59 protein-coding genes, 7 pseudogenes and 1 other annotated feature (2 of these 67 cut by a window edge) are annotated in these 57,671 nt (G+C 36.4%); of the genes and pseudogenes, 44 read left to right on the top strand and 22 right to left on the bottom strand.

From position 1 onward, the window contains the following. The 12 genes and pseudogenes from MKY90_RS23980 to MKY90_RS23930 form a co-directional block, all read left to right on the top strand. On the top strand, window positions 1–494 hold the 3' portion of the coding sequence (locus MKY90_RS23980; protein WP_002089043.1) for a DUF1444 domain-containing protein. It extends 319 nt beyond the left edge of the window; only the last 494 of its 813 coding nucleotides appear in the window; the start codon falls outside the window, past its left edge; it ends in the stop codon at window positions 492–494. Further along, window positions 491–1,105, top strand: coding sequence for a YtpR family tRNA-binding protein (gene ytpR / locus MKY90_RS23975; protein WP_002089041.1), 615 nt, complete (start codon window positions 491–493; stop codon window positions 1,103–1,105). The genes MKY90_RS23980 and ytpR overlap by 4 nt, the downstream gene beginning before the upstream one ends. A gap of 145 nt (window positions 1,106–1,250) precedes the next feature. After that, window positions 1,251–1,595 carry a hypothetical protein gene (locus tag MKY90_RS23970; RefSeq protein ID WP_002015616.1) on the top strand — a complete coding sequence of 115 codons (345 nt, stop codon included), beginning with the start codon at window positions 1,251–1,253 and terminating at the stop codon, window positions 1,593–1,595. A 40-nt stretch (window positions 1,596–1,635) separates the two neighbouring features. Further along, window positions 1,636–2,593: pseudogene (locus tag MKY90_RS23965) on the top strand (N-acetylmuramoyl-L-alanine amidase). A 156-nt stretch (window positions 2,594–2,749) separates the two neighbouring features. Continuing rightward, a pseudogene (locus MKY90_RS30475) lies at window positions 2,750–4,135 on the top strand (DNA translocase FtsK); the annotation flags it as partial. 21 nt (window positions 4,136–4,156) lie between these two features. After that, window positions 4,157–6,976 carry a DNA translocase FtsK gene (locus MKY90_RS23960; protein ID WP_445661552.1) on the top strand — a complete coding sequence of 940 codons (2,820 nt, stop codon included), beginning with the start codon at window positions 4,157–4,159 and terminating at the stop codon, window positions 6,974–6,976. 61 nt (window positions 6,977–7,037) lie between these two features. Further along, window positions 7,038–8,156, top strand: a complete 1,119-nt coding sequence (locus tag MKY90_RS23955; protein ID WP_002015597.1) for a nicotinate phosphoribosyltransferase — start codon at window positions 7,038–7,040, stop codon at window positions 8,154–8,156. 251 nt (window positions 8,157–8,407) lie between these two features. Next, a complete protein-coding gene (gene murC, locus MKY90_RS23950) occupies window positions 8,408–9,718 on the top strand; it encodes a UDP-N-acetylmuramate--L-alanine ligase (protein ID WP_063218510.1) in 1,311 nt (436 codons plus the stop codon). A gap of 178 nt (window positions 9,719–9,896) precedes the next feature. Further along, on the top strand, window positions 9,897–10,445 hold the full coding sequence (locus MKY90_RS23945) for a GNAT family N-acetyltransferase (protein WP_063218509.1): 549 nt from the start codon (window positions 9,897–9,899) through the stop codon (window positions 10,443–10,445). Next, window positions 10,442–10,933: a GNAT family N-acetyltransferase gene (locus tag MKY90_RS23940; protein WP_063218508.1), complete on the top strand. Its 492-nt coding sequence runs from the start codon at window positions 10,442–10,444 to the stop codon at window positions 10,931–10,933. Before MKY90_RS23945 ends, MKY90_RS23940 begins: the two co-directional genes overlap by 4 nt. Before the next feature lie 76 nt (window positions 10,934–11,009). Beyond that, window positions 11,010–11,414, top strand: a complete 405-nt coding sequence (locus MKY90_RS23935; protein ID WP_063218507.1) for a PH domain-containing protein — start codon at window positions 11,010–11,012, stop codon at window positions 11,412–11,414. Window positions 11,415–11,607: 193 nt separating this feature from the next. Continuing rightward, a complete protein-coding gene (locus MKY90_RS23930) occupies window positions 11,608–12,042 on the top strand; it encodes a hypothetical protein (RefSeq protein ID WP_098168548.1) in 435 nt (144 codons plus the stop codon). A 36-nt stretch (window positions 12,043–12,078) separates the two neighbouring features. Here MKY90_RS23930 and MKY90_RS23925 read toward each other — a convergent pair whose 3' ends face one another. Then, window positions 12,079–13,194, bottom strand: coding sequence for an aminopeptidase (locus MKY90_RS23925; protein ID WP_002167560.1), 1,116 nt, complete (start codon window positions 13,192–13,194; stop codon window positions 12,079–12,081). 187 nt (window positions 13,195–13,381) lie between these two features. Here MKY90_RS23925 and MKY90_RS23920 point away from each other — a divergent pair, with 187 nt between their 5' ends. From MKY90_RS23920 to ccpA, 5 genes and pseudogenes are all read left to right on the top strand, one after another. Next, window positions 13,382–13,891, top strand: a complete 510-nt coding sequence (locus MKY90_RS23920; protein WP_012261840.1) for a DUF948 domain-containing protein — start codon at window positions 13,382–13,384, stop codon at window positions 13,889–13,891. Between the two features lie 2 nt (window positions 13,892–13,893). Further along, window positions 13,894–14,220: a bacillithiol system redox-active protein YtxJ gene (ytxJ, locus tag MKY90_RS23915; protein ID WP_002067603.1), complete on the top strand. Its 327-nt coding sequence runs from the start codon at window positions 13,894–13,896 to the stop codon at window positions 14,218–14,220. Window positions 14,221–14,333: 113 nt separating this feature from the next. Beyond that, window positions 14,334–15,350, top strand: a complete 1,017-nt coding sequence (locus MKY90_RS23910; RefSeq protein WP_063218505.1) for a CamS family sex pheromone protein — start codon at window positions 14,334–14,336, stop codon at window positions 15,348–15,350. Window positions 15,351–15,522: 172 nt separating this feature from the next. Next, a pseudogene (locus tag MKY90_RS23905) lies at window positions 15,523–16,002 on the top strand (bifunctional 3-deoxy-7-phosphoheptulonate synthase/chorismate mutase); the annotation flags it as partial. A 276-nt stretch (window positions 16,003–16,278) separates the two neighbouring features. Beyond that, window positions 16,279–17,277, top strand: a complete 999-nt coding sequence (gene ccpA, locus MKY90_RS23900; RefSeq protein ID WP_002034370.1) for a catabolite control protein A — start codon at window positions 16,279–16,281, stop codon at window positions 17,275–17,277. A gap of 34 nt (window positions 17,278–17,311) precedes the next feature. Here the strand turns inward: ccpA and MKY90_RS23895 are convergent, their stop codons facing one another. From MKY90_RS23895 to dhp61, 3 genes are all read right to left on the bottom strand, one after another. Next, window positions 17,312–17,674, bottom strand: coding sequence for a DUF4288 domain-containing protein (locus MKY90_RS23895; RefSeq protein WP_002138663.1), 363 nt, complete (start codon window positions 17,672–17,674; stop codon window positions 17,312–17,314). Between the two features lie 15 nt (window positions 17,675–17,689). Then, window positions 17,690–17,926 (bottom strand): DUF3949 domain-containing protein, encoded by a 237-nt coding sequence (locus MKY90_RS23890; protein WP_098168546.1) that lies wholly within the window; start codon window positions 17,924–17,926, stop codon window positions 17,690–17,692. Window positions 17,927–18,006: 80 nt separating this feature from the next. Further along, window positions 18,007–18,303, bottom strand: a complete 297-nt coding sequence (gene dhp61 / locus MKY90_RS23885; RefSeq protein ID WP_098168545.1) for a protein Dhp61 — start codon at window positions 18,301–18,303, stop codon at window positions 18,007–18,009. Window positions 18,304–18,455: 152 nt separating this feature from the next. On the opposite strand from dhp61, the gene MKY90_RS23880 reads away from it, so the two are divergent. Next, window positions 18,456–18,728: a DUF3917 domain-containing protein gene (locus MKY90_RS23880; protein ID WP_000636592.1), complete on the top strand. Its 273-nt coding sequence runs from the start codon at window positions 18,456–18,458 to the stop codon at window positions 18,726–18,728. 49 nt (window positions 18,729–18,777) lie between these two features. On the opposite strand, the gene mscL is transcribed toward MKY90_RS23880, so the two are convergent. The 3 genes from mscL to MKY90_RS23865 all read right to left on the bottom strand — a co-directional run bounded on the left by mscL (window position 18,778) and on the right by MKY90_RS23865 (window position 21,051). Further along, window positions 18,778–19,179, bottom strand: coding sequence for a large-conductance mechanosensitive channel protein MscL (mscL, locus tag MKY90_RS23875; RefSeq protein ID WP_002015591.1), 402 nt, complete (start codon window positions 19,177–19,179; stop codon window positions 18,778–18,780). Window positions 19,180–19,307: 128 nt separating this feature from the next. Next, window positions 19,308–20,234 carry a Gfo/Idh/MocA family protein gene (locus MKY90_RS23870; protein ID WP_002129436.1) on the bottom strand — a complete coding sequence of 309 codons (927 nt, stop codon included), beginning with the start codon at window positions 20,232–20,234 and terminating at the stop codon, window positions 19,308–19,310. 136 nt (window positions 20,235–20,370) lie between these two features. Next, the gene (locus MKY90_RS23865) at window positions 20,371–21,051 is read right to left on the bottom strand and encodes an ankyrin repeat domain-containing protein (protein WP_215599280.1); all 681 of its coding nucleotides are present in this window, start codon (window positions 21,049–21,051) and stop codon (window positions 20,371–20,373) included. Between the two features lie 171 nt (window positions 21,052–21,222). Between MKY90_RS23865 and MKY90_RS23860 the strand changes: the two genes are divergently transcribed. From MKY90_RS23860 to MKY90_RS23850, 3 genes are all read left to right on the top strand, one after another. After that, entirely contained in the window at window positions 21,223–22,677 is a 1,455-nt protein-coding gene (locus MKY90_RS23860) for a sensor histidine kinase (RefSeq protein WP_016120905.1), read from the top strand. Window position 22,678: 1 nt separating this feature from the next. Further along, window positions 22,679–23,368 carry a response regulator transcription factor gene (locus MKY90_RS23855; protein WP_002034338.1) on the top strand — a complete coding sequence of 230 codons (690 nt, stop codon included), beginning with the start codon at window positions 22,679–22,681 and terminating at the stop codon, window positions 23,366–23,368. A 123-nt stretch (window positions 23,369–23,491) separates the two neighbouring features. Beyond that, window positions 23,492–23,761 (top strand): hypothetical protein, encoded by a 270-nt coding sequence (locus MKY90_RS23850; RefSeq protein ID WP_002129432.1) that lies wholly within the window; start codon window positions 23,492–23,494, stop codon window positions 23,759–23,761. A 66-nt stretch (window positions 23,762–23,827) separates the two neighbouring features. Here MKY90_RS23850 and MKY90_RS23845 read toward each other — a convergent pair whose 3' ends face one another. From MKY90_RS23845 to acuA, 4 genes are all read right to left on the bottom strand, one after another. After that, window positions 23,828–24,688: an alpha/beta fold hydrolase gene (locus MKY90_RS23845; protein WP_341092720.1), complete on the bottom strand. Its 861-nt coding sequence runs from the start codon at window positions 24,686–24,688 to the stop codon at window positions 23,828–23,830. Window positions 24,689–24,822: 134 nt separating this feature from the next. Continuing rightward, the gene (gene acuC, locus MKY90_RS23840; RefSeq protein ID WP_341093292.1) at window positions 24,823–25,989 is read right to left on the bottom strand and encodes an acetoin utilization protein AcuC; all 1,167 of its coding nucleotides are present in this window, start codon (window positions 25,987–25,989) and stop codon (window positions 24,823–24,825) included. Continuing rightward, window positions 25,986–26,630 carry an acetoin utilization AcuB family protein gene (locus tag MKY90_RS23835; RefSeq protein ID WP_000634566.1) on the bottom strand — a complete coding sequence of 215 codons (645 nt, stop codon included), beginning with the start codon at window positions 26,628–26,630 and terminating at the stop codon, window positions 25,986–25,988. Before MKY90_RS23835 ends, acuC begins: the two co-directional genes overlap by 4 nt. Before the next feature lie 17 nt (window positions 26,631–26,647). Beyond that, window positions 26,648–27,280 carry an acetoin utilization protein acetyltransferase AcuA gene (gene acuA / locus MKY90_RS23830; RefSeq protein WP_002112293.1) on the bottom strand — a complete coding sequence of 211 codons (633 nt, stop codon included), beginning with the start codon at window positions 27,278–27,280 and terminating at the stop codon, window positions 26,648–26,650. 176 nt (window positions 27,281–27,456) lie between these two features. Between acuA and acsA the strand changes: the two genes are divergently transcribed. The 6 genes from acsA (at window position 27,457) to tyrS (ending at window position 32,727) form a co-directional block, all read left to right on the top strand. Continuing rightward, window positions 27,457–29,175 (top strand): acetate--CoA ligase, encoded by a 1,719-nt coding sequence (gene acsA, locus MKY90_RS23825; protein ID WP_002067621.1) that lies wholly within the window; start codon window positions 27,457–27,459, stop codon window positions 29,173–29,175. Between the two features lie 88 nt (window positions 29,176–29,263). After that, window positions 29,264–29,821, top strand: coding sequence for a maltose acetyltransferase domain-containing protein (locus MKY90_RS23820; protein ID WP_063218501.1), 558 nt, complete (start codon window positions 29,264–29,266; stop codon window positions 29,819–29,821). Window positions 29,822–29,887: 66 nt separating this feature from the next. Beyond that, entirely contained in the window at window positions 29,888–30,343 is a 456-nt protein-coding gene (locus MKY90_RS23815) for a hypothetical protein (RefSeq protein ID WP_063218500.1), read from the top strand. Beyond that, entirely contained in the window at window positions 30,324–30,869 is a 546-nt protein-coding gene (locus tag MKY90_RS23810; RefSeq protein ID WP_016120899.1) for an RNA polymerase sigma factor, read from the top strand. The genes MKY90_RS23815 and MKY90_RS23810 overlap by 20 nt, the downstream gene beginning before the upstream one ends. Beyond that, on the top strand, window positions 30,850–31,095 hold the full coding sequence (locus tag MKY90_RS23805; protein ID WP_063218499.1) for a hypothetical protein: 246 nt from the start codon (window positions 30,850–30,852) through the stop codon (window positions 31,093–31,095). The genes MKY90_RS23810 and MKY90_RS23805 overlap by 20 nt, the downstream gene beginning before the upstream one ends. A 77-nt stretch (window positions 31,096–31,172) precedes the next feature. Next, window positions 31,173–31,401, top strand: a binding site (T-box leader). A 69-nt stretch (window positions 31,402–31,470) separates the two neighbouring features. Continuing rightward, window positions 31,471–32,727 carry a tyrosine--tRNA ligase gene (gene tyrS, locus MKY90_RS23800; RefSeq protein ID WP_341092716.1) on the top strand — a complete coding sequence of 419 codons (1,257 nt, stop codon included), beginning with the start codon at window positions 31,471–31,473 and terminating at the stop codon, window positions 32,725–32,727. 78 nt (window positions 32,728–32,805) lie between these two features. Here tyrS and MKY90_RS23795 read toward each other — a convergent pair whose 3' ends face one another. Continuing rightward, window positions 32,806–33,108: a YjdJ family protein gene (locus tag MKY90_RS23795; RefSeq protein WP_002190894.1), complete on the bottom strand. Its 303-nt coding sequence runs from the start codon at window positions 33,106–33,108 to the stop codon at window positions 32,806–32,808. A 150-nt stretch (window positions 33,109–33,258) separates the two neighbouring features. Here MKY90_RS23795 and MKY90_RS23790 point away from each other — a divergent pair, with 150 nt between their 5' ends. Beyond that, complete coding sequence (locus MKY90_RS23790; RefSeq protein ID WP_000050938.1) at window positions 33,259–33,387, top strand: hypothetical protein; 129 nt, start codon at window positions 33,259–33,261, stop codon at window positions 33,385–33,387. A 121-nt stretch (window positions 33,388–33,508) separates the two neighbouring features. On the opposite strand, the pseudogene MKY90_RS23785 reads toward MKY90_RS23790, so the two are convergent. From MKY90_RS23785 to rpsD, 7 genes and pseudogenes are all read right to left on the bottom strand, one after another. Continuing rightward, window positions 33,509–33,991: pseudogene (locus MKY90_RS23785) on the bottom strand (site-specific integrase); the annotation flags it as partial. A gap of 449 nt (window positions 33,992–34,440) precedes the next feature. Beyond that, entirely contained in the window at window positions 34,441–35,253 is an 813-nt protein-coding gene (locus tag MKY90_RS23780) for a hypothetical protein (protein ID WP_341092714.1), read from the bottom strand. Between the two features lie 132 nt (window positions 35,254–35,385). Beyond that, entirely contained in the window at window positions 35,386–35,997 is a 612-nt protein-coding gene (locus MKY90_RS23775) for a hypothetical protein (protein ID WP_341092713.1), read from the bottom strand. Between the two features lie 180 nt (window positions 35,998–36,177). Continuing rightward, the gene (locus tag MKY90_RS23770; RefSeq protein ID WP_078184633.1) at window positions 36,178–36,534 is read right to left on the bottom strand and encodes a DUF6572 domain-containing protein; all 357 of its coding nucleotides are present in this window, start codon (window positions 36,532–36,534) and stop codon (window positions 36,178–36,180) included. 10 nt (window positions 36,535–36,544) lie between these two features. After that, window positions 36,545–37,453: a WXG100 family type VII secretion target gene (locus tag MKY90_RS23765; protein WP_063218493.1), complete on the bottom strand. Its 909-nt coding sequence runs from the start codon at window positions 37,451–37,453 to the stop codon at window positions 36,545–36,547. A 197-nt stretch (window positions 37,454–37,650) separates the two neighbouring features. Next, entirely contained in the window at window positions 37,651–38,079 is a 429-nt protein-coding gene (locus MKY90_RS23760; RefSeq protein ID WP_098168539.1) for a GNAT family N-acetyltransferase, read from the bottom strand. A gap of 207 nt (window positions 38,080–38,286) precedes the next feature. Continuing rightward, window positions 38,287–38,889, bottom strand: coding sequence for a 30S ribosomal protein S4 (gene rpsD, locus MKY90_RS23755; RefSeq protein ID WP_002015568.1), 603 nt, complete (start codon window positions 38,887–38,889; stop codon window positions 38,287–38,289). A gap of 546 nt (window positions 38,890–39,435) precedes the next feature. On the opposite strand from rpsD, the pseudogene MKY90_RS23750 reads away from it, so the two are divergent. Then, window positions 39,436–40,548: pseudogene (locus tag MKY90_RS23750) on the top strand (RNA-guided endonuclease TnpB family protein). 260 nt (window positions 40,549–40,808) lie between these two features. Beyond that, window positions 40,809–41,993, top strand: coding sequence for a methionine gamma-lyase (gene megL, locus MKY90_RS23745; protein ID WP_341092710.1), 1,185 nt, complete (start codon window positions 40,809–40,811; stop codon window positions 41,991–41,993). A 194-nt stretch (window positions 41,994–42,187) separates the two neighbouring features. Here the strand turns inward: megL and MKY90_RS23740 are convergent, their stop codons facing one another. Beyond that, window positions 42,188–42,667, bottom strand: a complete 480-nt coding sequence (locus MKY90_RS23740; protein WP_063218490.1) for a GAF domain-containing protein — start codon at window positions 42,665–42,667, stop codon at window positions 42,188–42,190. Window positions 42,668–42,814: 147 nt separating this feature from the next. On the opposite strand from MKY90_RS23740, the gene refZ reads away from it, so the two are divergent. Further along, window positions 42,815–43,453, top strand: coding sequence for a forespore capture DNA-binding protein RefZ (gene refZ / locus MKY90_RS23735; protein ID WP_044442170.1), 639 nt, complete (start codon window positions 42,815–42,817; stop codon window positions 43,451–43,453). A gap of 11 nt (window positions 43,454–43,464) precedes the next feature. Here the strand turns inward: refZ and MKY90_RS30470 are convergent. After that, window positions 43,465–43,593: pseudogene (locus MKY90_RS30470) on the bottom strand (EamA family transporter); the annotation flags it as partial. Between MKY90_RS30470 and MKY90_RS23730 the strand changes: the two are divergent. The 8 genes and pseudogenes from MKY90_RS23730 to MKY90_RS23695 form a co-directional block, all read left to right on the top strand. Further along, a pseudogene (locus MKY90_RS23730) lies at window positions 43,541–43,801 on the top strand (LysR substrate-binding domain-containing protein); the annotation flags it as partial. The pseudogenes MKY90_RS30470 and MKY90_RS23730 overlap by 53 nt on opposite strands. A gap of 248 nt (window positions 43,802–44,049) precedes the next feature. Further along, a complete protein-coding gene (gene ezrA / locus MKY90_RS23725) occupies window positions 44,050–45,759 on the top strand; it encodes a septation ring formation regulator EzrA (protein ID WP_063218489.1) in 1,710 nt (569 codons plus the stop codon). 274 nt (window positions 45,760–46,033) lie between these two features. Beyond that, window positions 46,034–47,176 (top strand): cysteine desulfurase family protein, encoded by a 1,143-nt coding sequence (locus tag MKY90_RS23720; protein ID WP_002167571.1) that lies wholly within the window; start codon window positions 46,034–46,036, stop codon window positions 47,174–47,176. 6 nt (window positions 47,177–47,182) lie between these two features. After that, window positions 47,183–48,397, top strand: coding sequence for a tRNA uracil 4-sulfurtransferase ThiI (thiI, locus tag MKY90_RS23715; RefSeq protein ID WP_002067574.1), 1,215 nt, complete (start codon window positions 47,183–47,185; stop codon window positions 48,395–48,397). A gap of 79 nt (window positions 48,398–48,476) precedes the next feature. Further along, entirely contained in the window at window positions 48,477–48,671 is a 195-nt protein-coding gene (locus tag MKY90_RS23710) for an alpha/beta-type small acid-soluble spore protein (protein WP_000168891.1), read from the top strand. Window positions 48,672–48,892: 221 nt separating this feature from the next. Further along, window positions 48,893–50,479, top strand: coding sequence for an acyl-CoA synthetase MbcS (gene mbcS, locus MKY90_RS23705; RefSeq protein ID WP_002167572.1), 1,587 nt, complete (start codon window positions 48,893–48,895; stop codon window positions 50,477–50,479). Between the two features lie 103 nt (window positions 50,480–50,582). Further along, window positions 50,583–51,014, top strand: coding sequence for a VOC family protein (locus tag MKY90_RS23700; protein WP_003191807.1), 432 nt, complete (start codon window positions 50,583–50,585; stop codon window positions 51,012–51,014). Between the two features lie 88 nt (window positions 51,015–51,102). After that, the gene (locus MKY90_RS23695) at window positions 51,103–52,671 is read left to right on the top strand and encodes an amidohydrolase (RefSeq protein ID WP_341092707.1); all 1,569 of its coding nucleotides are present in this window, start codon (window positions 51,103–51,105) and stop codon (window positions 52,669–52,671) included. Between the two features lie 221 nt (window positions 52,672–52,892). Here the strand turns inward: MKY90_RS23695 and MKY90_RS23690 are convergent, their stop codons facing one another. Further along, entirely contained in the window at window positions 52,893–53,696 is an 804-nt protein-coding gene (locus MKY90_RS23690) for an NAD kinase (protein ID WP_002015552.1), read from the bottom strand. A gap of 205 nt (window positions 53,697–53,901) precedes the next feature. On the opposite strand from MKY90_RS23690, the gene MKY90_RS23685 reads away from it, so the two are divergent. The 5 genes from MKY90_RS23685 to ackA form a co-directional block, all read left to right on the top strand. Then, on the top strand, window positions 53,902–54,540 hold the full coding sequence (locus MKY90_RS23685; protein ID WP_002129404.1) for a DUF2953 domain-containing protein: 639 nt from the start codon (window positions 53,902–53,904) through the stop codon (window positions 54,538–54,540). A 12-nt stretch (window positions 54,541–54,552) separates the two neighbouring features. Further along, window positions 54,553–54,948, top strand: coding sequence for a GerW family sporulation protein (gene ytfJ, locus MKY90_RS23680; protein WP_000350005.1), 396 nt, complete (start codon window positions 54,553–54,555; stop codon window positions 54,946–54,948). A gap of 135 nt (window positions 54,949–55,083) precedes the next feature. Then, a complete protein-coding gene (tpx, locus tag MKY90_RS23675) occupies window positions 55,084–55,584 on the top strand; it encodes a thiol peroxidase (RefSeq protein ID WP_002015549.1) in 501 nt (166 codons plus the stop codon). Window positions 55,585–55,795: 211 nt separating this feature from the next. Further along, window positions 55,796–56,782, top strand: a complete 987-nt coding sequence (locus MKY90_RS23670) for a class I SAM-dependent methyltransferase (protein WP_063218485.1) — start codon at window positions 55,796–55,798, stop codon at window positions 56,780–56,782. A 299-nt stretch (window positions 56,783–57,081) separates the two neighbouring features. Then, on the top strand, window positions 57,082–57,671 hold the start of the coding sequence (gene ackA / locus MKY90_RS23665) for an acetate kinase (RefSeq protein WP_002129402.1). 604 nt of this gene lie beyond the right edge of the window; 590 of the gene's 1,194 nt are visible here — the first part of the coding sequence; its start codon is at window positions 57,082–57,084; its stop codon lies beyond the right edge, outside the window.

The following is a 57,671-nucleotide window of genomic DNA, read 5'->3' as shown; positions in this document are numbered from 1 at the left end:
TGACGGACCATACGGCGGAAACACGTATTTACTATGCGCTAGATTCTAATAAAACGTATCGATTAATTGATGAGCGCTTATTGCAAAAATTAGAGCTTACAGAGGAACAAGTACGTGAAATGGCATTATTTAATGCTCGCTCATTAGGCTATGAATTTAAGCAGGAGACAGTAGCAGGTAATACATTCTACTTTTTAAACACAAATGATGGATACGATGCGAGTCGTATTTTAAACGAATCGTTACTACACTCGATGCGTGAAAAGATCTCTGGTGATATGGTTGTTGCAGTTCCTCACCAAGATGTATTAATTATTGCTGATATCGTCAACGAAATCGGTTATGATATTATTGCACAAATGACAATGAAATTTTTTGCCGAAGGGCATGTTCCGATTACATCACTTTCATTCGTATATGAAGATGGAGACTTCGAACCAATCTTTATTTTAGCGAAGAATCGGAAGAAGACAGATGGAAAAGAGAAAGGATGAACGAAGTGAACGTTTTTTACAACCTTGAAGGAATTGGTGACACTTTAATTGTTACCTTACAAGATATTACTTTAGAAAACCGTACATTTGACCGCAAAGGAGATGTTGCTCGCGTATACGATCGTGAAAGCAACGTAACAGCAGGATTCAACATCTTTAATGCGTCTTCTTATGTAGAAGTAACAGACAACGGAAACGTTACATTAACGAAAGAGTTTGTTGAAAAAATTAACGGAATTTTAGCGAAGAATGGCTTTGAAGAAAAAGTAGAAGCTGATTTCACGCCGAAATTTGTTGTAGGCTATGTAGCTGAAAAAGAGAAGCATCCAAATGCTGATAAATTAAACATTTGTACAGTAGAAATCGGTACAGAAACATTACAAATCGTATGTGGTGCACCAAACGTTGACGCAGGACAAAAAGTTGTTGTTGCAAAAATCGGTGCTGTAATGCCAAGTGGTATGTTAATTAAACCAGCTGAACTTCGCGGTGTTCCTTCTTCTGGAATGATTTGCTCTGCACGTGAGTTAGAGCTTCCAGATGCTCCAGAAGAAAAAGGTATTCTTGTATTAGAAGATAGCTTTGAAGTTGGACAAGAATTTAAATTTTAATTGATGTTAGAAAAAGTAGTCTCTCATATGTGAGGCTATTTTTTTTTGTACGAAATTCCTAGGATTGTAACGTTTCCTCTCAAAATCTATATTGTATTTCAAAAATGGATTAGGTAAAATTTAGAAAAAAGAAGGGGGTAGACGTATGAAACAACAACCAAAAATTGCAGAACTTCTGAAACGAATTGAAACTTCAAAGCAGCAAGATATCGAACTAGGTTCCTATGAAATATATGTGTTTAGCGAAAATGAATTAGAAAAAGGACAAATCGGTTATCGATATGATAAACATAAAAATTCATTAATAAGTGAAGAAAGTGGAAAATGGAAAGAGGAATGGATTGTTATCGGATATGAAACGGATATGGGGGATCCTGTTTTCGTAAATGTAGCTGATGATGCTTATCTAGTCTATACCGCAGAGCGTGGTACAGAAACGTGGCAACCCGTTCATATTGGAAATATGGATGAAATTATAAAACAATTATAAGAAAAACTTTGAGACCGGTGCAAAGTGATAGGAGAGAAAAATGAAGTATATAAAAATAATGAGCGCTATTGCAGTCATTGGAATATATATGGGAGGTTGTTCGCAAGAAGAGCCGAAAAAAAGAAACAACCTCTTCTATACAAGAAAAAAACAAAGATAATAAGGAAGACGCACCGGTAGAAAAGCAGCAAGAAGAACAAGAAAAGAAAGAACAGCCGCAAGCAATTCAAACGAATGAGCAAGTGGAACATAAGCAGGAGGAAGTGCCGGCCGAGGAAAAGAAAGAGGAAACTACGCCGCTGCAGCTAACTGAGCAACCGCTGCAAAATAATGAACAAAAAGTAGAGAGTAATGAAAAACAAGAAAAGTTTCTCGTCGTTATTGATCCAGGGCATCGACAAAAAGCGAATTTAAATTTAGAGGCAATTGGTCCAGGAGCAACTACGCAAAAATATAAAGTAACAGACGGAACAGCGGGAGTTGTAACGAAAAAGAGGGAATCAGTTCTTGTATTAGAGATGGCTTTTATATTGAAAGAAAAACTGGAAGCAAAAGGTATACAAGTATTGATGACGAGAACGTCACATGAGGTTGATATAAGTAATAAGGAACGAGCAACATTCGCGAATGATCATAAAGCGAATTTATTTTTGCGCCTTCACGCAGATGGTTCTGAAAATCCAAATCAAAGTGGATTTGCTGTATTGACACCGGCAGAAGGAAGTCCGTATACGAAAGAGATTTATGCTGAAAGTCTTCAAATCTCTCAAACGATAGTAAATAAAATGAGAGAGAATCATCAAGTGAAAGTAAATGGAATTAAATTTCGGGATGATCTTTCTGGATTTAATTGGTCAAAAGTTCCAGGAGTACTATTAGAACTTGGATTTATGTCAAACCCTGAAGAAGACAAAAAATTATCTGACCCACAGTATGTAAATTCTTTATTGCAAAGTGTAACGGATAGTGTGGATGAATATCGGAAGGGTAAAGATTAAACGAGGTCTTACATGTAAGACCTCGTTTTTCTATATGAAAAACAATCGTGAATTAGAATATTATGGATAAAACTAATATGCTTAATTTTACCTGCACTTTTTGCCGAATGCTGATACAATAAAGGATGTTACTATTTAGTAGAAAGAGTGGTAAACATGTTAGATTGGATGAAAAAGCTGTTTAACAAAGAGGAAGAAAAAACAGTGATGAATAAAGAAGTACCGGCACAAATTGAAAGTCAGCCGAAAATTCCTCGTGTAAACCACTACACTGAAGCAAGAGAAGCACAAATGGCAAGTCGGAATGCAGGGAAATGTCGTTTTCCATTAATACCAGATAATGGCTTCGATGAGGAGGATGTAAGAGAACTGCCTAACTTTGAAGAACAACCTATTCAAAGAGGAGCATATGAAGAACACCCTACTCAAAGAGGAATAAAAGTGGAAAGAAGCAGACGACCGTATGTGGAAACAGAAGCACCTACATATGAGGAACCGGAATTGCAATATGAACCGGAACCAGAGCCTGTCGTAAAAAAAGCATTCGTACCGTCGCAAGAAAGTAACCGTAGACCATTTCGTCCAACAGAAATGATTTCTCCGATTTATGGATATAACCGTCCTTCAGTAGAAACGAAGGTTGTGCAGGAGGAAGAAAAGGTAAGAGAAGATCTTGAAATATCTGTTGAAGGAAAAGCTGTTGTTGACGCATGGTTAGAGAAAAAGGGATATACATTATCTGACTTTTCGGGAGTTCTACAAGGAAGTTCATCTGTTAAGAACGGAGTGAACGAACGAAGTAATAAAGTAGAAGAAAAATCGGTTGTGGATACATGGTTAGAGAAAAACGGTTACGAAGTTGAACGTCAAGCCCCTTCATTAGAAGAAAGCCTAAGTGATGATTTGCTTCATAAAACAGTAGGACAGCATGTGGAAAAAGAGGCTACAATTGTACAAGCCTTGAAGCAGGAGCAAGATGTAGTGGCGTTATCATCTACAGAAGATAACGAAGAAACTTTACAAGAAGAGTCAATAGATTCTAAAGTAGAGCATGTGTATTCGATATTAACAGAAGAAAATGAATGTAATACAGAAATAGAAGAAACTGTTGCTGAAGTTGCAGCAAATCAAGTCGAAGAAGAAACATTAGAAGATGTAGTGATTGTAAAAGCAGATGAAAAGCTTGAAGAAACAATTACTATAGAAATACCAGATGCTTTTGAAGAAGAAGCTAAGGAAGCAGAAGAAGTTGTGGAATTAGAGAAATCTAAGGAAGCGACAGAAGAAGTTGTGGAATTAGAGAAATCTGAGGAAGCGACAGAAGAAGTTGTGGAATTAGAGAAACCTGAGGAAGCAGCAGAAGAAGTTGTGGAATTAGAGAAATCTGAGGAAGCGATAGAAGAAGTTGTGGAATTAGAGAAACCTGAGGAAGCAGCAGAAGAAGTTGTGGAATTAGAAGAAACTAAGGAAGCGACAGAAGAAGTTGTGGAATTAGAGAAATCTGAGGAAGTGACAGAAGAAGTTGTGGAATTAGAAGAAACTTAGGAAGCGACAGAAGAAGTTGTGGAATTAGAGAAATCTGAGGAAGTGACAGAAGAAGTTGTGGAATTAGAAGAAACTAAGGAAGCGACAGAAGAAGTTGTGGAATTAGAGAAATCTGAGGAAGTGACAGAAGAAGTTGCAGAATTAGAGGAAGCTGAGGAAGCAGAAGAAGTTGTGGAATTAGAGGAAGCTGAGGAAGCAGAAGAAGTTGTAGAATTAGAGAAATCTGAGGAAGCGACAGAAGAAGTTGCGGAGTTAGAAGAAGATAAGGAAGCAGAAGAAGTTGTGGAGTTAGAAGAATCTGAGGAAGCAGAAGAAGTTGTGGAATTAGAGAAATCTGAGGAAGCGACAGAAGAAGTTGTGGAGTTAGAAGAAGCTAAGGAAGCAGAAGAAGTTGTGGAGTTAGAAGAAACTGAGGAAGCGACAGAAGAAGTTGTGGAATTAGAGAAATCTGAGGAAGCGACAGAAGAAGTTGTGGAATTAGAAGAAGCTAAGGAAGCAGAAGAAGTTGTGGAGTTAGAAGAAACTGAGGAAGCGACAGAAGAAGTTGTGGAATTAGAGAAACCTGAGGAAGCGACAGAAGAAGTTGTGGAATTAGAAGAAACTGAGGAAGCAATAGAAGAAGTTGCAGAATTAGAGGAAGCTGAGGAAGCAGCAGAAGAAGTTGTGGAATTAGAGAAATCTGAGGAAGCGACAGAAGAAGTTGCGGAGTTAGAGGGTACTAAGGAAGAAGAACCAACTTCTCAAGAAACAGTAATTGAAGAAACGATGAATACAGATTTAGTGGAAAATACACCAGTTGCAGAGCAACCAGTGATTTCTCAACAAGAAACAATTACGTTCAAGGAAGAAAGTGAAGTATTCGTACCAGTTTCAGAAACGGATGAGCAAACAAAGAAAGATGTTCAAAACTTTGCGAACGTTTTAGTTGAAGAAGCGGAAGAAAAGAAGCAAGTTGCTGAAGAACAGCCTGCTTTACAAATAGAAGAACCGAAACGTGAGAAAAAACGTCATGTCCCATTTAATGTTGTCATGTTAAAGCAGGATAGAAAGAAATTAATGGAAAGACATGCGGCAAGAACGAACGTAATGCAATCAACTGTCAGTGAACGAGTGGAAGAAAAGCCAATGCAGCAAGTGGTAGTAGAACCACAAGCAGAAGAAAAGCCAATGCAGCAAATGGTAGTAGACCCGCAAGTGGAAGAAAAACCAGTGCAACAAGTGGTAGTAGACCCGCAAGTGGAAGAAAGTCCAGTGCAGCAAGTGGTAGTAGAAGCTCAAGTGGAAGAAAAACCAATGCAACAAGTAGTGGTGGCTGGACAAGTACAAGAGCCAATTTCAAGTACGGAAGTACAAGAGAAAGCATATGTTGTAAATCAAAAAGAGAACGATATGCGCAACGTACTACAAGCGCCACCGAAGTATGAACTTCCGCCATTAACGTTGTTGTCAATTCCACAGCAGGCAGCATTAGATAATACGGAGTGGCTAGAAGAACAGGAAGAATTATTAAATACGACATTTAATAATTTCCATGTTGGAGCACATGTGATTAATGTGTCACAAGGGCCGGCGGTAACTCGTTTTGAAGTACAACCAGACCCAGGTGTGAAAGTAAATAAAATTACAAATTTAAGTGATGATATTAAGTTAAGTTTAGCTGCGAAAGATATTCGAATTGAAGCGCCAATTCCAGGGAAGAGTGCAATTGGAATTGAAGTTCCAAACAAGGAAAGTAAGCCAGTATTCCTGCGTGAAATTTTAAGAAGTCCTGTATTTACAAAGAGTGAATCACCGCTTACAGTTGCGCTGGGGCTTGATATTTCCGGTGATCCAATTGTAACGGATATTCGAAAAATGCCACATGGACTTATTGCGGGTGCAACTGGTTCAGGGAAAAGTGTTTGCATTAACGCGATTTTAACGAGCATTTTATATAAAGCGAAGCCGCATGAAGTGAAGTTGATACTAATTGATCCGAAGATGGTTGAGCTTGCACCATACAATTCTGTTCCACATCTTGTAGCACCTGTTATTACTGACGTAAAAGCAGCTACAGCTGCGTTAAAGTGGGCGGTTGAAGAGATGGAACGTCGTTATGAATTGTTTGCTCATGCTGGTGCTCGTGATTTAACTCGTTACAATACGATTGTAAGTGGTAGAGAAATCCCAGGTGAGACATTACCTTATATTGTAATTGTCATTGACGAGTTAGCGGACTTAATGATGGTTGCTCCTGGTGATGTGGAGGAAGCGATTTGTCGTATTGCACAAAAAGCTCGTGCTTGTGGTATTCACTTATTAGTTGCGACGCAGCGTCCATCTGTAGACGTTATTACAGGTTTAATTAAATCAAACATTCCAACGCGTATTGCGTTTACAGTATCATCTCAAGTTGATTCGCGTACGATCATCGATATTGGGGGCGCGGAGAAGTTACTTGGTCGTGGTGATATGCTATTTTTAGGAAACGGCACATCTAAACCAGTTCGTGTACAAGGTGTATACGTATCAGATGATGAGATTGAAAGAACAGTTGATCATGTGAAAAAGCAAATGAAGCCAAACTACTTATTTAAGCAAGAGGATTTATTAGCAAAATCAGAGCAGAGTGAGTCTGAAGATGAACTATTTTTTGATGCATGTCAATTTGTTGTAGAGCAAGGGGGAGCGTCCACATCTTCTGTACAGAGAAAATTCCGCATAGGTTATAATCGCGCGGCACGTCTAATTGAAGAGATGGAGTCGCAAGGGATTATTTCTGAAGGAAGAGGAACGAAACCGAGAGATGTCCTTATTTCTGAGGATGAATTCGCTGCTATGCAGGAAACAAATGTATAGGAAACGGTTTTGCTGTATACTAATAGAAAATGTTGGATAGTAAAGTAGGGAGTAAAGCGACATGAAAGAAATTGAATTAAAATTAAAAGGTGAAATAAATCGACTAACAAATAAAACATTTAAATTTGATGAACGTGTTGGAGAAGGCTGGTTCTCTGCCGTTTACTTTTTAAAAACTAGAGAAATCATTGAAGAATTTCGCCCGAAAAGCGTTGTAACAATGCAGTTTTTTCAAAAAGAACATGCAGTTCTTTGCGGAGCAGATGAGGTAATCGCATTGCTACAAACATTTGCCAAAAATCCTGAGGAATTAGAAATTCATTCTTTAAAGGATGGCGATAATATTAGTCCGTTTGAAACAGTTTTAACAATTCATGGTCCTTATGAATACTTCGGCTTTTTAGAAGGTGTAATTGATGGGATTTTAGCTCGTCGTACATCAGTTGCGACAAACGTATATAACGTTGTCCAAGCTGCACGTAGTGTAGATAAAGAAAAACCGGTTATTTTCATGGGAGATCGTGACGATCATTATACGCAACAAGCTGGTGACGGCTATGCGGCATACATCGGAGGTATGAGCGCGCAAGCGACGCATGCAATGAATGAATGGTGGGGCAGAAGTGGTATGGGGACGATGCCTCACGCTTTAATTCAAATGTTTAATGGTGATGTTGTTGAAGCTGCAAAGGCATATCATAAAAAATTCCCAGAAGATGAATTAGTCGTACTAATTGATTATAACAATGATGTCATCACAGATGCACTTCGCGTAGCGCGTGAATTTGGATCAACATTAAAAGGTGTACGTGTCGATACGTCTCGCACAATGATTGATCAATACTTCATTCGTCACCCAGAAGTACTTGGAACATTCGATCCACGTGGTGTAAATCCATCACTTGTATTTGCACTTCGTAAGGCTCTTGATGAGGAAGGGTTCCAACATGTAGATATCGTTGTAACTGGTGGGTTTGATGAGAAGCGTATTCGTGAATTTGAAGCTCAAAATGTTCCTGTCGATATATACGGAGTAGGAAGTAGCTTATTAAAAATGAATATTGGTTTTACTGGTGATAACGTAGAATTAAATGGAAAACCAGAAGCAAAAGCTGGTCGTAAATACCGTCCAAATTCACGTCTAGAGCGTGTTCAATTAGAAACAAAAGAAGATATGTAAAAGCGAGAAAAACTGATAGGTGATTGACCCTATCAGTTTTTCTGTTATCATAGTATAGCGGCTTGTTTTTTGCTATAATAAATGTGTTATGGACATAAAAGAAGTACGTACGAGTTTATCACTGATAAGTGAATATAAAAAGAAATTCACTGCATCAGAAATGTATGATGATTACCAAAATAAGAAAAGATTCATATACTGTCTTATAGATAGGCCGTTGTATTAGTTCGAAATGTTGGAGGTTCTTTAAGATGACAGTTTACCATTTTGTAGGAATTAAAGGAACAGGAATGAGTTCATTAGCACAAATTCTTCATGACATGAAGCATACTGTTCAAGGGTCTGATTATGAAAAGCGTTTCTTTACACAAACAGCATTGGAAAAGCGTGGTATTTCCATCCTTCCTTTTGATAAGAATAATATTAAAGAAGGACAAGTGATTATCGCAGGAAATGCATTTCCTGATACGCATGAAGAAATCGTAGTAGCAAAAGAATTAAATATCCCAGTACATCGTTACCATCACTTCTTAGGTGATCTTATGAATCAGTACACAAGTGTTGCTGTAACTGGTGCACATGGAAAAACATCAACAACTGGTTTGTTAGCCCATGTAATGCAAGGTGCACACCCAACATCATACCTTATTGGAGATGGAACGGGGCATGGGGTAGAAAATAGTAAGTATTTTGTATTTGAAGCTTGTGAGTATCGTCGTCATTTCTTGTCTTACTATCCAGACTATGCAATCATGACAAATATCGATTTCGATCACCCAGATTACTTTGCAGACATCAATGATGTATTTAATGCATTCCAAGAGATGGCATTGCAAGTGAAAAAAGGTATTATTGCATGTGGTGATGATGAAGAACTTCAAAAAGTTCAAGCGAAAGTACCTGTTATTTTCTATGGATTTGGAGAAGATAATGATTTCCAAGCACGTAACATTCAAAAGAGAACTGATGGTACTATATTCGATGTATTCGTTCGTAATACGTATTATGACACGTTCAAAATTACAGGATACGGCGATCACAGCGTATTAAATGCATTAGCAGTAATCGCGCTTTGCCATTATGAAAACGTTGATGTAGAAGCAGTTAAGCATCAGCTAACAACTTTTGAAGGCGTAAAACGTCGCTTTAATGAAAAGCCAATGGGAGAACAAGTTATCATTGATGACTATGCACACCATCCGACAGAAATTAATGCAACGATTGAAGCAGCTCGTCAAAAACATCCAGAGCGTGAAGTTGTCGCTGTATTCCAACCACATACATTCTCACGTACAGAGAAATTTTTAGATGAGTTCGCGGAAAGCTTAAGTAAAGCTGACCAAGTATACTTATGTGATATTTTCGGATCAGCACGTGAAAACAAAGGTGAATTAACAATTGAAGATCTGCAAAAACGTATCGATGGCGCAGAACTAATTACAGATACAACAACGGATGTGTTAAAGAAACATAAAAACGGCGTTCTTATTTTCATGGGCGCAGGTGACATCCAAAAATTCGAAGCAGCTTACGTAAAAGAAGTTCAAGTTGCAGAGAAGTAATAGAAAAGACGCATAGCTTGGCTGTGCGTCTTTTTTGTGCTGTCGTGGGTGTACAGCGTTGTCGAAACGTTGATATATTGGGAGTTGTGTTCGATATATTTCAAAAATTGTTGATATATTATGGTGCATTTCTTTAGTTTAAAATGTTAGAATAATAAGAAAAAAGGGGCTAAAAAACATGTTCACACTCCGAGTAGATGACGAAATCGAACTACAACTATTAGAAAAACATCATAAAGAGGAACTATATCAATTATTAGATCAAAACCGTACCCATTTAAGAAGATGGCTTCCATGGGTAGATGGGACGAAATCTGCTGATGCGTATAATGAGATTTTTCCGATGTGGTTAAAGAAATTTGCAGAGGGAGACGGTTTTGAAAGTGGCATACGTTATAAAGGAAAGCTCGTTGGGATGGTAGGCATTCATCCGGTAAGTTGGGGGAAGAAAGCGGCAAGTCTCGGATATTACCTTGCAGAAGATGCTGGTGGGACAGGTATTATGACGCGTAGCGTGAAAGCTGTACTTCACTATGCATTTGAGAATTTAAAATTAAATAAAATAGAAATTAGATGCGGTGTTGAAAACGTGAAAAGCCGAGCTATTCCAGAGCGTTTAGGTTTTAAGTTAGATGGTATTTTAAGAGATGAAGAATGGTTATATGATCATTTTCACGATATCGCTGTATATAGTTTACTAGCTTCAGAGTGGAAGGAGATCCGATGAACGAGAAGATACGCATTATTCCGTATGAAAGTACGTTTCAAGATGAAGTAGTAGATCTTATCGTTCATATTCAGCAAAAAGAGTACAATGTCCCCATTACAAAAGAAGAGCAGCCAGACCTGCTTGAAATAGAAACATTTTATCAAAGGAATCATGGAAACTTTTGGGTAGCAACTTATGATGGGAAAGTAGTTGGAACGGTGGCTTTATTAGATATTGAGAATCAGCAAGTAGCGCTAAGGAAAATGTTCGTAAAAAAAGAATTTCGCGGAAAAGAATGGGGAGCATCACATATGCTGCTTCAAAAAGCAATTTCATGGGCTGAGAATAAAAAGCTGAGAGATATTTACTTAGGAACGACAGTGAAATTTTTAGCGGCCCATCGCTTTTATGAGAAGAATGGTTTCAAAAGTGTGAGTATAGAAGAGTTGCCAAAAAACTTTCCAGTATTAGAGGTAGATAAGAAATTTTATAGGTATATTGTTTAGAAGGTCATTCAGAAATGGCCTTTTTTTATGAACTAAAATGGAAAAAGTGGTATAATTTAGGTTAGGGGGTGCGTGTATGAACTTTCCGATTCAAAGAAGTAAGTCGGTAGTAATTTTCGTCTGTCTCACGTTAGTTTTTATGTTCGTATATCCACTTGTCATGATTGTCACAAATAAAGAGCAGTGGATGTCAGCGTTAATTGGAATGGGTTTATGCTTTCTTGTAAATGTACCACTCGTTTGGGAAGTATTTATTAAAAAGCATAAAGTAGAAAATGGTGTATTAAAGTATGGCATTTTAAATGACGATATCGTATTGAAAGAGATAAGAATCATTCGTCAAGTTGGGAAATATCTTGAAATTACAACAAATGCGTATAAAGTACATATGGTTGCGATACCGCAACAAATGGAGCGGTTTTTATCGCTTGTAGAAAAAGAGAATCCACAGGTGAAAATAGAAATGGTAGGTAAAAAATGAAATATGTAAACCTTTGTTTTGTTTAGAAATATTGCTTGTGCTTGCTATTTGCACTAGAGTATATATGAAATGGGATCTGCCCTTATATGAACCAATATTAATAGGTACTATCGCAGTGGCGCTTTTATATTATTTTCATTTTCAGCAAACAAAAAACGAAAAAAGTAGCTCTATGTAGTTAGGAGGATTAGAAATGAAAAAAGCCCTTATGTCATTTTTACTTCTGCTAACTGCATCCGTTCTTTTAATAGGGTGTAGTGCGAAGAAGGAAAAGGCTGATGTGAACTTTGAAAAGGCACAAAAGGTTGCGATTGAATCACTTACAGATTCAAGTGATAAAAAAGTAATTACAGATAAGAAAGAAATTGAAAAGCTGTTTGAAGTCATGAAAATGGATAAGTGGGAAATGCAATCGGCTCCTTTAGATACTCCGCAAGGGAAAACATTTAAAATGTATCAAGAAGATACATCAAAATTATTAGAGTCGAGTAAAGATAAAAAAGAGTTACATGAAATTGGTACAATGACAGTATATAAAGATGTCCCGTATGTTGAAGTTGAAATGAAAAATAAGAAGATGAGTTTTAAAGTGCCAGAAGATGTGGCGAAAGACTTATTAAAGTATTAAAAAAACGCTCGGAGAAAATTCCGAGCGTTTTTATTATTATTTTAAGTTCTCTGGGTTTAAAGCTTCTAGTTCAGTTACAACGAAGCGTCCGTCTTTACGGATTAATACGTCGTCGAAGTAAATTTCACCGCCGCCGTATTCAGGGCGCTGAATGCATACTAAATCCCAGTGAATGTTAGAGTTGTTGCCGTTCCATGCATCATCATAAGCTTGTCCAGGTGTGAAGTGGAAGCTGCCATCGATTTTTTCATCGAATAGGATGTCTCCCATTGGATGTAAGATGTATGGGTTTACGCCGATTGCGAACTCACCAACGAAACGCGCGCCTTCGTCTGTATCGAAGATTTTGTTAATGCGCTCTGTATCATTTGCAGTTGCTTCAACGATTTGACCGTTCTCAAATTTAAGTTGTACATTTTCAAATGTATAACCGTTGTAAGGAGATGGTGTATTGTATGAAACTGTACCGTTAACAGAATCGCGAACTGGTGCAGAATATACTTCGCCATCTGGAATGTTTAAATGACCCGAGCATTTAATAGCTGGAATGTCTTTAATAGAGAATGTTAAATCAGTTCCAGGGCCAGTTAAGCGAACCTTATCTGTTTTATTCATTAATGTAACAAGGCTATCCATCGCCTTATCCATTTTACCGTAGTCTAAGTTACAAACTTCGAAGTAGAAGTCTTCGAAAGCTTCTGTGCTCATTTTAGCAAGCTGCGCCATAGAAGCATTTGGGTAGCGAAGAACAACCCAGCGTGTTTTCGGAACACGGATGTCTCTATGAACTTTTTTGCCAACTGTTTGGCCGTGAACTTTCATACGTTCACTTGGAACGTCAGCTTGTTCGTTAATGTTATCGCCAGAGCGAAGGCCAATGTAAGCATCCATATCTTTCATTACACTAGCTTCATATGCAGCGATTTGTTCGAAATGTTCTTCAGTAGCACCCATTAATAAAGAGCGATCTACTTGATGATCTTTTAAAGAAACGAATGGGAAACCACCAGCTGCATATGCTTCTTTTACAAGTGCAGTTACAAGTTCTTTTTGTAAGCCAAAGTTTTCAATTAATACTTTTTCGCCTTTTTGTAAACGAATAGAGTAGTTAATTAAATTGTATGCTAACTTTTCAATGCGTGGATCTTTCATATGTAAAGCCTCCCTACTAATTATGTATCCTCTCCTATTGTAACCTACTTAGTGGAATTTGTTGAATCATTTATGTTAAAGTTAACGAATAAGTATGAAAATTCTAATGAAAAGATAGGGATTAGAATGAAACGGAAAATGATTGTATAATGGGAGAAAGTATGAAAAAGATAAAGGAAGTGATGAAATGCAAGTTCTTCTATATGTAAGTGCGGCTATTATCGCGGTTGCTTTCGCAGTATTAGTAGTGTATGTATGCAGAACGTTGTTATCGGTTCAGAAGACGTTAGAAAACGTTGCGAGCACGTTAGAAGGTTTAGAAAAGCAAATGCAAGGAATAAGCGTAGAGACGGAGCAATTATTACATAAGACAAATGCGTTAGCTGATGATATTCAACAGAAGTCACAGTCGCTAAATAAAGTAGTAGAAGGTGTGGATGGAATCGGAACGACGATTCACTCTTTAAATACGAAGCTTCGCAACGTTTCAGAGTCTGTTACGGACGAAATTGAAAATAATGCAGATAAAGTAGCACAAGTTGTACAGTGGAGCAGCGCAGCAATTGAAGTATATAATCATTACCGTACTACGAGACAAGAGAAAAAGATTGAAAAAGAAGAGCGTAAACTTGAGAAAGCTGAGCAGAAGGCCGAAAAGAGAGAGAAGCGCTCTAGACTTCGCATGAGAGGTGAGTAATGATGAGTATGATGAAGATTGAAACGATTGAAGAACTTGAAGCGTTAGTAGAAAAGAACGAGCCTTACGTTCTTTTTAAGCATAGTACGACATGCCCAATTAGTCACGGTGCATATACAGAGTTTCAAGCGTATTGCGGTGAAGAAAGAGAAGTGCCAGCATATTACTTGTACGTACAAGAGGCGAGAGATGTTTCGAACCATGTTGCAGAGCAGTACAGCATTAAGCATGAATCTCCGCAAGTGTTATACATAAAAGATGGAATGGTAGTATGGCATACATCGCACTGGAATATTAAAAAAGAAGCTTTAGAAGAGAATGTAAAATAGGGAGAGGCAAGCGAAGGGCTTGCTTCTTTTTTATTTTGTTGCAATATATTTAGTGGTACACTAGAGATACTTTAAAACTAAGTAAATTGACTTTTGAAAGTGGGTTTTAAGCAATGAAGAAAATGGCATTATGCATCGCAAGCTTAAGTTTATTACTGGGGGCTTGCAGCAATAATACTATTGAGAAGAAGGATGAAGTTGTACAGAAAGATACGAAAGAAAAAAGTATGATTCCAAGAACTGCTGTTTCTAAGGATTACTATAGAACTGTTATTCCTTTAAAAGAACAAAAGGTAATTAATACAGTTAATGTTAAAACTAATTCTAAACTAGATTTAGCAGAATATGAAAATGGTTTAATGGATATTGCTTCAAAACAATTCGATACAGAAAATTACGTATTACAATTAAATCAATATATTCCAGAGAAAACAATTGATGAATTAGTTACGAAACAAGAAGTACCAGTTTTGACTAATATTATAGAACAGGACTACTTCGGCAAACAAAATTCAAATGAACTAAGCTTATCTGGTGTTGTTATTGGTTTATCTATGTCTTCAAGTGTATCTAATGAGGAAGCTATTTCTAAAGGTACTGAAGTCGCTAAGGGGCTTATAGAAGCTATTAATAAAAATGATAAATATAACAAATCTCCAATTACGTTTGCTATATTTAAGCAAGAAAGTACAAGTTCTTTAAAGAATGGTACTTATATTTCAAGCGCTACTGTTCAAAAGAACGAGACTAATCTTGGAAATTGGGATACTATTGATGAAAAGTCGTATTCGTATCCTTCTCAAGAATTTGAGGGGGCACATGGAGAAGATAAGAAAAAGTTAGATGATTTTTCGGAAGCAATAAAGAAATTCTCTCCAGGAGATTATATCCCTGTTAATGCTAAGATTTCTTATAAGCAAAATAAGATGGATAAATTAAAGATGGATATTGTCGTTAAATATAACGGTAAGTCAGAATTGATGGCACTCTCTCAAACGGCTGCTCAAAGTATGTTAGAACAATTTCCTAAAGATGCTAAAGTTCAATTACAAATAAAGTCCGAGAATAAAATCGAGGCTGTTATTATAAAAGAGAAGAACAGCGATAAACCGTTTGTTTCTTTCCTATAATAAAAAAAGACAGTTTTTAAGCTGAGGCTACTGAAAAAATGAATACTTCGAGAAAAACATTTCGAATTTCCTAAAGATGTTGAAAGAAGAAAGGAGGTCATTACCTGTACATAGTAGGGAATGACCTCTTTTTTCTTATGAAATAGACTCTTTCAGTGCCTTCTTTAAAGTGTCAGATTATGTTGATGTTATTCAAATTGGCGCTCGCAATATACAAAACTTTGAACTGTTAAGGGCAGCTGGTGCTGTAAATAAACCAATATTATTAAGGCGTGGTTTATCAGCAACAATTGAAGAATTTATTAATGCAGCAGAATATAGTATGGCAGAGGGGAATGGTAATATCATTTTATGTGAGCGTGGTATTCGCACATATGAAACAGCAACGCGTAATACGCTTGATATTTCCGCTGTGCCAATTTAAAAGAAAGAAACACATTTACCTGTTGTTGTCGATGTAACGCATTCTACAGGGCGACGTGGCCTTCTATTACCGTTTGCAAAAGCGGCTATGGCAATTGGGGCTTTTGCTATTATGGCTGAAGTACATCCAGACCCAGTAGTTGCATTATCAGATGAAGCGTAGCAAATGGACATTCCAGAATTCAATGAGTTTATGAAAGAATTAAAAGCATTCGGAAGTAAATTATAAAAAGATTTCTTAGTCTATGTAGCCCTTGTTACATAGCTTTTTTACAAAAATTGACCTTTTTTGCATAAAAAATACGAAAATACGAGAAAAGAAGCGAATTTTTTCGAAACTTTTGCGGGAAAATATTGTATGACCCTGTGTTTTTAGCGTATCATTAGTAAAAGGAAGAACTCGGGACGATTGTTGGCATCTGCAAATAGAGTTGATGTCTTTTTTTCATTCAAGTGAACCGATACATAAAAATAGATAACATAAATAGAAGGAGTGTGCGAAGAGATGAACGTAACAATCTATGATGTAGCGCGTGAAGCAAATGTTTCAATGGCTACCGTATCACGCGTTGTGAATGGTAACCCAAATGTAAAGCCTACAACAAGAAAGAAAGTATTAGAAGCAATTGATCGTTTAGGATACCGCCCGAATGCGGTAGCACGTGGACTAGCAAGTAAGAAGACAACTACAGTGGGTGTTATTATTCCGGATATCTCAAATACGTTTTATGCAGAACTTGCTCGTGGAATTGAAGATATCGCAACAATGTACAAATATAACATCATTTTAAGTAACTCTGACCAGAACAAAGAGAAAGAGTTCCACTTATTAAATACGATGCTTGGGAAACAAGTGGACGGGATTGTTTTCATGGGTGAAGATATTACAGATATTCACGTTGAAGAGTTCAAAAAATCTCCAGTACCAATTGTATTAGCAGCGTCATTTGATGAACAAAATGAAACGTCATCAGTAAATATTGATTATACACAAGCAGCTTACGATGCAATGAAGCATTTTATTGAGCAAGGACATAAACGTATCGGTTTCGTCTCTGGTCCTTTCATTAATAAAGCAGGAAGCGCGAAGAAGTTACAAGGTTATAAAAAAGCTTTAGAAGAAGCAGGTATTTCATATGATGAAAATCTTATAATTGATGGAGATTACACATATGATTCAGGTATAGAAGCGTTTGAAAGACTTTGGGGCATGGATGAAAAACCAACAGCAATCTTCGTATCTTCTGATGAAATGGCACTAGGTGTAATCCACGCAGCACAAGACGCGGGATTAAACGTACCAACGGATATCGAAGTGCTTGGTTTTGACAACACACGTCTTGCATTAATGGTTCGTCCGCAACTTTCGACAGTTGTACAACCAATGTATGATATCGGTGCAGTAGCAATGCGTCTACTAACGAAATATATGAACAAAGAAAAAGTAGAAGATCACTCAGTTATCTTACCTCACCGTATCCAATTTAGAGATTCAACGAAGTAAGAATAAGAGAGCTCACAGCGATAGCTGTGAGCTTTTATTCATATTCAGGATAATGGTGTTTAACTACTGTATCTACACTTTCAGTTTTCTTAACATGTAAAAAGCGTGCATATAATTCTTTTCCTGTCTCAAATGGTGTGTCATCTAATTCGAAAACATGCAACACTTTTCTAAACGTCCATGTTACTTGCTCACCGTACATATTATCGTACGTATCTTCAGACTGTAGAGCTATCTTTTCACCTAGCTCATGAGCTTCCTCTAAACTGTTCGCCTTAACGAGAATGATACTTTCTTCAAAAAGTGTATCGTGATTCTCTTCATAATGTTCATCAATTTTACTAGGATTAGGCTCACCTGAATGGACAGATTCAAATAATAATTTTACAGCATACACATGAGATCAGTCTCCTTATGCTGAATGTTTTACTTTATAAACAATACTCGCGATAAGTGAAGCCGTTATTGTAAATACGTTACTTTGATAATGATAATGTATTTGAGATTCTTCATAAGACATTTTGTCGTAAAGTTCATTTTGAGACACGTTCATTTTTTTCTGTTTTTCCTTGAGCATCTTAATATAGTTGTACTGTATTGGGACGAGAATGATGAAATAGGCTAATACGATTAGTGAAATCCAAATCATTATGAACACTCCCTTACAAAGAATATTTCTATATAACAATTATATCAATAAAAAGAAAAAATAACCATTTATTATTAGGACTAATTTTCTTCTAAAAATGCGAACAGTTCCTCTTGGTTTCTTAAATTGCGATCAATACATATTTGAGCAATACATTTTAATCCTTGTAATAATGTGTCTATGTACAAAGTATCGTACTGAATTATATTTCCCTCTACCATTGTTTCATCTTTTTCCAAGTTAATTGATATTTTTAGTACAGCTGTATTGCTTTGCAAATTTACAACGTCGATGCAAAAAAACTGTTTTTCTAAGTCAATCGTAACATAATCGAATCTTTCGGATAGCTCCAAATTGCATGTGGTAGTGTATTCCAAATGAAAGCCTCCTTATTGTGTAAGTGTATGTTGTAATGCTTTCGCTACAGTGGGGGAGATTCCTTGTTATATGTCACACAAGTGCAAATTTAACTATTATAGGGCAATGTCATGTATAATAGAAAGAAAAGGCTTGTGAGGGGGGAGAAGAGATGATCGTTCTTTGGATAATTACGCTTTGCATGACCGCTATTTTTGCATATATGACGTTAAAACAAAATGGCTTAAAGCGATTTGTTCCAGGAAGTATTCTTGCAGGAATCGCCCTTATCACGTATGTAATTTCTATTTTTATTGAAAGTGTATCAGTAGACATGAGCACAAGTTTAATGTTCATGGGTATTACACTATTTGCAGGTAGTATTATGGTACTTATGGTTGCTGGTATTATTTTATTTATTCATATGAATTCAGAAACGTTATAGCATATAGAAAAGGCATGTCCCGAGGGGGCATGCCTTTTTATCCGTTCAATTATGCTCTATCTTTAGAAGAGTTTTGTTGTTTTAGTAAGTCGCGAATTTCGCCAAGAATTTCTTCTTCTTTTGTTGGTTCTGGAAGTTCTTCTTTCTTTTCTTCTTCTTCTCTTTTAGATGTTAGTTTGTTGAAAACTTTAACGAACATAAAGATAGCAGCTGCAATAATTAAGAAATCAAAAATAGTTTGGATGAAGTTACCATACATAATAGATGATTTACCGAATGTAAGTTTTAAATCTGTAAAGTTAACGCCGCCCAGTACCATACCAAGTAATGGTGTGATGATATCTTTAACTAAAGAACTAACGATTTTACCGAATGCAGCACCGATTACAACCCCGACAGCTAAATCGATTACATTCCCTTTGAATGCGAATTTTTTAAACTCGTTCCACATGTGTTAATCCCATCCTTTCCACGATTCAATATGAAATTTATAATTCCTATCAACATATTCTATAGAAATTTGTGATAGAAATAAAGAGGAAATGGGAATGAAAGTAAATTCTGAAAAATGTATCCGTTTTAATTTTTGCTTACAGCTTGCAGTAGAGATTGGAGCATTTGTTGAGATTTTAATCCTTCTAATCCATCTACAATAGGCTGTGTATCACCTTGTACACATTGGATAAAATGATGAACAGCATCTTCAAATCCGCGCTGCTTTAACGTTGTCTCCCATGATGGTGAACCACTTTGTGAAACGGAGTTTTCTTGCTCAATTTCAAATGTGTTCATATTTTTTACGCGAATGATTTTACCTGCCGTTACAAGTTCAATTTGTTCTAAATTTGTACCTGCATGGCGGTGCATCGCCGTAGAAAGTAAAAGTCCATTTGCAGTTGTATATGTATGATGTCCGTAAAGAAGTTCGTTCTTTTCATTGATTTGCATCATATTATGAACGATGTTAAGGTCATCGTTAGCTAACCAGCGAGCAGTATCTACAATATGTAAGTAATCATCTAACATAGTAAAGTCATACGTATATGGCCCCACCTTATTTGTGCGGTGCTTTTCAATTCGAATCCATGAAGTATCATTAGCTTGCTCTTTGGCAGTAACGTACATAGGAACGAAACGGCGATTAAATCCCACCATTAACTTTCGATTATACTTTTCACTCATTTCAACTAGCTTCTCTGCTTGCTCAGTAGTAGCAGCTAGCGGCTTATCAACATAAACATCGATTCCTTTTTTCAGAAGTTCAGAAACGATTTCATAATGTGTAGCAGTTGAACTATGAACGAAAGCCGCATCACATTCTGAAGCGAGTGCCTGAAGGTTAGCGAAATCTTGAATACGATATTGCTCGCAAATTTGTTTTCTTTTATTAACATTAGGTGTAAACGCTCCCACAAAAGTCCAATCAGTTTCCTTTGTCAGTGTTGGAAGGTAAGCCTTTTGTGCAATACTACCTAATCCAATCATTCCAATACGAGGTTTGCTCATGTTTTTTTCCCACCCTATTATAAATATATAAGTTGTCTAGCTGTATAGCTATGTGACGAAATAACTGTAGCATAGACTGGGGAGAATGGCAAAAAATAGATTTGAAAATGATACGTTTTTTATAGGAAATGAGCTTTTATTTATTTGTCGCTAATAAAATCTTCTCTATCTCTTCAAAGTTATGAGTACGGGCGTGTTGCAATGGGGTAATACCATCATTGTCGGGAATATTTATATCAGCACCATGTTCAATAAGAAGTTGAATGACTTGTTGCTGTGTTTCATCTCCGTTGCTTAGTACGATGGCCTCCATTAAAGCTGTCCATCCGAGGTTATTTACATGGTTTACATCGATATTTGTTCGAGTAAGGAGTTCTTTTATAACATCAATATAGCCATGTTCTGACGCGGGAATAAGAGCTGTTCCGCCGTAACGATTCGTAAGCGTTGGATCCGCACCAGCATCAATCGTTAGTTTTAAAATGTCCAAGTAACCTTCTGCACCGGCGTATAGAAATGGATTGTTTTTCATATCATCTTGGATATTTACGTCAGCACCAGCGTCGATAAGAGCTTTGGCGGTTTTTACATCATTTTTGTATGTAGCAATCATAAGAGAAGTACGTCCTTTATTGTCCGTTATATTTATGTCAGCCCCTTTTTTGAGTAATGATATAACAGTATTCGTTTCTTGTTTCTCAGTAGCTGTTAGTAGTGCTGTCTCCATGTTTGTCATCTCCTTTTTAACTTCTTGTTCTTGTGAGCATCCTTGTAAAAAAATTACGCAACATATCATGCTTAATGTTTTTTTGAACATGGAATTTCAACCTCCTTTTGCAAGCAATTCGGTATCCTAATTTAAACTGTAAAATAGGAACATTAAATTTTTATAAACTGGTGCTAAAATTACTATAAAATCGCTTGAGTATTTGAACATATATTTTTATGCTTATGAATAACAAGGTTTGTTAAAGTGAGGATGTAACATATGTCTATTAAAACAAGATTTTTATTTTCTTATATCGCTGTTATTCTCGTTTCCATCACGCTCATATTAGTCGCGGGATTTTTAATTGTTTTTTCCATAACAGGAGACTTGGAATCAGTGAAAAATTTCTATAAAAGTTCCTATATTCAAAAGCCGCTTACGCCAGAAGAAGAGAATACGTATATTGAATTGAAATTAGCGGCAAAGAAAAATCAATCACAACTATTAGATGAATCGTTCGTTTCATCACTTGAAAAAGAAGGTGTGAAAATAGTTGTAAGAAAGGGAGAAACCATTTCTTATGCTACAAAAATATTTGAAGGTGTATCTTTAAAAGAAGCCATTCCGAAATTTGAATCAGCAAATATTAATAGTCGTGGTACAACGGAACTAGGCGATACATTTTATCGATATGTAAAATTTGATTTTTATTTTCCCGGAGATGAAGAAGGGAGTATATTTGTACTAAAAAGGCAGAGTTCATTTGTCGATCTTACACAAAAATTATTTCCAATTTTGTTCGGAGCGCTTTTACTGTTAGCCATTTTACTCATAGGGTTATTAAGTTATTTCGTCTCAAGAAGTGTGATAAAACCAATTTTTGTATTGAAAGATGCGACTGGGAGAATTAAAGAAGGGGATTTAGATTTTCAAATTCCAGTTACATCCTATGATGAGATTGGGCGATTAAATCAAGGGTTTGAGGAAATGAGGAAGAGATTAAAAGAGTCGATAGAGATGCAAACACAGTATGAAGAAAATCGAAAAGAACTCATTTCAAACATATCTCATGATTTAAAAACACCGATTACATCTATTATTGGATATGTAGAAGGCATAAAAGATGGAGTCGCAAATACGCCAGAAAAAATGGATAAGTATTTAACGACCATTCATACGAAGGCAAAACATATGGATACACTCATTGATGAGCTCTTTTTGTTTTCAAAGCTTGATTTGAATCGAGTTCCCTTTCAGTTTGAAACGATAGAGTTAAACGTGTTTATGCAGGAATTATTAGAAGAGATGCAGATGGATTTAAGTGAGGAAGGTATAGAAGTTTACTTACAATTACAATCATCACCACTATATGTAACGGCTGATTGCGAAAAGATAAATAGAGTTATATCAAATTTGATTCATAATAGTGTGAAATACATGGATAAAGAAGAGAAGAAAATTACTGTAACAGTATTGAGTGATAACAATAAAGTTATTGTGAAAGTGATGGACAATGGGTCAGGTATAGAAGCTGATACGCTGCCGTATATATTTGAGCGGTTTTATCGTGCAGAGCAATCGCGAAATTCTAGCACAGGTGGAAGTGGACTTGGCTTAGCGATAGCGAAGCAAATTGTTGAAGAACATGGCGGGGAAATTTGGGCGGAAAGTAAGCTTGGGGAAGGTACAAGTATTTTCTTCTCATTGAAAAAAGTACAGGAATGTGGTGAGTAGAATGAAGAGAATTTTACTAGTAGAAGATGAAATAAGTATTGCAGAATTACAGCGAGATTATTTAGAAATTAGTGATTTTCAAGTTGATGTAGAGCATTCAGGTGAAATAGGTCTACAAATGGCTCTTCAGGAAGACTATGACTTAATTATTTTAGATATTATGCTTCCGAAAATGAATGGTTTTGAAATTTGTAAACAAATACGTGCTATAAAAGACATTCCGATTTTACTTGTTTCAGCAAAGAAGGAGGATATAGATAAAATTCGCGGACTCGGTTTAGGGGCGGATGATTATATAACGAAACCATTTAGCCCGAGTGAATTAGTAGCAAGAGTAAAGGCGCATATTTCTCGTTATGAAAGATTATCAGGAAATGTGAGTAAGCAACGCGATACGTTATACATTCATGGAATTTCTATTGACCAGCGAGCGAGAAAAGTTTTTATAAACAATGAAGAAATTGCGTTTACAACGAAAGAATTTGATTTATTAACATTCTTTGTAACGCATCCAAACCAAGTATTAAATAAAGAACAGTTATTTGAACGTATTTGGGGACTAGAATCAGCTGGCGATTTAGCCACTGTCGTTGTTCACATTAGAAAGCTACGTGAAAAAATTGAAAGAGATCCTGCTCACCCGCAATATATTGAAACAGTGTGGGGAGCTGGTTATCGCTTTAACGTGTAATGTACCTGCCAAGTAATTGGTAGGTTTTTTATGTTATTCGAACAAAAAGGGAATAATAGGTAATTTATGTTAAAATATAAAGAGAGATAAAACATAGGAGAGCATGAGAGGGCGTGCTACATTTTGGGAGATACATTAAAAGATAATAAATCAAACAAGGCTTTAAAGATTGGAACCAATATCATACTTATCTTATTAATTATCGGTGCAATACAAATGTTTTATGATGAAGATTCTACGAATGATCATTTCGGTGGGTTATTTATGATGGTCTTTTTTGGAATTAAAATAATTTCTAATTTTATGATGAGTATAAAAGCAGGAGATAAAAAGTCGATATTCATTGATGTAGGCTTAATGATTTTTTTGTTCTTCTTGTTGTTTCTAGTGTGAAATATTTCCTTTGAAAAAAGTTCATATTCTTATAGAGGCTGTGAGCTTTCCTTAGTAATAACGGTACTAGTGTAACGATTTATAAAATGTTTGAGTAGTAGAAGTAAACTGAGCAGCTTCTTCTAAAAAAGGATAATGGTTACTCTCCTCAAATATCACAAAGATAGAATTACGTATACCCTCATGCATCTCGATAGAATATTGGATCGGGCACTGTACATCATATCTTCCGCATATAATAAGGGTCTTTGTTTGGATGGAAGGTAAATTCTCTCTTAAATCAAATGACGGATATTCATTGGCGAAAGTGTTCATCCGGCTAGCGGACATAGTTTTTTTGATTGGTTTACAAAAATAAAATTTGTAGTTTTCGGGTTTATACAATGATAATTTTGTTCTCTTAGTAGATAGTTCTTTCCGTTCTTCACTTGTAAGGTGAGGGCTTTTTAAAGTTTCGATGAGTTGTTGCATATAATGAAACTGAGGATGTGCTGGGTGATAAATGCAAAATAGTGTTTCGGTATAGTTACTTGCTGCGGCTCCGGCCATGACTAATGATTGTAAGGAATTTGGATATGTAATCGCATATAAAAGTCCAAGCATACCGCCTGTTGAGTGGCCAGCGAAATGCCATGTTGGGAGTTGTAAAGCTTCTCGTATTGCTTCTAAGTCGTGAACGGTTTCAATCATACTTAATTCTTTTTCTGAATGGGCTTTTGCTGAGTTACCAGCGTTTCGTAAATTAATGAGCAATACACGATGCGTAGCAGTGAAAACATCCGCAAAGTAATCGCCAGTTTCATTAAATTGTGAATAGTGATGTTTAATGCAAAGTGGTTCGCCATTTCCTTTTGTAAAGATTTCAAATGTGCCACGTTTCGTGTTGATTATTTGTTGTGTCCACATAATATCACGACCTTTTCTCATAAAAGTTGGACCGGCTAATTCTTAAATAAAATATAGCAGCGAATCTCAAAATATATCGACTTACCGACAGAAAACGACAATAATAGCTAGCTATAAATAAAAGGAGGCTGTTCAAAAGCGAGCCTCCTCTCTGTTTAATATAAAGATTTTGTCATATTATTCCGAATAATTTCAAGAGATTTCGCTACAGTTAATGCATTTTTTTCTTCGATTTCTGGTTTTCTAGGGATAGGTTGATACATGTTGTCTGGATCTTCCCATGTAAGGGGAAGGTCGGTTTCTGCTTGTCCTTTCCAAGCGTCAATCCATTCTGGAGGGAGATAACCTGAGATGTTTTGGATGTTGTTCATTTCGAGCCAAATGAGTGCCCAAGCTCTTGGTACGACGCGCCAGTGATCATAGCCACCACCGCCGACAGCAATCCAGCGACCGTCGCAATATTCATTAGCGATTTCACGAGCGAGCTTCGGTATTTCACGGTAAATGTTTATCGTTGCGCAAAGGTGTGTAAGTGGATCGTAATAATGTGCATCAGCACCATTTTGCGTTAAAATAATATCCGGTTTAAAGTATGCTGCCACTTCTTTTACAACTGTTCGATATGAATCTAAAAACGATTCGTCTTCTGTAAAAGCGTCGAGTGGAACGTTAAAAGAATAATTATATCCATTTCCTTGTCCACGTTCATTTACTGCGCCAGTTCCAGGAAATAAATAACGCCCAGTTTCGTGTAATGAAATGGTGCATACGTTAGGATCGTCGTAAAAAGACCATTGTACCCCGTCGCCGTGATGAGCATCTGTATCAATATACAAAACGCGTAAACCGTATTTCTTCTGAATATATTTCATTGCGATAGAGCTATCGTTATAAATACAAAAGCCAGATGCTTTACCACGAAAGCCATGATGTAAGCCGCCACCTAAATTGAGGGCGTGCTTTACTTTCCCGGAAAGAACAGCATCGACAGCTGTTAATGTTCCGCCAACGAGTAATGCACTTGCTTCATGCATATTTGGAAACATTGGTGTATCTTCTGTTCCAAGTCCATATGTCATCGCAATTGATTTTTCTAACTTTCCTTCTCCAGCAAGTTTTACCGCATTTATGTACTCCTCTGTATGAATGAATGCAATTTCCTCATCTGTAGCCATTCTTGGCGAGATGACTTGAGAAGGGGAGATAAAACCACTCTTTTGTAATAAGTCATACGTAAGTGTGACGCGTAGTTGGTTAAAAGGATGATCAGGGCTAAAAGAATAGCCCCGAAAGTCATCCGAATAAATGAAGGCGCTGCTCATGCTTGCATCCCCATTATGTTTGGCCATAATACGCGGTAGCCCTCTGCTTCGAGTGCATCGATCACTTTTAGAGGATTCATCGTTTGAATGCGGAAAACGAGCACTTTATCATTCTCATCTTTTGCTGGATAGACGAGAACGCTCACAATATTTATTTGTAAATCACTAAAAATAGCAACGACTTTTCCAAGAATACCAGGCTCATTTTTCACTTGAATTTCAATTTGTGAACTCGGTTGATGAGCTCCTGTTAATTTTACTAACGTGTGTAGCACTGTAGATTCAGAAATGATACCTACGAGTTTTCCAGCCTTCGTAACAGGAAGACAGCCTATTTTATTTTCAAAAAATAAAGTCGCAATTTCCTCAACGAAATCGAGAGGGTGACAAGTCATAACAGGGTGTTTCATTATGAGTTCAAGCGGTTGCTTCAGCATATCCAGTGAAACTTGTTCATCTAAAATAGACGGACTTGCATCTCTTACATCCCGATCAGAAATAATGCCTACGACATGATTATTTTGATCGACAATTGGAATGTGCCGAATGCCTTTCGTACGTATCGTTCGGATTGCTGTTTCAATTGTATCGTTTGGATGCAGTGTCACTACATCTTGATTCATAATTTCTTCTACAATCATTCCAGTTGCCCCCTTTATTAATACATAAAACGATTGTGAAAACGTAGACGATCGAATGCTTGAATGGAATCCGTATCAACACGTTTACCGATGCGGACCATTAAACAGTTGGCAGGATGTGAACAAATTTCAGGATCATCTGTAGCCATCCATTGTAAACCACCAGCATTCATCATTTTTTCCATTACTTTTCGGTATTCCCAAACATTTAAGCCTGTTTGTTTTAAATCCCAGTGCCAATAATATTCAGTCGTTAATATAATGTAATCTTCCATATGATCGTCCATCATTGAAACTTCTAATAAATTTTTTCCGACAGAGCAACCACGAAAGGCTGGGACAACTTCAATCGCCCCGAGTTCAATTAAGTTTTCAATCTTTCCTTCTGACCATCGCTCGAGCGGATCAGGATATAAGTATGTAACATACCCAACGATCGTTTGGTCATGTCTAGCAATAATGAGACGAGCTTCTGGTAATTTAGAAATTTCGACAATTGCTTTATATTGCTGCTCGGCAGGACGAAACGCAATTAAGTCTGGATGAAATTCATACATTTCAAGATTATGTGTAGAGACAGGACCTTCAATAATTAAAGTGCCTTTCGCTGTTTTTAAGTTTCTGGCATTATATATTTTTTTATGAATCAATTTATTGCTCACCACCTTGAGGGTTTGTGAATCTATTAATATCGTACTTTATAATATATGCGATGTGAATCGAATTTTGTCATTAAAAATTTGTCTAAAAATCAACAAAAATACTGAAAATTTTAAATAATGTCATTATAATAGATAATAGAATACATAGGAGGGGGATGTAAAGTATGAAAGTGGAAACGCTTCCTGTCATTAAAGGAGAAAATAATTTGCCGAATTATGAAGAGGCATACGCAAATTTTAACTGGGAAGAGGTTAATAAAAATTTTACTTGGAATGAAACAGGACGAGTAAATATGGCGTATGAGGCAATTGATAAGCATGCGAAATCAGATCGAAAGAATAAAGTAGCACTTTATTATCAAGATGGATCGCGAAAAGAGAAATATACGTTTAAGGAAATGAAGGATTTTTCTAATAAAGCAGGAAATGTCCTGAAAAACTATGGCGATGTTGAGAAAGGCGATCGCGTTTTTATTTTTATGCCGCGTTCCCCAGAATTATATTTCGCACTTTTAGGTGCAGTGAAATTAGGGGCAATTGTTGGACCATTATTTGAAGCATTTATGGAAGGCGCAGTTCGCGATCGTTTAGAAGATAGCGAAGCGAAGGTGTTAATTACAACTCCTGAATTGTTAGAGCGCATACCATTAAATGATTTACCTGCTCTAAAAACAGTCTTCCTTGTTGGAGACAATGCAGAAGAAGGCGGTAAAACTGTAGCGTTCAATCCTTTATTTGAACAAGCTTCAAAAGAATTACATATCGAGTGGTTAGGCCGTGAAGACGGTTTAATTCTACATTACACATCTGGTTCTACTGGTAAGCCAAAAGGCGTTCTTCATGCTCAAAACGCAATGGTTCAGCACTATCAAACAGCGAAATGGGTATTAGATTTAAAAGAAGATGATGTATATTGGTGTACAGCTGACCCAGGCTGGGTAACTGGAACAGCTTACGGTATTTTTGCACCGTGGTTAGTGGGAGCATCAAATGTTATTTTAGGCGGGAGATTTAGTCCAGAGGCATGGTATGAAGCACTGCAAGATTACGGTGTAACAGTTTGGTATAGTGCACCGACAGCGTTCCGTATGTTAATGGGAGCTGGACAAGACGCAATTAAAAAATATGATTTATCACAAGTGCGTCACGTATTAAGTGTTGGTGAGCCATTAAATCCAGAAGTAATTCGCTGGGGTATGAGCGCATTTGGACTTCGTATTCATGATACGTGGTGGATGACAGAAACAGGTGGACAAGTTATTTGTAACTATCCTTGTATGGAAATTCGTCCAGGTTCAATGGGGAAACCAATTCCGGGTGTGAAAGCAGCGATTGTTGATAATGAAGGAAATGAAGTGCCTCCATACACAATGGGGAACTTAGCGATTGGTAAAGGTTGGCCAGCTATGATGCGTGGAATCTGGAATAACCCACAAAAATATGATTCTTACTTCATGCCGGGAGATTGGTACGTATCAGGTGATTCAGCTTATATGGATGAAGACGGATACTTCTGGTTCCAAGGGCGCATTGATGATGTAATTATGACGTCAGGCGAGCGCGTTGGTCCGTTTGAAGTAGAAAGTAAATTAATCGAGCACGCTGCTGTTGCAGAAGCCGGTGTAATTGGTATTCCTGATCCAGTACGCGGGGAAATCATTAAAGCATTTATCGCGCTTCGCGTGGGATACGAACCGTCTGATGAATTAAAAGAAGAGATTCGTCAATTTGTGAAAAAAGGTCTAGCAGCTCATGCAGCGCCAAGACAAATTGAATTTAGAGATAAATTACCGAAAACGAGAAGTGGTAAAATTATGCGCCGCGTATTAAAAGCGTGGGAATTAAATTTACCAACAGGCGATTTATCGACGATGGAAGATTAAGAGAGAAAGGTCTGAACGATGATACGTTCAGACCTTTCTTTTTGTGTTATGATAAACTTATATATACGTGTTGGAAGGGGAGAAGGAAATGAAAACAGAAAAAGAAAAGATGATACTTGGGGAAATGTACATACCGGCTGATCCCGTTTTAGTAAAGGACAGGGAGCAAGCTCGTATATTAACGAGAAAATTAAATGAAACACCAGAGGTAAAACTAGAAGAACGTAGTGCAATCGTAAAAGAATTATTCGGAACGACTGGAGATAACATTCATCTTGAATCTTCTTTTAGATGTGATTACGGTTATAACATTCACGTTGGTGAAAACTTTTACGCAAACTTTGACTGTACGATTTTAGACGTATGCCCAGTTACAATCGGAGTGAACTGTATGTTAGCTCCAGGTGTTCACATTTATACAGCAACGCATCCGCTTGATCCGGTAGAGCGCATAAGCGGATCAGAGTACGGAAAACCAGTTACAATTGGCGATAACGTATGGATTGGCGGAAGAGCGATTATTAATCCGGGCGTAATAATTGGAGATAATGCTGTCATCGCATCTGGCGCTGTTGTAACGAAAGATGTGCCAGGTAATGTAGTAGTTGGCGGGAATCCTGCGAGAATCATAAAAAAAATAAAATAATATTTGAACGAAGCGCCTTCCTCGTCTGTATACATTTATGAAAGAATAGATGAGGGAGGCTTTTTTATGTCTAATAAATTGATGCTGACTTTTGCTTTAATTGGAATTATAGTTGTGTTTTCTTGTGGTATGTTATTACCTATACCAATTGGATTTAAAATTTCAATGATTACAGTTGGGATTATAATGATTGTTATCTTTTCAATCCTTATTCCGTTTGATAAGAAGTATATTGTACGAAAAAATGGAAATAAAATTGATTTTACAAAAACAAAAATATATTTTCGTTGGAATGTATTTGATACAATTTCGGTCTGTCTTGCAGTGTATGCATGTATATGTGTGCTGGCGTTAAGTATTTTAGTTTCAACCGGCCATACGATTCAAAACCCATATGTTCAATTTTTTACGAATCAGTCACAAGCATGGGTCATTGTCGCAAGTGCATATTTAATTTCCCGTATTTCATTAACGTTAAAAGGAATAAAGGAGATCAGAAAAAATGGCGCAGATTGGGATTGAGGAGGAGCTCATGCTTGCGTACCAAAATGGAGATAAGCAAGCTGGAGAAAAACTATATGTTTTGATCAAACCAGCGCTATATACATTTTTGTATCGATTTAATCGTGATGAACAACTGAGTATAGATCTCGTTCAAGATACGTTTTTGACTCTAGAGCGTAAGAAACATATGTATGAAACCCGAAAAGGAAAAATTAAAACGTATTTATTTCAAATCGGTTACCGTCTTATGATTAATAAATTAAATAGAAGAAAAAAGTGGCGTTCGCTCTTACCGTTTTTAGTACCAATGCAAGAGGTAGAGTTTTCCCACGAAGACCGGCTTACGGTAAGAGAAGCAATTTTGAAAGTTCCTGAAGAACAGCGAGCGGTCCTGATTCTTTCTTATTATCATGATATGCAGCAAAAAGAAATTGCAGAGGTACTAGATATTCCTGTTGGAACAGTGAAGTCGAGACTTCATAACGGGATAAAGAAATTGAAACAATTGCTGGAGGTGGATGAAATTGAGCGAAAATCCTTTTAAGAATGAATATAAATTAAAGCAGCATTTAGATAGCGATCATTTAGAAATACCGGATTTTCCAAAAACGGTAAGCCGCTTCGAGCGATTACTTGGATTTCTTGCTTCTCCAGCGAAAGATCCTGTGGAAGCGACGATTGGGAATGATTTATCGGTTGTGTTTCATGTATCGTTATTAGTTGGGGTTCCAGTTCTTTCTCTTATTACGATATTCCTTGCGACTTTATAAAGGATTGGTAGTGAAAGAACTCATACCTCTATTTGACACGCCTATATAAATGATGGTATAAAGAAAAGTATATGAATAATTGAGCGTGGAAAGGGAGAAGTAGTGATCATTTCCCTGTTTTAGAGAGCTGATGGTCGGTGGAAATCAGCACATAGATGATCGCGAATTACGCCCCTAGAGCATCTTTTTTCGATTGAAGTGTATTCAAAAGGGAAAAGACGGTGCTAAGCCGTTATGTAAATAAGGTGGTAGGCTTTTTTTGCCTGCAACTAGGGTGGTAACGCGATAATCAAAATCGTCCCTTATTTAAGGGGCGATTTTTTTATGTTTTCAACCTTCACGCCAGTAATGAACTTAAAGGAGAGTATGTAGGATATGGGTATTTTACAAGATCTTGAATTTCGCGGTTTAATTAATCAGCAAACAGATGCTGAGGGACTTGAGCAATTATTAGAAAAAGAAAGCGTTAAATTATACTGTGGTTTCGACCCGACAGCGGATAGCTTACACATCGGTCATATGTTACCAGTATTAATGTTACGTCGTTTCCAATTAGCTGGTCACCAACCAATTGCACTTGTTGGCGGTGGTACTGGCATGATCGGTGACCCAAGTGGTAAAAAAGCAGAGCGTACATTAAATACGAAAGATACAGTTGCTTACTACACAGAAAGCATTAAAAACCAACTTTCAAACTTCTTAGAGTTTGAAAACGTGGACAACCCAGCAACGATGGCTAACAACTATGATTGGCTTGGTAACTTAGATGTAATTTCATTCTTACGCGATATCGGTAAAAACTTCGGTTTAAACTATATGTTAGCAAAAGATACAGTAGCATCTCGTTTAGATACTGGCATTTCATTCACTGAGTTTAGTTATATGATTTTACAATCATACGACTTCTTAAACTTATACCAAAACCATAATTGCCGTCTACAAATTGGTGGTAGTGACCAATGGGGTAACATTACAGCTGGTCTTGAATTAATCCGTAAATCAGAAGAAGATGCGAAAGCGTTCGGTTTAACAATCCCACTAGTTACAAAATCTGACGGTACGAAGTTTGGTAAAACAGAGGGCGGCGCAATTTGGTTAGACCCAGAGAAAACAACTCCTTACGAGTTCTACCAATTCTGGATCAATACAGATGACCGCGATGTAGTTAAATACTTAAAATACTTCACATTCTTATCTCATGAAGAAATTCTTGAGCTTGAGAAGCAAGTAACTGAAGTACCAGAAAAACGTGCAGCACAAAAATCATTAGGATCTGAAATGACAAAACTTGTTCATGGCGAAGAAGCGTTAGAGCAAGCAATTAAAATTTCAGCTGCATTATTCAGTGGCTCTGTAGCAGAACTTACTGCAAGCGAAATCGAGCAAGGATTCAAAGATGTACCATCTGTAGAACGTACTGCAGAAGATACAGTATTAATCGACTTACTTGTAGAAAGCAAAATTTCACCATCTAAACGTCAAGCACGTGAAGATGTAACGAACGGTGCAATCTACGTGAACGGTGAGCGTACACAAGCGTTAGACTACGTTGTAACAGAAAACGACCGCATCGAAGGTAAATTCACAATCATTCGCCGCGGTAAGAAGAAATATTTCTTAATTCGTTACTAATCAGAAACGAATTTAAAACAAATAGTACCCCGAATGTTAGGCTGAAAAGTCTATCGTTCGGGGTTTTTATGTATGCATTTAAATTGCCTCATGATTTCTTTTAAATAGAATATGAAGAATTAATACGAGCATGTAAAGTAAGCTAATTAGCATAACGACAAATGCCCCGGGATAAAATTTTGCCGCATATATAAAGAAATCGATTTGATAAATATCGTCATAATGTGAAACGTACCCTTTAAAATAATTCGTAAACTTAGCGCTATATTTCCATTCATCAGGATAATCTATTAAATTACTCCCTTGATACCAACTCATAAGTGCTGAAGTAATAAACAGCATAAATGCACTGCCTAACTGAACCATTTGGTTTATTGTCAAAATGAAACAACCTCCTATTTAATGGTTATTATAGCGTGCATTCGTATTCCTGTAACCTTTTTGTTGTAATCTCCTTTTCGAGTTCATACGGAAATCACATGTAAGCGGTATGATAAATGTATAACAAATAGAAAGGAGTGGTAAAACAAAATGTCACTAGAAGCGCTCATTATTTTTTCTTTGCTAAACGCTGGTCAGCTTGCAGAGCATTCGAAGGTTGATGTACATAAAGAGCAGAAAGATGCTTATGTATATGTTCAAAAAGAGGAAAATAAATAATTTTATTTTATATATAAACGAAAAAAGCCAATCCAGAGGATTGGCTTTTTGTCATTAACGAGAGTAGCACTCGATAGTATCAAAAAGCCTTATTATATCAGTGTTCGTAGCATGTTTATTATTAACTAGCCCCAAAATTAGCCCCACTTTCCGCTAAACTCTGGCTAAATAACTCTACTGACATGGACTCCATTTCCTTCAATACATGTCCATAAATTTCATAAATCATTTGTGGAGTATTCCCTAAACGTTCGGCAATTACTTTCACATTTAAACCTTGATTTAGTAGTATGGTACAGTGTGTATGACGTAATCCATGTATCGTAATTGAAGGAAGGCTTGTTTTATTTAATACTCTTCTGAATGCATAAAGAACACTGCTATCTGTTATAGGTTTCCCAGTTTGGTACGATGTAAATACAAACGATTCATCTTGTAGCTTGTATCCAAAAGATAGCATTACTTCTATGCACCACTTACGATATGTTTTTAGTTGGCTTATAAGTACATCATCTATTAGAATTGTTCGATAGCTATTTTTGGTCTTGGGTGATCGTATTCCCTTATTATCTCTGGTACGTTCAATAGTAATTGTTTTATTCTCGGGTTATTTTCAAGCAATCATACTTTACATTTAAGGTAACAAATTAGCAGAAATAGTTGGCGGAAATTTGAACCTTTAGATGACGAAATTCCAATTGAAGAGCCACAAGTACTAAAACAAGCCATTCAAGTTCTCTTAAAGAATAATATAATTACTGTTGAAGAATTGGAAATGGAGCTAGGGTTAACAATGGAGATGATACAAGAATATTGCTTGGGGCGTAATTGTTATGAAGCGAAGGAAATAAAATTTCAAAATAATGTTGTATCATTGTTTTAAAGTATTTTATCATTAATAAAAAAATTCCCTCTGTATAGTTAAGTAGGGAATTTTTTATAAGCTTTGGATGCTTGAATATTATAAACTTTAGGTGTATTTTGTTTTTGTGTTTTTAAATCATTCTTATATAGTTTTTTATATAAGAACGAACACTTCTAATGAATGCCTATTTAGCTTGTTTCTTCTAAATTAAAAAAGAATTCTACTATATCCCTCCCGAATTTAGATATCTCGAAACTGTCTTTCGAATTTAGCTTTTTTAATTTTAAATTGGATGTTCTTTTTCCTTTAGCTTGCTTTTCTAAATAATCATGAATGTCTTTTATGGATTGAAAAAGATTTTTCAAATCATCAAGAATCTTTTTCTCTGTCTTTGTAGTGAGAATACCTAATCTGAAGAGATTATTTCTGATAGAGTCATATTGATCGTAACTTAATCCATGTTGTTTCATCACATCTTCAAAAGTTAGACGTTCTTGATCGTAGGAGTAATTATATAACCTTAATACTGCAATATCGACTATTCTTAGTTCTTTTAAAACATCATAATAAGTCAACACAAAATCCTCAGTTACATCTTCGTGTTCTGTTAATTTAACAAAGTCATTTACCATGTACTTTATTTTATCTTCTTGTTGCTCATCGATAACATAATCCATTACATATCCGTATAATTTGTCAATTTGTTGTTTTTGTTCGCTTGTTTTATTTTCTAAATTAGCTTGAAGCTCAGTAATTTTAGAGGCTAAATCCTCTGAAAAAGTTTGCATATTTCTTTCAAGTTTCGCTCGTTTAATACTTCCATAAACTCCGGATAGACCTGGTACTAATGAGGCTGCTCCATCTATTGCTAACTCTGCAACAAGCCCGGTAACAGATTCTTTTGCGAAATCAGCTACAGCATCACTTCCGACTTCAAGAACTGTGGTTATTGTTGTTTCTTTTGTTATTTCTTTTAGATCTTGCTTCTTGTTCCTATTCATTTATGTCCCTCCATATTCCTAGATGATAAAATTTATATTTCTACAAAAACAAACAATGTCTTCTTTTATTGAAAGGCGTTGTTATGTAGTATTTAGCCCATATCAGAATCACAAATATTTTTTCTATAGTTACTAATAACCACTAATGGATATCTGTTTCCTGTTTCCTGTTTCTTGTTCTATTAAACTTTGTAACTCTTCAAGATTCTTTTCTAGATTATTTTTAATAATGTTTAAAACTTGTGATCGCTCGGCAATCCCTATAAGTGAATTTGCTTTCCGCTCATAAGTCATTTTATAGTTTTCTTTATTTTTGTCTTTATTTATTATACTACCAATACTTGAGGTTATATCTTTACTAACATTTTTAATGATGTCATCAACTTCTTCTTTCGTATATGTGGACTGTTTGCTAATGCCTTCACTATATATTTCTGCTGTTTCCTCACCAAGTCTATTGAGCATTTTAGGATCTAGTTTAGCATCAACAGTTTTTATATTAGTTGATATTTCATTTAACACATGAGCTACCTCATTGTTCACCCGCTGATTATCACTTTCTTGTTTAAGCGCAATGAAAATAGCAACTAAAGCTAAAGCTATGGATACTGCGCTAGATATAATAGAAAAATTCGCTTCAATGTTTGGGAAATTGAAAAAATCAGCTATTAATAATATGATTACCATTACCAAAATACTTACAGTCCAAAACCAATCCCTGTTTCTCCATCTTTTATTCTCCATAAATATCGCCTCCAGAAAACATTATCCGACAATATGGAAGATTTATCTATAAAATATAAAAGAAATATGCCGTTTTAATTTTTAAAGGTATTAACATACCTCTAAGCGAACTTATCTATGTTTAAAATAAAAAAAGAAGAACGTTAATCCTCATGACAAGGCGTTCTTCTTTCATTTCTATTATTCTTCTGTATTTTCAACTTCTTCAGACGGCCTGTAATTAAACTGTAAGCCATATCCAGCAGCATGTAACTGATCTCGTAAGAGAGCATAAAACTCTTTTCCATATGCGGTAAGTTCATGTAAAGCATACACTTGTATAACAAATTTATTTTTCCCTACTGTTTCTGGTGTTGTTTCATAAACTTCGCCGCTTTCGATAAAGGCTAAATAATTATTAATTTTATCTTGTAAGAGTAATGCATGTTCATGCTCTTCTTTCCAATTTAATGCATCAAAAATAGTTAAGTATACAATATCTTTATTGTTATTATCTAAGGAAATTAAATCAACCTGATCTATATCATGTAACGCCATATAAATCCTCCTATTCTTTTTTTCGTATCACGTTAACTTTAGTGGGTGGGATTTCTTCGAGATATTCAAAAGGTGGCTTATTTTTACTTCTAATAACAGCGCCACTTTCTTCAATTTCAGGAAATGCTTTTTTCTGATTTTTGGTAAGTGGTGCTGTTGGCGATGATTTTAACTCAATTAATTCTATTTGACCATGTATGTCTTTCCCACCTATGTCTACACGGGTTCGAACACCTGATTTTGTCATTATAGTGACTTGATTATTTAATTCGAATTGTGCTTTCTCATTTTTTATAACTGTTTCCATTTCTTTTTCAAATGCTTTTCCGACTTTTATATTTGTATCTAAAGTTTTTCTTTGTTTTTCTAGTTTTGTTGCTGCATCTATTGTATTTGCAACCTTTTTACCTGATTTTAATATTTTAACACCTTTACCAATCGGTGTGATACCAGCTACTAACATTAGTCCTGCTGCACCACGTTCCCATGCTGAAAGTGTTTCGCCAGTGTCAGGATCTACACCCTCTATCAAACGCCTTGCATCATATTCTCCGGTCAATTCTCCGGCTATATCACGAGCTAATTTCCCGCCATCAATTCCTTTTTCTCCAGAAGATTTCCCACAAAATGCACCCTCTTCTAGTGTAACTTCTTGACTATCAGCTTTACGGAATTTTTCAGCAGCCTTTTCGAGTTCTTCAGCAATTTTATCAAATTCCATTAAGACGGTGAACATTTTCGGTTTAGCTTCGTTAAAATTTTGGTAGAAGCGTTGACTAGTTGCTCCACTCCACATTGAAGCTATATACTCAGTTTGAGTGTATAAATCTTGATGTAATTGATATAAGTAGTTTCGTGAATTTCTCACAGTTTTTGCCACCTGTTCTAACTCTTCAGGTGTCACCTTTATTTCCGCCATGTCATCCCTTCTTTTTCTAATATTTTACAAGAAAATTATACCATATTGATAATTTTCTGTTAGAGGGATTTTGGGTAAAATCTAGTATGGCTCTTTATTATGTATTGGATGTAGAAGGAGCCCGTGATATTAGATAATTCACCAAATAAAAAAAGTGAACGATTATGAAAAATATTCGTTCACTTTTATTTTACTCTTTATAAATGTAATTCATAATTTCCATCAGTATTATCTGGCTTTCTAAATATTTCCTCGTATAAACTAACCTTTTTTGAAAAACCATTTTTTAATGCAAAATGGTAACCTTCTTCAGTTATAACTTCTTGTAATACTAAGCGCTTGAATCCCTTTTCCTTTGCGAATTCCTTAAACCATTCAAGAACAATACTGCCTTTACCTTGATTACTTGGGGTAATACTTATAGAAGTAATCGCCAAGTGTGGATCGGGAACAAATTCGCTTCTAAGATTAATTGTGACCATAGATTCTTTAGAAGAAATAATTAAAGCGTATTTAGAAAAATTTTCAATGAATTCTATTTCGTCTTGTACTAATTCGTCTAATAGCATTTTTAATTTTTGAAAGTCTTGTGCGTGAAGAGGAATCTTAGTAAATTTTTCTTTCAAAATAAGTAACTCCTTCTATCATCTGTTTTTTACACTTATCCATTACTATACACACGCCAGCCTTTTTTATTGTGGCCCCAAACTGGCCCCAATTCCATTCTTTTTTATGCCTTATCTTGCATTATTAAATAAAATAAAAAAAGCCCAGGCCCCTTGATAAACAAGGTTCCTAAGGCTTTTAATAATACTCTTTTCAGAGTACCGAGATTAACGAGAGTAGAACTCTACGATTAATGCTTCGTTGATTTCAGCTGCTAACTCAGAACGCTCAGCGTGACGAGTGTAAGTAGCTTCTAACTTATCAGCATCGAAAGTTAAGTATTCTGGTACGAAGTTGTTAACTTCGATCGCTTCTTTAACAACAACAAGGCTGTTAGATTTTTCGCGAACGCTGATAGTTTGGTTAGGTTTAACGCGGTAAGATGGGATATCTACGCGAGCGCCATCAACCGTGATGTGACCGTGGTTTACTAATTGGCGAGCTGCACGACGAGTGCGAGCTAAGCCCATGCGGTAAACTAGGTTGTCAAGACGAGCTTCAAGAAGGATCATGAAGTTTTCGCCGTGCTTACCAGGCATTTTACCTGCTTGGTCAAATGTGCGACGGAATTGACGCTCAGTCATGCCGTACATGTGACGAAGTTTTTGTTTCTCTTGTAATTGTAAACCGTATTCTGAAAGTTTCTTACGTTGGTTAGGACCGTGAGGACCTGGTGCGTAAGGGCGTTTTTCTAATTCTTTTCCTGTGCCGCTTAGAGAGATTCCAAGACGACGAGACAGTTTCCATGCTGGACCTGTATAACGAGCCATAGTTGACTCCTCCTTTAAAAATGTTTTTATTTTCGTAAAATAAAAACAGACGTAATCGATATTTACGGGTATTTTGTTTTCATGTACCTTCGCTCCAGCAGCAGGGAGTTACGAGATACACCTCCGCAGAGGAACAAAATACAAACGATAAACTCACATTACAAGGCTGCCTTTTTATTTTACACAAACGCTATTATATCTTTTACTTACAGTTTCGTCAAGAGACTCCCTTTTTGTTTTATGCAGATAAATTTTGGAAATGAACAAGAAGGAATTTAACGTATTATCAAAAAGAAGTCTCTTTCTCAAGCGCCTGAAGGATGATAGTCCAACGGCAGGTGGGAGATGAATTCTGGATTGTAATAATCAGAAAAATTTGTTTTTTTATTCATTTAACTTCTGATATAATCAGTCTTATAAGAGGTAAAGTTTGGTATAACAATGAAATTAGATAATAATAATGCAGTGTTCATGTTGTGTTATCACCGCCACAGATAAAGTAGAACCGTTTATGGGAAATCAAGGCGAAAAGTGAGATGAACTAATATGACAAAGCGTAATAAGGCGTACAAATTTCGTCTGTATCCAACAGAAGAACAAGCAAATCTGATACGTAAAACTTTTGGGTGTGTACGCTTTTTGTATAACAAAATGCTGACTGAATGGAAAGAAGTATATGAAAAGTACAAAGAGAACAAGGAAGAACTAAAGAAACAAAAATTGTCTACTCCTGCGAAATACAAAGTAGAGTATGAATGGTTGAAAGAAGTCGATTCATTAGCGTTAGCAAATGCTTAACTAAACTTGCAAACCGCGTATAAGAATTTTTTTAGTGGTCAAAATGATTTTCCTACATTCAAAAGTAAAAAAAGTAGAAAATCCTACACAACGAATATGGTAAACGGAAATATTATGTTATTTCATGGTTATATCAAATTACCGAAACTGAAAATGGTGCGACTGAAGCAACATAGAGAGATACCACAAAAACATATCATCAAATCATGCACGATTTCGATGACACCAACTGGTAAATATTACGTGTCTGTCTTGACTGAATATGAAAAGGAAATCGTTCAAAAAGAAGTAGAAAGTGTGATTGGATTAGACTTCGCAATGGCTGAATTGTACGTGAGTAGCGAAGATGAGAAAGCCAATTATCCTCGTTTTTATCGTCAGATGTTAGGTCAATTAGCAAGCGCACAACGAGTATTAGCAAGACGTGTGAAAGGTTCAGCACGCTTTAATAAACAACGCATCCGTGTAGCAAAGTTGCATGAAAAGGTCGCAAATCAACGTAAAAATTTCCTTCATCACAAGTCTAGAGAATTGGCCACTCATTTTGACGTTGTAGCAATAGAAGACTTAAATATAAAAGGAATGTCACGAGCACTTCGCTTGGGTAAAAGTGTTGCGGACAACGGTTGGAGGATGTTCACGACATTTTTAGCATATAAGCTACAAGAACAAGGAAAACAGCTTGTAAAAATAGATAAATGGTTTCCTTCTACAAAGATGTGTAGTCGTTGTGGAAACAGAAAAGAAATATCATTATCTGAACGCACGTATGAGTGTTCGTGTGGACTAAAAATAAGTCGTGACTATAACGCAGCTATCAATATCAAAAAGAAAGCCATACGGTTATTAGCGTGGATATAAATAGTAAGAAACAACCTTTGGAACAAGGGGGATAGCTCGGCTGTCCTAAGACAAATTCGTTAGCTATCAAAAGTAACGAGTAACCGAGAAGCCCTCACTTCAAGTAAGCTCGCAAGAGATGCTAAGTGGTGGGTAGTTCACAACAATATAAAAGAAAAGATAGAAACACAAATAAAACGCTTACATAAAATGTAGTGAAAACGTTCATCAGTTTTTTACTGGTGGATATGTGGAAATAAAGACATAAGGGGGATGTTTTTATGAAAAAGAAGCATATGGAGACAGCGTTAATTCATCACGGTTATACATCAGAGGAACATAAAGGAAGTTTAACACCACCTTTATTTCAAACTTCTACATTTACGTTTGAGACAGCACAGCAAGGAGAAGCGAGTTTTGCGGGAGAAGATCCATCTTATATTTATTCAAGGCTTGGGAATCCAACTGTGAGATTATTTGAAGAACGTATGGCTGTTTTAGAAGGTGGAGAGGAAGCGCTGGCGTTCGGTTCAGGTATGGCAGCCATTTCAGCAACGTTAATCGGTTTTCTAAAGGCTGGAGATCATATTATTTGTTCAAATGGATTATATGGATGTACGTACGGTTTTTTAGAAGTATTAGAAGAGAAATTTATGATTACTCATTCGTTTTGTGATATGGAGACAGGGACTGATATTGAAAATAAAATTCGTCCAAATACAAAGCTCATTTTCGTTGAAACACCGATTAATCCAACGATGAAATTAATTGATTTAGAAAAGGTAATCGGGGTAGCGAAGCGCAATGATTTGCTTGTTATTGTTGATAATACGTTTTGTTCGCCTTATTTACAAAGACCTCTTGAACTTGGTTGTGACGCCGTCGTTCACAGTGCGACAAAATATATTGGTGGTCACGGGGATGTTGTAGCGGGTGTAACAATTTGTAGAACGAAAACGTTAGCTGACAAAATCCGTCCGATGCGAAAAGATATCGGCGGTATTATGGCGCCGTTTGACGCGTGGTTATTGTTACGCGGATTAAAAACATTAGCAGTAAGAATGGATCGTCATTGTGATAATGCGGAAAAAATTGTATCGTTTTTGAAAAATCATGAAGCAGTAGAAGGTGTTTGGTATCCGGAGGGAGAATTAGCATCTCGGCAAATGAAACGAGGTGGGGGCGTTATTTCTTTTTCAATTAAAGGCGTGAAAGAGGAAACACAGTCGTTTATCAATGACCTCCATTTTATTACAATTGCCGTAAGTTTAGGTGATACAGAAACGTTAATTCAGCATCCAGCGACGATGACACATGCAGCTATTCCGGCTGAACTAAGAAAAGAAATGGGTATTTTTGATAATTTAATACGCCTATCTGTCGGCTTAGAATCATGGGAAGATATCGTTTCTGATTTAGAACAGGCACTAAAGAAGATATCTACTGTTAGTAAATCAATAAAGTGAAACTTTAATCAGTGGGGGTTTTGTCCATCCCCCGCTGATTAAAAGCCCTCACCAATCGGGATTTTACGGGCAGTTATCTCCCACCTAACTTCCTTGTATTCACCGAATTTACTGCCCGTTAATGCGGGATAAAAAAGAGTGAGCTATCGGTTTCGTACGTTACGTACGTAATCGATAGCTCACTCTTTTCTTTATTAAATATGTTTTAGGAGTGTTTCCACAAACTTTTCTAAATAGTGCTGATCTACTTCATCGAAACGATTTTTTTCAGGACTATCAATATCAAGCACACCCATGATATTTCCTTCTTTCATAATCGGTACAACGATTTCAGAATTAGAGGCACTATCGCAAGCTATATGTCCTGGGAATTGGTGAACATCTGCTACAAGTTGCGTTGTTTTTGTTTCAGCTGCAACGCCGCAAACACCACGTCCGAACGGAATACGCACGCAAGCTGGCATCCCTTGGAATGGTCCAAGAACAAGCTGATTTCCTTCTGTTACATAAAAGCCAACCCAATTAACGCGATCTAAAAATTGATTTAATAGTGCGGACGCATTTGATAAGTTTGCGATTACGTTCGGTTCGCCAGTTAATAATGCATCCAGTTGTTTAATTACTGTCTCATATTGCTCTTCACGAGATCCTGCATAACTTTCTTTTGTAAACATGGAAACAACTCCCTTTTTAGCGAGATATGTAAAATGATAGCAAAATACGATGTATTTCACATGACTTTGTCGATAGAAAATTAAAGGAATTTGTCTTAAAAGTCAAGAAATTTAAACTATAGCTGTTCAGTGAGAGGAAGTGAGCGCATGAAACAGACGAAACAAAAAGTAATTGATGCGGCAATATCGTTGTTTAATACGAAAGGCTATGACGGGACATCAGTGCGAGACATTGCAAAGCGAGCGGATGTGAATGTAGCGAATATTTCATATTATTTTGCTGGAAAGCAAGGGTTATTAGAACAGCTTATTACTGATTTTTTAGAAGGATATATTCACGTAATTGAAACGTCATTTGAACAGAGAGAATATTTATCGGCTAAAGATGTGATGGTGCAAATGGTGCGCGGGATTTTACGATATCAATTTGATAATAGAGAACTGACACGTTTTTTTTATAGAGAGCTTTCGCTTGATACGACATTAATTCGTGAAGTGATGACCGTTTATTTTTCTAGAGAAAGATATTATATAGAGCAAATCATTAAACAAGGACAAATGAAGCAAGAATTTAAAAAAATATCTTTTACAATGTTTATGACGCAATTAAAAGGCATGATAAATATGCCGTTTTTATATCCACAATATATATCAGAGGTGCTACACTCATTTCCGTCTGAGACGTTTTTCTTAGAAATGTATACGAAGGAAATTGAGCAATGGATGGAACGAACATTATATAAAGCGAGTATGTATTATGAACTACCAAGAGCTGTTCATATGTGAAAAATCCCCACCTAACGAACTGAGGTGGGGATTTTTATATGTTGTTTTCTTTGCCATAAATTGTTGCATACTAGCGCAATAATTGTTAATGAACAGCTAATTGTATACCCAGAAATATGTGATGTAAGGAAAATGGTTATGAATGTGTTTCAATGTATGGGCGCGAAACCAATAATTGCGATGGTAGGAGCTGGACTTGGTATAACATTGCTTCCGGAAACCGCTTTACAGTAAGCCGTAATGCAAGGTAACGTACGTGCGATTTCTGTAGAACCACCACTAATGCGAAAGATTTATTTCGTCTCTCATATGAAAGAGAGCTCGTTATCCTGCATTAACTGCCCGTAAAAGTCTTACCTTTATTGCATTCATTTGAGGACGGATAATGGAATAAGTGTAATATTAAGAAATATTACAATCACATGTAAAGAAACATGAAATTTTAAAAAAAACTAGGTCAAAAACACGTCATTACATGGTATGATTAGAACATTGTTAGTTGTTAAATATAGGGGAATTCCCTTTTTATACATAATGCCTTCCATTTCATAAACGGAACGGACAAAAAAAGAGATATAACTAGGAGGCTTTTTTGCATGGATTCTATCCTGACGATCGTTATCATTGTAGTAAGCTCTATTCTAGTGCTGCTCATGATAGAGCTTGTGATAAGAAATCGTTCATATAAAGATATTGAAGCACTGGAGCAGTGGAAACAAGAGATAAAAGATAAACCTGTGGCAGATGAACTAAAGCGGGTAAAAGATTTAAATATGACAGGTCAAACAGAAGAGCTGTTTGGTAAATGGCGTGAAGAGTGGGATGAAATTGTATCAACAACTCTTCCGAAAGCTGAAAAAGATTTAGGGCAAGCGCGAAAATTCGCCTCGCAATTCTCCTTCCGCAAAGCAAAGCATGCGATGAAAGAATCCATAGGTGGTTTAGATGACGCTGATAATCGTATTACAGACATTTTAAATGAATTACAGCAACTGTTAGAAAGCCATGAGAAAAATAGCGCGGAAATTGAAGGGTTACGTGATACATATCGTAGTATGAAAAAGAGCGTTCTTGCTCATCGACACATGTATGGAGCAGCTGAGCAAAAAATTGAAGAGATGTTAGATGTTGAATCCGAGAAGTTCAAAACTTTTGAAGAGGCAACAGATAATGGTGATTATTTAAAAGCGAGAGAAATTGTTATTAGTTTAGAAGAAGGTTTAGCAAGTTTAGAAATCGTTATTCATCAAATTCCGGATTTATTGGTAGAGTGTCAAGCGACATTACCAGTTCAGCTGGAAGATTTATTACAAGGTCATGATGATATGATAAGACAAGGCTATGTATTAGAGTATTTGGAAATCCCTAAAGAAGTCCGCGATATGACGACACAACTACACACATGTTTAATGGATATACAGGAACTTCATGTAACAGAAGCAGCAGAAAAAGTAGAGAACTTAAAAACTCGTTTAGACAGTTTTTATGATCAACTTGAACAAGAAGTGCATGCGAAACATTATGTGGAGCAAAAAACACTGTCTGTTTATGAAGATTTAGAAGAAATTCGTACAGAAACAATTGAAACGAAAATAGAAACACAACTTGTGAAACAAAGTTATCAATTACAAGACAAAGATATTGAGTCACAAAAAGTAATTGAAAAGCAAATGCATATTTTAATGAAACGTTTTGAAGTGTTACAAATACGCGTTGCTGAACAAGATATTGCATTCTCTATTATTCGTGAGGAACTAGAAGAGGTTTATGAGCAATGTGAAACTTTAAAAGTACTTCATGCAGAATATAAAGAAATGCTGCAAACGATGCGCAAAGAAGAATTTGAAGCACGTGAGAAGTTACAAGAAATGCGAAATACAATTTTTGAGACGAAACGTTTTATGCAAAAGTCGAATTTACCAGGTCTTCCAGAGAGTATTATGGAAGATTTACAAAAAGGGCAAATGGCGATGCAGGCTGTATATGAGCAATTAGAAGTAAAGCCGTTAAATATGAATACTGTAAATAGCAGTTTAGAAGAAGCATACACAGTTGTGAATGGTGTATCTGAAATGACAGAAGAATTAATTGGACAAGCTTATTTAGTTGAAAAACTAATTCAATACGGTAACCGATACCGCAGTCATGATGAGAATCTTGCAGAAAGCTTAAATTATGCGGAGAAATTATTCCGTGAATATCAATACGATGCAGCTTTAGAACAAGCGGCTTCTATATTAGAGCAACTTGAACCTGGTGTTGTTCAAAAAATAGCTGAATATGTAGACAATGAGCAAACCCTTTAATAAAGGGTTTGTTTTTTTGTGTAATTTTGAAGTCGATGTTGCTATAATGAATAGCGGAATACAGTAAGGTTGTTCGTTTCAAAATAAAGTGAAACCATAAGTGATGGGGTTTCATCCACCACTGATTATTAATCTTCACCACTCAGTATGCCTGCAAATGGCCGGGGGAAATGTACACTTTTATATAAAAACGGAACCTTTGAGTAGTCTTAGCGTAATTACACGTATTTGTGATATGATTATATGATGTGATAGCGCTGAAAGGGGAAGAACGATGATCTATTTTGATAATAGTGCGACGACGAAGCCATATCCAGAAGCGCTTCAATCGTACGTAACGGTTGCAGGGAAATATTTTGGTAATCCTTCTTCTATCCACTCGCTTGGAGGAGAGGCAGAGCGTCTATTAACACAATCGAGAACGATTGCGGCACAGCTCCTTCACGTTAAACCTTCTGAAATTATTTTCACATCAGGTGGAACGGAAGGGAATAACCTTGCGATTAAAGGGATAGCGATGAGGAATCGTTCGCGCGGCAAACATATCATTACAACAAATATTGAACACGCGTCTGTGTTTGAAGCATATAAACAATTAGAAGATCTCGGTTTTGATGTAACGTATTTACCGGTTAACGAGCACGGTGTTGTATCGGTAGAAGATCTAAAACGAGCACTTCGTGAAGATACGATTCTTGTGTCAATTATTCACGTGAACAACGAGACTGGAGCGATTCAGCCCGTTGCTGAAATTGGAACATTATTAACGAACTATCCGAAAATAAGATTCCACGTGGACCATGTACAAGGGATAGGAAAAGTACCACTTGATTTATACGCTTCTCATATTGACCTTTGTTCAATATCTGGACATAAATTTCATAGCGTAAAGGGGACAGGTCTTCTTTACGTACGTGATGGTGTAAGATTAGATCCAATCTTATCAGGTGGTCAACAAGAGCTCAAGTATCGTTCAGGTACAGAAAATTTACCTGGTATTGTAGCGATGGTGAAAGCACTTCGTATGACGATGGAACAAGTGAAAGAAAAGATAGTTCATTTGCAAAATTTACAAACAGAGCTGGTCCGTTTCTTTAAAGAGATGGAAACTGTAACGATTAATACATCACTTGAATATGCGGCACCGCACATTTTAAATGTATCATTTGTCGGTTTAAAACCAGAAGTAGTCGTTCATGCTTTAGAAGAGCATGGTGTATATGTATCGACGAAGTCTGCTTGTTCTTCAAAAGCAAATGAAGTGAGCAGAGTACTAGTGGCAATGGGAGTACCGCACGCCGCAGCTACAAGTGCAATTCGCATTAGTCTAGCACCAGACAACACGATGGAAGAAGTAAAACAATTTGAAGGTATTGTTAAAGAGACGATGCCAAAATTATATGAAGTGATGAGGTAAAGAAATATGATGACATATGAATATATTTTAGTTCGTTATGGAGAAATGACGACAAAAGGAAAGAACCGTTCTAAGTTTGTAAGTACGTTAAAAGATAATGTGAAATTCAAATTAAAAAAATTCCCAAACATTAAAATTGATGCAACACATGATCGTATGTACATTCAGTTAAATGGTGAAGACCATGAAGCAATTTCTGAAAGATTGAAAGATGTATTTGGTATTCATAAGTTTAACTTAGCAATGAAAGTACCATCAGAATTAGAAGATATTAAAAAAGGTGCATTAGCAGCTTTCTTACAAGTAAAAGGTGATGTGAAAACATTTAAAATTACAGTGCACCGCTCTGATAAGCGCTTCCCAATGAAGACGATGGAGTTACTTCCAGAAATCGGTGGGCACATTTTAGAAAATACAGAGGATATCACAGTAGATGTTCATAATCCAGATGTGAATGTACGTATAGAAATTCGCAGTGGTTACAGCTATATTATGTGTGGTGAGCACATGGGAGCTGGCGGTTTACCAGTTGGTGTTGGCGGAAAAGTAATGGTACTTCTTTCTGGTGGTATCGATAGCCCGGTAGCAACTTACTTAACGATGAAACGCGGCGTATCTGTGGAAGCAGTTCACTTCCATAGTCCACCTTTCACAAGCGAGCGCGCGAAACAAAAAGTAATCGATTTAGCACAAGAGTTAACGAAATACTGTAAACGTGTAACACTTCACCTTGTTCCATTTACTGAAGTGCAAAAAACGATTAATAAAGAAATTCCATCTAGCTATTCTATGACAGTTATGCGTCGTATGATGATGCGTATTACAGAGCGTATTGCAGAGGAGCGTAATGCACTTGCAATTACGACTGGTGAAAGTCTTGGACAAGTAGCGAGCCAAACGTTAGATAGTATGCATACGATTAACGAAGTGACAAACTATCCTGTTATTCGTCCGCTTATTACGATGGATAAATTAGAAATTATTAAAATTGCAAAAGAAATTGGAACGTATGATATTTCAATTCGTCCATATGAAGACTGCTGTACAGTATTTACACCAGCAAGTCCATCGACGAAACCGAAGCGTGAGAAAGCAAATCGTTTTGAAGCGAAGTACGATTTCGCGCCGTTAATTGAAGAGGCTGTAGCGAACAAAGAAACAATGGTATTACAAACAGTAGAAGTAGTGGCTGAAGAAGAAAAATTCGAAGAACTTTTCTAAACCCATAAATTACCACATTCAAATGTGCATGAAGTCATGTTGTTTATCACACTCTATACTCACAAGGAGGTGATACAACATGGCAAGCACAAATAAATTAGCAGTATCTGGTGCTCAAGCAGCATTAGATCAAATGAAATACGAAATCGCTCAAGAGTTTGGTGTTCAACTTGGAGCTGATGCAACATCTCGCGCTAACGGATCTGTTGGTGGCGAAATTACTAAACGTCTAGTTTCACTAGCTGAGCAACAATTAGGCGGTTACCAAAAATAATCCCATATACGATGGCTTAGAAAGAGCGGGTTCTCCCGCTCTTTCTTTTTGTCGTTTTCGTCGTTATTTGCCGGTGAATCGTTATATTAAAAACATCGTCGCTATACATTCATACATCATTTCGACATAAATATAAAAAAATTGTCAAAAGAAGAGGGTTCAAAATTTACTGAAAATTCTTTATTATATAAGGGAGGCATAGAAATAAAGGAGGATGTTATATGAAGAGAGAGGAATTGTTAGCGCCGCCGTCTTATAATTTAGTTTCGGAAATAGAGAAATATACGAGTGATAAAGAGAAGCTTGCTTTAATTTGGCAAGATGATAAAGGGAATAGACGAGAGATTACATATTTTGAATTAATGCAAGGTGCGAATAAAATTGGAAACGCTTTTATAAAAAGTGGCTTACAAAAAGGGGACAAGCTCCTTATTATGATGCCGCGCTTAATTGAAGCTTACATGACGTATATTGCTGCGATTAAAGCAGGATTTGTCGTTATTCCAAGCTCAGAAATGTTGCGTAAAAAAGATATTGAGTACCGTATTGGGCACGGAGAAGTGAAAGCAATTGTAAGTTACGAACCGTATATTGGACAATTCGACGGCGTAGAAGCGGTGGAATCTCTTCAAAAATTCGTTTTGAGCGAGCGTTCAGTAGATGGATGGACGAATTTAAAAACAGCATTAGAAACGGAAAGTGATACGTTAGAAATGGCGAAGACGGATAAAGAAGATATGGTCTTTTTATCTTATACGTCAGGGACGACAGGAAATCCAAAAGGAGTTGTTCATACGCATGCATGGGCATACGCTCATTTACGTACAAGCGCCCCGAACTGGCTCGGAATCGAAGAAGAAGATGTTGTATGGGCAACGGCTAGTCCAGGTTGGCAAAAATGGATTTGGAGCCCGTTTGTAGCGACTCTCGGTTCAGGTGCAACAGGATTTGTATACAATGGTAAGTTTGAACCAAAAACGTATTTAAATTTATTAGGCGATAATAAGGTGAATGTGCTTTGTTGTACGCCGACTGAGTATAGATTAATGGCAAAGGTAGAAAATTTAAGTGAGTACAATTTAGAAGCGTTACATAGCGCTGTATCAGCTGGTGAGCCGTTAAACAGGGAAGTTATTGAAACGTTCCAAAGGCATTTTGATATTACGGTAAGAGACGGTTATGGGCAAACGGAAAACACATTACTCGTTGGGATAATGAAAGGGATGGACATTAGACCAGGATCAATGGGAAAACCGACGCCAGGAAACCATGTTGATATCGTAAATGAAGAAGGAACTCCTGTACAGGTAGGAGAAGTTGGTGATATTGCAGTTCACATTGAAACACCAGCACTCTTTAAACAATATTATAAAGACGATGAGCGCACAGCGATGCAATTCCGCGGTGATTATTATATTACCGGTGATAAAGCGAAAAAAGATGAAGAAGGCTATTTTTGGTTTGAAGGTCGCGGTGATGATATTATTATTAGCTCTGGTTATACAATCGGACCGTTTGAAGTCGAAGATGCACTTGTAAAACATCCATATGTAAGAGAATGTGCGGTTGTCGCAAGCCCTGATGAAATTCGCGGAAGTGTCGTGAAGGCATTTATCGTATTAAGAGAGAATATAGACAAGAACGAAGAAACATTAATTCCAGTGCTCCAACAACACGTCAAAGAATTGACTGCACCATATAAATACCCTCGCAAAATTGAATTTGTAGATGAACTACCAAAAACGATTTCCGGAAAAATTCGCCGTATTGAACTTAGAAAACAAGAGATGGAGCTGCCTTCAAAATAATTTTGAAAATAGTGAAGTAAATAGTTGAATGAAATGTTAAATGTATGATATTATAAAAACGAACATAAGTTCTATTTTATAAATTGAAAAAAGAGGTGTCCGTATGATTTTAGGTATTAATCCGTACTTAGTTTTAGATGGTGGTGGGCAAGAGGCTGTACAGCTTTATAAAGAGGCGTTAGACGCAAAAGTAGAAGTAATGCAAACTTTTGGTGAGATGCCTGAAAATCCAGAATACCCAATTCCAGCTGAAGCGAAAGAGCGCGTTGCACATGCTCATTTGAAAATTGGTAATACGGAACTTATGATTTCTGATACATTCCCAGGTCAGGGGCATACGATTGGATCTCAAGTGACAATTGCAGTTCGAATTAGTAATGCAGAAAAAGCGAAAGAAGTATTCGATAAGTTACAAGAAGGTGGAGAAGTTATTATGCCACTTCAAGAAACTTTCTGGAGCCCAGCTTACGGACAAGTAAAAGATAAATTTAGCATTGAATGGCAAATTACAACGAATCCTACTGAACAAAATTAATTTTTGGAAAAGTACCATTTTTAATCGAAATGGTGCTTTTTTTATACGAATGAATTTCGTAGACTAAAGGGAAAAGGGGGATGAGTATATGGGAGAAATTTGGTATGGCGGCACCATTTACACTATGCGAGAAGAGAATGAAAAAGTAGAAGCTATTTACGTTGAAAATGGCGTCATTGTTCATATAGGGAATAAAGAAGAGTTAGAAAACCGATATTCAGAAGTGAAGTTATATGACTTAAAAGGGAAAACGATGATTCCAGGGCTGGTTGATAGCCATATGCATCTTATTGGGCATGGGGAGAGGTTGCTTCGTCTAGATCTATCAAATTGCAAATCTTATAGCGAAGTACTTACTCTTGTTCAGAAGCGCGTAGAAGAAGCACCAAAAGGATCTTGGATTATCGGAGAAGGATGGAATGAAAATAATTTTACAGATACAAAACAAGTTCATGTACGTGATTTAGATGAAATCTCTAAAGAACATCCGATTTTATTAAAGCGTGTTTGTCGTCACGTGACATGGGTGAATTCATACATATTGCAAGAAGCGAACATAACAGAAGCGACGCAAGATCCAAAGGGCGGGAAAATTGGCCGTGATGCGTCAAATAATTTAACAGGACTTTTATATGAGCAAGGACAAGAGTTAATTAAACATGTTCAGCCCGAAATAGATGGAGTGTATTTGCAAAGTGCTCTGCAAACAGCGATTTCAGACTGCTGGCAATACGGACTCGTTGGCGGACATACGGAAGACTTAAATTATTATGGCGGCTTTCAAAAAACGTACAATGCGTTTTCACACGTTATAAAAGAAATGCGGTTTAAAGCGCATTTACTCGTTCACCATGAAGTAGCGAATGAACGAAAAGAATATGAAAATGAGCACTATATTGAATTTGGTGCGATGAAAATTTTTTCTGACGGCTCTTTTGGCGGAAGAACAGCTTTATTAAGTGAACCGTATGAAGATGCGAAGGAAACAAATGGAGTTGCCATTTTCTCACGTGAAGAGCTTGCAGGTTTAGTGAAAAAAGCACGAGATTTACATATGCCAGTTGCGATTCATACAATTGGTGATTTATCGCTTGAATATGTCATTGATGCGCTTGAATTACATCCACCAGCAGAAGGATTACGTGACCGTATTATTCATTGTCAGCTAGCTCGTGAAGAGTTGATTGAAAGAATGAAACAATTGCCAGCTATTATTGATATTCAACCAGTCTTTGTTTCATCGGATTTTCCATCAGTGATTGAAAAACTAGGAGAACGCCGTCTTCGTTATGCGTATGCTTGGAAGACGTTACTGGATGCAGGATTACACTGTAATGGAGGCTCTGATGCTCCAATTGAACAAGTGAATCCGTTTTTAGGTATATATAGTGCTGTTACACGTAGAAGTTTTATTGATGGTGTATGCTATATGCCAGAAGAAAGATTAACGGTATATGAGGCTGTTTTTTTATTTACAACAGGAAGTGCGTATGCAATTGGAAAAGAAGGAAAGCGAGGACAAATTACAAAAGGATATGAAGCAGACTTTACGATATTAGACCGCAATATTTTTGAAATTGAGGCGGAAGAAATAAAAGAAGTACAGGCAGAAATGACCGTCATTGATGGGAAGATTGTTTATAGAAAAGACGTGTGAAAATTTGAGGGAGCGGCTCCGAAAATACATTTTGGTGCTGCTTCCTCTTTTTAGATAGGTTGATGATGTCGGTAAATTGATATTTTGGGTAAAATCGTTGATATAATTTCATATACTGTTGTCCTGTTCCAAAATGTTTTGTGAAACAGCGTCAAGTTGCATTTGATAAATAAAAAACCCTCGAATTATGGAAATTCCATAATTCGAGGGTTTTTTGATTACTATAAAAATGTTCTCTGTACTTTTTCCCAGAAAGAGTTGTTTTTTAATTTAACAGTTTTAATTTGTTTATCGCTTAAACGAACAACGGCTTTTTCCACTTGTTTAATGCTAAGTGCTTCGTTATCCATTCCGATAACAGGATAATCATTTCCATCTGGTTTAAGTGTTAAAGTTAACGTACGCTCGTGATTTAAAAGGAACGGTGACCCGAGTGTACGGTATGTGTTGTTATTTAAAGATGCTAGTTCGCTTACTTGGAAACATGGGATAAGTGGATCGACAACTGCACCATGTAATGATTTATTGTAAGCGGTACTTCCTGTTGGTGTGGAGATAACTAATCCATCACCTCTAAAGGTTTCGAAATGTAAATTGTCGACGTGTACATCTACGACAAATGTTTTAATGATACTAGAGCGTAATGTGAATTCATTTAAACAATGGAAAGATGTACCGTGATCTACATCTACTTTAATTGTTGGATATTTTCGCACTTCAATTTCGTTTTTTGTAATTTCTTGAAGGGCTGTATCAACGTGATCGATGTGGAAATCGCAGTAGAAAGAAATTTCATCTTTCGTAGAAATACCTGCGTATAAGCAATCTTCTCTAAAGCCGGTTTTACGAACGGCTTGTAAGAAAGTCCCATCATCTCCAACGCTGACGATAGCGTTTGCATTTTTTGGATGATCTAATATGGTAAATCCATTCTCCTCTAAAATACGATATACTGGTTTCATTTTTTCAACGAGCGTTACTTTGTCATCACCATAAAAGAAAAATAAATTGCGACGATTTGCCATTATGTATCCCTCCACTGCAGTTAAATTTTCTAGTCTTAGTGCTACATATCGTCAGAGTATGTTTCTGGATGATATGTTCAAATAGTATATTTCGATATAAATTGTCAAAATTCCTTTTTGTTTTTAGAAAAATTTTTATATTCAATTTTATCAAAGTCTGTTTAATGATGAATAAACTTGTCGATAATGGGTATGGAGTGAAAGGATGGTACGAATGAAGTGGCTCGTAATTGGAATGATAATTCTTCTACTTTTTATTTTGCTTATACTATTATCGAAAATATCGCTTAAGGTGACGTTTTTATATTCAGAAATGGAAAAACAATGTTTGTTTCAAGTGAAAATATGGATGATTCGATATACGTTTGATGTATTGGAAAGAATTGAAAAACAGCAGAAGAAGACAGGACAAAAAATTAAAAAAGCTGAAGAGGACGGCGGAATAGATAATAAAATTATGGCACAACTCGATAGTATAGGGGAACTGATAAAAAAGCTTCAAGACGTTCATACTATTGTTAAAGATTTTCTCAAAAGAGTGAAAATCAATGGTTGGAAATGGCATACGCAAATTGGAGCAGGCGACGCGGCTAGTACTGGAATTGTCACTGGATATGCATGGGGGACAAAAGGAATGGCTGCTGGAGTTGTAGGACAATATATGCATATTGTCGACGTACCAGAATTTGAAATTACTCCTGTTTTTCAAGGAAAGGGATTTGCATCAAGATGCGAGTTAACGGCATCTTTTCGTATATTCCGTACTGTAAAAACAGCGATAAAATTACTCATGTTTATGAGAAAGCAAAAATCTGGTATGACAGAAAAATCTGTTCAAGCATAGGGGGGATATAGAATGGACCATCCAATTCAAGGTTTAATGACAACCGCAATGCAGCATTTAAAACAAATGACTGATGTAAATACAATTGTTGGTGACCCAATTAAAGCGGCAGATGGAAGTGTAATTCTTACAGTTTCGAAAGTCAGTTTTGGATTTGCTGCTGGTGGAAGTGAATTTGGTAAAGTAGAACATTCAGGCCGTCATCCATTTGGCGGGGGAAGTGGTGGAGGAGTTTCTATTAATCCTGTTGCCTTTCTTGTTATAAATGGAGAAGGTGTGAAAGTATTACACTTAGATAAGCAAACACACGTCATCGATAAAATAATTGAATTAGCGCCACAAGCTGTTGATAAAGTGAAAGAAATGATGGATAAACGAAAAGAAGATGATCCTGAATTTCAAATTTAACGAATAAAGAAGCTGATCAGTGGATTAGCTTCTTTAATTTTTTTGTAAATAAAGCGATTTTATTTGCATTATCGATAGGGACAAACTATCATTTACATTGTACATATTTTGTTTAAAATAAGGGAGGATTTTTAAGTGGCAAATGTAACTTTTAAAGGTAACCCAATGACTTTAGTTGGAACAGAAGTTAAAGTTGGCGATCAAGCGCCTAACTTCCAAGTATTAGCAAATGACTTATCTCCAGTAAGTTTAGAAACATACAAAGGTGAAGTGAAATTAATTAGTGTTGTACCTTCAATCGACACAGGTGTATGTGATGCACAAACTCGTCGTTTTAACGAAGATGCAGCAGGTATTGAAAACGCGAAAGTATTAACAATTAGCGCTGATTTACCATTCGCTCAAAAACGCTGGTGTGCAGCAAACGGTTTAGAAAATGTTGTAACACTTTCTGATCACCGTGACCTTTCATTCGGTGAAGCTTACGGCTTAGTAATGAAAGAACTTCGTTTACTTGCTCGTGCAGTATTCGTAGTAGATAGCAATGACAAAGTAGTTTACGCAGAATACGTAGGCGAAGGTACAAGCCATCCAAACTATGAAGCAGCATTAGAAGCAGCTAAATCTGCGAAGTAATGCAAATGAAGACGACCTCTCATTAAAGTTTTACTTTAGAAGAGGTCGTCTTTTCTCATGTATTGTTAACTGAACCAATATATGAGAAAAGACGTTACATCATAAACAACTTGAAGGGGAGCTCTTTGCAAGAGGTCGCTTTTTCTTTTGGGAAAAATTTAGATTATGGTATGATATAAGTTATGTGTAAAAGAGAGAAGGAGGAATGTACGTGAGTCAGGCAGTAGAAACATTATTTTCTATTTTTGATTCTTCTACGGTAGTTTTACGTAAAGAATTAGATGTAACATATTTAGAGGCGCTTGTAGAAACAGGTGATAACTTGTTTGAAGGAGCGATTTTACAAGAGGAATTATCCGAATCAACAATTGAAAGGTTGAATCGTGAATATAGTACGTTTAATGAAGAAACATATAAAGGGGAAGAAATTCGTAAAGCATTTCAGCTAGCCATTTTAAAAGGAATGAAAGAGGGCGTACAAGCGAATCACGAAATGACGCCAGATGCAGTTGGAATGTTCATGAGCTACTTATTCCATAAATTTATGCAAGGTCAAAAAGAAATTACTGTTTTAGACCCTGCAATTGGAACTGGTAACTTAATGACTACATTGTTTAATAGCGCCAAAGAAGAACTAACAATGAGTGGATTTGGTGTAGAAGTGGATGAGGTGTTAATTAAACTTGCTTTAGTAAATGCAAATTTACAAAAGCATGCAATCGAATTCTTCCACCAAGATGGACTAGCACCACTTTATATTGATCCAGTTGATGCAGTCGTTTCAGATTTACCAATTGGTTATTATCCAAATGAAATTGTTGCAAGTGAATATACATTAAAAGCAGATGAAGGAATGTCATATGCACATCACTTATTTATTGAACAAAGTGTGAAACATACGAAAGAAGGCGGGTATTTATTCTTCTTAGTACCAAACTTCATTTTTGAAAGTGATCAAGCGCCAAAGCTACATGCATTCATTAAAGAGACATGCTTTATTCAAGGATTATTACAGCTTCCTGTTTCCATGTTTAAAAACGAGAAAAATGCAAAAAGTATATTTGTTCTCCAAAAGAAAGGCCAAGGTGTAACAATGCCGAAACAGGCACTACTAGTGGAATTACCTAAATTCTCTAACATGAAGGCTATGGAGAACATTATGGAGCAATTGAATACTTGGTTTGCAACACATAAATAATACGATATATATGTAACAGGGTTAGTAATTAATGTAGTACAGTTTTATAGGATATGTAATGTTTTTTAATATATACAAGATTTAACTGAATTTTTTTGAAATCTGTAATATATTTTTTTTCTTGGTGTTATAATTTTTTCACTTGAAATATATGTCGGACGATGTTTAAATTAAAATCGTGAGTATAAAATTTACTAATGATGAAACGTTTTCATAATGAGTGAATTTAATTAGATAAAATCGAGCGGTTTGTGGAATGATCCACACAACTACCAAGAGAAAAAGGGGCGAAAGACTAGATGTCAAAAATCATCGCGATTAACGCAGGAAGCTCTTCCTTAAAGTTCCAATTATTTGAAATGCCAAGTGAAACAGTATTAACAAAAGGTTTAGTAGAACGTATCGGTTTAGAAGATAGTATCTTCACTATTACTGTAGATGGCGAAAAACAAAAAGAAATTACAAACATCCCAGATCATGCAGTAGCAGTTAACATGCTTCTTAAGAAATTAACTGAAAACGGAATCGTAAAATCTCTTGATGAGATTGGCGGTATCGGTCACCGTGTTGTACACGGCGGCGAAAAATTTGCTGATTCTGTTTTAATTGATGCTGAAGTATTAGCTGATATCGAAGAATTAAGCGATTTAGCACCACTTCACAACCCAGCAAACCTTGTTGGTATTAAAGCATTCCAAGAAGTACTACCAAACGTACCAGCAGTAGCAGTATTTGATACAGCATTCCACCAAACAATGCCGGAATCTGCATTCCTATACAGCTTACCATATGAATACTATGAGAAATTTGGCATCCGTAAATACGGTTTCCACGGAACTTCTCATAAATACGTAACAGAGCGTGCGGCTGAATTATTAGGTCGTCCACT

This window comes from Bacillus sp. FSL P2-0099, from assembly GCF_038007445.1.
Taxonomy (GTDB): domain Bacteria; phylum Bacillota; class Bacilli; order Bacillales; family Bacillaceae_G; genus Bacillus_A; species Bacillus_A mycoides.
The sequence above is the reverse complement of the archived record's forward strand: the minus strand, read 5'-3'. Positions and strand labels throughout refer to the sequence as shown.

Bases quoted from the DNA above. Each gene is read 5' to 3' on its own strand.
- ytpR (WP_002089041.1), top strand. From the start codon at position 491: ATGAACGAAGTGAACGTTTTTTACAACCTTGAAGGAATTGGTGACACT.
- MKY90_RS23970 (WP_002015616.1), top strand. From the start codon at position 1,251: ATGAAACAACAACCAAAAATTGCAGAACTTCTGAAACGAATTGAAACT.
- MKY90_RS23955 (WP_002015597.1), top strand. From the start codon at position 7,038: ATGAAAGAAATTGAATTAAAATTAAAAGGTGAAATAAATCGACTAACA.
- murC (WP_063218510.1), top strand. From the start codon at position 8,408: ATGACAGTTTACCATTTTGTAGGAATTAAAGGAACAGGAATGAGTTCA.
- MKY90_RS23945 (WP_063218509.1), top strand. From the start codon at position 9,897: ATGTTCACACTCCGAGTAGATGACGAAATCGAACTACAACTATTAGAA.
- MKY90_RS23940 (WP_063218508.1), top strand. From the start codon at position 10,442: ATGAACGAGAAGATACGCATTATTCCGTATGAAAGTACGTTTCAAGAT.
- MKY90_RS23935 (WP_063218507.1), top strand. From the start codon at position 11,010: ATGAACTTTCCGATTCAAAGAAGTAAGTCGGTAGTAATTTTCGTCTGT.
- MKY90_RS23930 (WP_098168548.1), top strand. From the start codon at position 11,608: ATGAAAAAAGCCCTTATGTCATTTTTACTTCTGCTAACTGCATCCGTT.
- MKY90_RS23925 (WP_002167560.1), bottom strand. From the start codon at position 13,194: ATGAAAGATCCACGCATTGAAAAGTTAGCATACAATTTAATTAACTAC.
- MKY90_RS23920 (WP_012261840.1), top strand. From the start codon at position 13,382: ATGCAAGTTCTTCTATATGTAAGTGCGGCTATTATCGCGGTTGCTTTC.
- ytxJ (WP_002067603.1), top strand. From the start codon at position 13,894: ATGAGTATGATGAAGATTGAAACGATTGAAGAACTTGAAGCGTTAGTA.
- MKY90_RS23910 (WP_063218505.1), top strand. From the start codon at position 14,334: ATGAAGAAAATGGCATTATGCATCGCAAGCTTAAGTTTATTACTGGGG.
- ccpA (WP_002034370.1), top strand. From the start codon at position 16,279: ATGAACGTAACAATCTATGATGTAGCGCGTGAAGCAAATGTTTCAATG.
- MKY90_RS23890 (WP_098168546.1), bottom strand. From the start codon at position 17,926: ATGATTTGGATTTCACTAATCGTATTAGCCTATTTCATCATTCTCGTC.
- MKY90_RS23880 (WP_000636592.1), top strand. From the start codon at position 18,456: ATGATCGTTCTTTGGATAATTACGCTTTGCATGACCGCTATTTTTGCA.
- mscL (WP_002015591.1), bottom strand. From the start codon at position 19,179: ATGTGGAACGAGTTTAAAAAATTCGCATTCAAAGGGAATGTAATCGAT.
- MKY90_RS23870 (WP_002129436.1), bottom strand. From the start codon at position 20,234: ATGAGCAAACCTCGTATTGGAATGATTGGATTAGGTAGTATTGCACAA.
- MKY90_RS23865 (WP_215599280.1), bottom strand. From the start codon at position 21,051: ATGTTCAAAAAAACATTAAGCATGATATGTTGCGTAATTTTTTTACAA.
- MKY90_RS23860 (WP_016120905.1), top strand. From the start codon at position 21,223: ATGTCTATTAAAACAAGATTTTTATTTTCTTATATCGCTGTTATTCTC.
- MKY90_RS23855 (WP_002034338.1), top strand. From the start codon at position 22,679: ATGAAGAGAATTTTACTAGTAGAAGATGAAATAAGTATTGCAGAATTA.
- MKY90_RS23845 (WP_341092720.1), bottom strand. From the start codon at position 24,688: ATGAGAAAAGGTCGTGATATTATGTGGACACAACAAATAATCAACACG.
- acuC (WP_341093292.1), bottom strand. From the start codon at position 25,989: ATGAGCAGCGCCTTCATTTATTCGGATGACTTTCGGGGCTATTCTTTT.
- MKY90_RS23835 (WP_000634566.1), bottom strand. From the start codon at position 26,630: ATGATTGTAGAAGAAATTATGAATCAAGATGTAGTGACACTGCATCCA.
- acsA (WP_002067621.1), top strand. From the start codon at position 27,457: ATGAAAGTGGAAACGCTTCCTGTCATTAAAGGAGAAAATAATTTGCCG.
- MKY90_RS23820 (WP_063218501.1), top strand. From the start codon at position 29,264: ATGAAAACAGAAAAAGAAAAGATGATACTTGGGGAAATGTACATACCG.
- MKY90_RS23815 (WP_063218500.1), top strand. From the start codon at position 29,888: ATGTCTAATAAATTGATGCTGACTTTTGCTTTAATTGGAATTATAGTT.
- MKY90_RS23810 (WP_016120899.1), top strand. From the start codon at position 30,324: ATGGCGCAGATTGGGATTGAGGAGGAGCTCATGCTTGCGTACCAAAAT.
- tyrS (WP_341092716.1), top strand. From the start codon at position 31,471: ATGGGTATTTTACAAGATCTTGAATTTCGCGGTTTAATTAATCAGCAA.
- MKY90_RS23790 (WP_000050938.1), top strand. From the start codon at position 33,259: ATGTCACTAGAAGCGCTCATTATTTTTTCTTTGCTAAACGCTGGTCAG.
- MKY90_RS23780 (WP_341092714.1), bottom strand. From the start codon at position 35,253: ATGAATAGGAACAAGAAGCAAGATCTAAAAGAAATAACAAAAGAAACA.
- MKY90_RS23775 (WP_341092713.1), bottom strand. From the start codon at position 35,997: ATGGAGAATAAAAGATGGAGAAACAGGGATTGGTTTTGGACTGTAAGT.
- MKY90_RS23770 (WP_078184633.1), bottom strand. From the start codon at position 36,534: ATGGCGTTACATGATATAGATCAGGTTGATTTAATTTCCTTAGATAAT.
- MKY90_RS23765 (WP_063218493.1), bottom strand. From the start codon at position 37,453: ATGGCGGAAATAAAGGTGACACCTGAAGAGTTAGAACAGGTGGCAAAA.
- rpsD (WP_002015568.1), bottom strand. From the start codon at position 38,889: ATGGCTCGTTATACAGGTCCAGCATGGAAACTGTCTCGTCGTCTTGGA.
- megL (WP_341092710.1), top strand. From the start codon at position 40,809: ATGAAAAAGAAGCATATGGAGACAGCGTTAATTCATCACGGTTATACA.
- MKY90_RS23740 (WP_063218490.1), bottom strand. From the start codon at position 42,667: ATGTTTACAAAAGAAAGTTATGCAGGATCTCGTGAAGAGCAATATGAG.
- refZ (WP_044442170.1), top strand. From the start codon at position 42,815: ATGAAACAGACGAAACAAAAAGTAATTGATGCGGCAATATCGTTGTTT.
- ezrA (WP_063218489.1), top strand. From the start codon at position 44,050: ATGGATTCTATCCTGACGATCGTTATCATTGTAGTAAGCTCTATTCTA.
- MKY90_RS23720 (WP_002167571.1), top strand. From the start codon at position 46,034: ATGATCTATTTTGATAATAGTGCGACGACGAAGCCATATCCAGAAGCG.
- thiI (WP_002067574.1), top strand. From the start codon at position 47,183: ATGATGACATATGAATATATTTTAGTTCGTTATGGAGAAATGACGACA.
- MKY90_RS23710 (WP_000168891.1), top strand. From the start codon at position 48,477: ATGGCAAGCACAAATAAATTAGCAGTATCTGGTGCTCAAGCAGCATTA.
- mbcS (WP_002167572.1), top strand. From the start codon at position 48,893: ATGAAGAGAGAGGAATTGTTAGCGCCGCCGTCTTATAATTTAGTTTCG.
- MKY90_RS23700 (WP_003191807.1), top strand. From the start codon at position 50,583: ATGATTTTAGGTATTAATCCGTACTTAGTTTTAGATGGTGGTGGGCAA.
- MKY90_RS23695 (WP_341092707.1), top strand. From the start codon at position 51,103: ATGGGAGAAATTTGGTATGGCGGCACCATTTACACTATGCGAGAAGAG.
- MKY90_RS23690 (WP_002015552.1), bottom strand. From the start codon at position 53,696: ATGGCAAATCGTCGCAATTTATTTTTCTTTTATGGTGATGACAAAGTA.
- MKY90_RS23685 (WP_002129404.1), top strand. From the start codon at position 53,902: ATGGTACGAATGAAGTGGCTCGTAATTGGAATGATAATTCTTCTACTT.
- ytfJ (WP_000350005.1), top strand. From the start codon at position 54,553: ATGGACCATCCAATTCAAGGTTTAATGACAACCGCAATGCAGCATTTA.